Annotated in this window: 54 protein-coding genes and 2 pseudogenes (1 of these 56 running past the window's edge); 27 read left to right on the plus strand and 29 right to left on the minus strand. The window is 65.3% G+C overall.

Features of this window, described 5'->3' with window-relative positions:
- Nucleotides 1-735: the end of a DUF2235 domain-containing protein gene (locus ACE10X_RS42550; protein ID WP_038387792.1), read on the plus strand. Its footprint begins 1533 nt before the window's first position; the window shows 735 of its 2268 coding nt (coding positions 1534-2268); its start codon lies beyond the left edge, outside the window; it ends in the stop codon at nt 733-735.
- A 239-nt stretch (nt 736-974) separates the two neighbouring features.
- A complete protein-coding gene (locus ACE10X_RS42555; protein ID WP_051003249.1) occupies nt 975-2657 on the plus strand; it encodes a phospholipase D-like domain-containing protein in 1683 nt (560 codons plus the stop codon).
- A gap of 85 nt (nt 2658-2742) precedes the next feature.
- On the opposite strand, the gene ACE10X_RS42560 is transcribed toward ACE10X_RS42555, so the two are convergent.
- On the minus strand, nt 2743-3843 hold the full coding sequence (locus ACE10X_RS42560; RefSeq protein WP_038387791.1) for an LLM class flavin-dependent oxidoreductase: 1101 nt from the start codon (nt 3841-3843) through the stop codon (nt 2743-2745).
- Between the two features lie 104 nt (nt 3844-3947).
- A complete protein-coding gene (locus tag ACE10X_RS42565; protein ID WP_038387790.1) occupies nt 3948-4586 on the minus strand; it encodes a TetR/AcrR family transcriptional regulator in 639 nt (212 codons plus the stop codon).
- 82 nt (nt 4587-4668) lie between these two features.
- On the opposite strand from ACE10X_RS42565, the pseudogene ACE10X_RS42570 reads away from it, so the two are divergent.
- Together ACE10X_RS42570 and ACE10X_RS42575 are read left to right on the plus strand one after the other, a co-directional pair.
- A pseudogene (locus ACE10X_RS42570) lies at nt 4669-5652 on the plus strand (FAD-dependent monooxygenase); the annotation flags it as partial.
- A gap of 168 nt (nt 5653-5820) precedes the next feature.
- Nucleotides 5821-6201 (plus strand): hypothetical protein, encoded by a 381-nt coding sequence (locus ACE10X_RS42575; protein WP_375764657.1) that lies wholly within the window; start codon nt 5821-5823, stop codon nt 6199-6201.
- A 67-nt stretch (nt 6202-6268) separates the two neighbouring features.
- Here ACE10X_RS42575 and ACE10X_RS42580 read toward each other — a convergent pair whose 3' ends face one another.
- The 5 genes from ACE10X_RS42580 to cobS form a co-directional block, all read right to left on the minus strand.
- Nucleotides 6269-7381 carry an NADH:flavin oxidoreductase/NADH oxidase gene (locus tag ACE10X_RS42580; RefSeq protein WP_038387788.1) on the minus strand — a complete coding sequence of 371 codons (1113 nt, stop codon included), beginning with the start codon at nt 7379-7381 and terminating at the stop codon, nt 6269-6271.
- A gap of 135 nt (nt 7382-7516) precedes the next feature.
- The gene (locus tag ACE10X_RS42585) at nt 7517-8605 is read right to left on the minus strand and encodes an esterase-like activity of phytase family protein (RefSeq protein WP_038387787.1); all 1089 of its coding nucleotides are present in this window, start codon (nt 8603-8605) and stop codon (nt 7517-7519) included.
- A 3-nt stretch (nt 8606-8608) separates the two neighbouring features.
- Complete coding sequence (gene cobT, locus ACE10X_RS42590; RefSeq protein WP_304557354.1) at nt 8609-10507, minus strand: cobaltochelatase subunit CobT; 1899 nt, start codon at nt 10505-10507, stop codon at nt 8609-8611.
- The gene (locus ACE10X_RS42595) at nt 10504-10914 is read right to left on the minus strand and encodes a GNAT family N-acetyltransferase (protein ID WP_028343272.1); all 411 of its coding nucleotides are present in this window, start codon (nt 10912-10914) and stop codon (nt 10504-10506) included. Before ACE10X_RS42595 ends, cobT begins: the two co-directional genes overlap by 4 nt.
- Before the next feature lie 3 nt (nt 10915-10917).
- Complete coding sequence (gene cobS / locus ACE10X_RS42600; RefSeq protein ID WP_375763839.1) at nt 10918-11919, minus strand: cobaltochelatase subunit CobS; 1002 nt, start codon at nt 11917-11919, stop codon at nt 10918-10920.
- Nucleotides 11920-12211: 292 nt separating this feature from the next.
- Here cobS and ACE10X_RS42605 point away from each other — a divergent pair, with 292 nt between their 5' ends.
- Nucleotides 12212-12874, plus strand: a complete 663-nt coding sequence (locus ACE10X_RS42605; protein WP_028336178.1) for a DedA family protein — start codon at nt 12212-12214, stop codon at nt 12872-12874.
- On the opposite strand, the gene ACE10X_RS42610 is transcribed toward ACE10X_RS42605, so the two are convergent.
- The gene (locus ACE10X_RS42610; RefSeq protein ID WP_038387782.1) at nt 12875-14098 is read right to left on the minus strand and encodes a citrate synthase family protein; all 1224 of its coding nucleotides are present in this window, start codon (nt 14096-14098) and stop codon (nt 12875-12877) included.
- A gap of 76 nt (nt 14099-14174) precedes the next feature.
- On the opposite strand from ACE10X_RS42610, the gene ACE10X_RS42615 reads away from it, so the two are divergent.
- Nucleotides 14175-15269, plus strand: coding sequence for a citrate synthase/methylcitrate synthase (locus tag ACE10X_RS42615; protein WP_038387786.1), 1095 nt, complete (start codon nt 14175-14177; stop codon nt 15267-15269).
- Nucleotides 15270-15567: 298 nt separating this feature from the next.
- On the opposite strand, the gene ACE10X_RS42620 is transcribed toward ACE10X_RS42615, so the two are convergent.
- The gene (locus tag ACE10X_RS42620) at nt 15568-16206 is read right to left on the minus strand and encodes a J domain-containing protein (RefSeq protein WP_038387781.1); all 639 of its coding nucleotides are present in this window, start codon (nt 16204-16206) and stop codon (nt 15568-15570) included.
- A 109-nt stretch (nt 16207-16315) separates the two neighbouring features.
- Between ACE10X_RS42620 and ACE10X_RS42625 the strand changes: the two genes are divergently transcribed.
- Both ACE10X_RS42625 and ACE10X_RS42630 read left to right on the plus strand, forming a co-directional pair.
- The gene (locus ACE10X_RS42625) at nt 16316-16591 is read left to right on the plus strand and encodes a BolA family transcriptional regulator (RefSeq protein WP_028338206.1); all 276 of its coding nucleotides are present in this window, start codon (nt 16316-16318) and stop codon (nt 16589-16591) included.
- A gap of 118 nt (nt 16592-16709) precedes the next feature.
- Entirely contained in the window at nt 16710-17159 is a 450-nt protein-coding gene (locus ACE10X_RS42630) for a hypothetical protein (protein ID WP_038387780.1), read from the plus strand.
- Nucleotides 17160-17329: 170 nt separating this feature from the next.
- On the opposite strand, the gene ACE10X_RS42635 is transcribed toward ACE10X_RS42630, so the two are convergent.
- The 3 genes from ACE10X_RS42635 to ACE10X_RS42645 all read right to left on the minus strand — a co-directional run bounded on the left by ACE10X_RS42635 (nt 17330) and on the right by ACE10X_RS42645 (nt 20526).
- Complete coding sequence (locus ACE10X_RS42635) at nt 17330-18637, minus strand: HlyC/CorC family transporter (protein ID WP_028343265.1); 1308 nt, start codon at nt 18635-18637, stop codon at nt 17330-17332.
- Between the two features lie 117 nt (nt 18638-18754).
- Nucleotides 18755-19897 (minus strand): 3-dehydroquinate synthase, encoded by a 1143-nt coding sequence (aroB, locus tag ACE10X_RS42640; protein WP_375763840.1) that lies wholly within the window; start codon nt 19895-19897, stop codon nt 18755-18757.
- Complete coding sequence (locus tag ACE10X_RS42645; RefSeq protein WP_038387778.1) at nt 19894-20526, minus strand: shikimate kinase; 633 nt, start codon at nt 20524-20526, stop codon at nt 19894-19896. Before ACE10X_RS42645 ends, aroB begins: the two co-directional genes overlap by 4 nt.
- 145 nt (nt 20527-20671) lie before the next feature.
- Between ACE10X_RS42645 and ACE10X_RS42650 the strand changes: the two genes are divergently transcribed.
- The 5 genes from ACE10X_RS42650 to ACE10X_RS42670 all read left to right on the plus strand — a co-directional run bounded on the left by ACE10X_RS42650 (nt 20672) and on the right by ACE10X_RS42670 (nt 25515).
- Nucleotides 20672-20818 (plus strand): hypothetical protein, encoded by a 147-nt coding sequence (locus ACE10X_RS42650; protein ID WP_016843561.1) that lies wholly within the window; start codon nt 20672-20674, stop codon nt 20816-20818.
- Between the two features lie 16 nt (nt 20819-20834).
- Nucleotides 20835-21818, plus strand: coding sequence for a site-specific tyrosine recombinase XerD (xerD, locus tag ACE10X_RS42655; protein ID WP_051003248.1), 984 nt, complete (start codon nt 20835-20837; stop codon nt 21816-21818).
- A gap of 268 nt (nt 21819-22086) precedes the next feature.
- Nucleotides 22087-23049, plus strand: coding sequence for an acetyl-CoA carboxylase carboxyltransferase subunit alpha (locus tag ACE10X_RS42660; protein WP_038387030.1), 963 nt, complete (start codon nt 22087-22089; stop codon nt 23047-23049).
- 229 nt (nt 23050-23278) lie between these two features.
- Nucleotides 23279-24790 carry a murein L,D-transpeptidase family protein gene (locus ACE10X_RS42665; protein ID WP_038387031.1) on the plus strand — a complete coding sequence of 504 codons (1512 nt, stop codon included), beginning with the start codon at nt 23279-23281 and terminating at the stop codon, nt 24788-24790.
- A gap of 329 nt (nt 24791-25119) precedes the next feature.
- Nucleotides 25120-25515, plus strand: coding sequence for a nuclear transport factor 2 family protein (locus ACE10X_RS42670; protein WP_038387032.1), 396 nt, complete (start codon nt 25120-25122; stop codon nt 25513-25515).
- 45 nt (nt 25516-25560) lie between these two features.
- Here ACE10X_RS42670 and ACE10X_RS42675 read toward each other — a convergent pair whose 3' ends face one another.
- Complete coding sequence (locus tag ACE10X_RS42675) at nt 25561-25791, minus strand: hypothetical protein (protein WP_028337297.1); 231 nt, start codon at nt 25789-25791, stop codon at nt 25561-25563.
- A gap of 68 nt (nt 25792-25859) precedes the next feature.
- Nucleotides 25860-26936 carry a flavodoxin family protein gene (locus ACE10X_RS42680; protein ID WP_375763841.1) on the minus strand — a complete coding sequence of 359 codons (1077 nt, stop codon included), beginning with the start codon at nt 26934-26936 and terminating at the stop codon, nt 25860-25862.
- 200 nt (nt 26937-27136) lie between these two features.
- Here ACE10X_RS42680 and ACE10X_RS42685 point away from each other — a divergent pair, with 200 nt between their 5' ends.
- From ACE10X_RS42685 to ACE10X_RS42695, 3 genes are read left to right on the plus strand one after another with little or no spacing between them, the layout of a single operon-like run.
- The gene (locus ACE10X_RS42685) at nt 27137-27760 is read left to right on the plus strand and encodes a phosphatase PAP2 family protein (protein WP_051003182.1); all 624 of its coding nucleotides are present in this window, start codon (nt 27137-27139) and stop codon (nt 27758-27760) included.
- On the plus strand, nt 27757-28104 hold the full coding sequence (locus ACE10X_RS42690) for a DUF3147 family protein (RefSeq protein ID WP_038387034.1): 348 nt from the start codon (nt 27757-27759) through the stop codon (nt 28102-28104). Before ACE10X_RS42685 ends, ACE10X_RS42690 begins: the two co-directional genes overlap by 4 nt.
- Nucleotides 28101-28589 carry a DUF3147 family protein gene (locus ACE10X_RS42695; RefSeq protein WP_038387035.1) on the plus strand — a complete coding sequence of 163 codons (489 nt, stop codon included), beginning with the start codon at nt 28101-28103 and terminating at the stop codon, nt 28587-28589. Before ACE10X_RS42690 ends, ACE10X_RS42695 begins: the two co-directional genes overlap by 4 nt.
- Before the next feature lie 6 nt (nt 28590-28595).
- Here ACE10X_RS42695 and ACE10X_RS42700 read toward each other — a convergent pair whose 3' ends face one another.
- The 8 genes from ACE10X_RS42700 to ACE10X_RS42735 all read right to left on the minus strand — a co-directional run bounded on the left by ACE10X_RS42700 (nt 28596) and on the right by ACE10X_RS42735 (nt 37491).
- Nucleotides 28596-29297: an ABC transporter ATP-binding protein gene (locus tag ACE10X_RS42700; RefSeq protein ID WP_375763842.1), complete on the minus strand. Its 702-nt coding sequence runs from the start codon at nt 29295-29297 to the stop codon at nt 28596-28598.
- Nucleotides 29290-30024: an ABC transporter ATP-binding protein gene (locus ACE10X_RS42705; RefSeq protein ID WP_021081562.1), complete on the minus strand. Its 735-nt coding sequence runs from the start codon at nt 30022-30024 to the stop codon at nt 29290-29292. The genes ACE10X_RS42700 and ACE10X_RS42705 overlap by 8 nt, the downstream gene beginning before the upstream one ends.
- On the minus strand, nt 30011-31105 hold the full coding sequence (locus tag ACE10X_RS42710; RefSeq protein ID WP_038387037.1) for an ABC transporter permease: 1095 nt from the start codon (nt 31103-31105) through the stop codon (nt 30011-30013). Before ACE10X_RS42710 ends, ACE10X_RS42705 begins: the two co-directional genes overlap by 14 nt.
- Before the next feature lie 7 nt (nt 31106-31112).
- Nucleotides 31113-32330: a substrate-binding protein gene (locus tag ACE10X_RS42715; RefSeq protein ID WP_028337305.1), complete on the minus strand. Its 1218-nt coding sequence runs from the start codon at nt 32328-32330 to the stop codon at nt 31113-31115.
- Between the two features lie 4 nt (nt 32331-32334).
- On the minus strand, nt 32335-33192 hold the full coding sequence (locus ACE10X_RS42720; protein WP_038387038.1) for a branched-chain amino acid ABC transporter permease: 858 nt from the start codon (nt 33190-33192) through the stop codon (nt 32335-32337).
- A gap of 42 nt (nt 33193-33234) precedes the next feature.
- Nucleotides 33235-34749: an amidase gene (locus ACE10X_RS42725; RefSeq protein ID WP_375763843.1), complete on the minus strand. Its 1515-nt coding sequence runs from the start codon at nt 34747-34749 to the stop codon at nt 33235-33237.
- 296 nt (nt 34750-35045) lie between these two features.
- The gene (locus ACE10X_RS42730; protein WP_038387040.1) at nt 35046-36230 is read right to left on the minus strand and encodes a substrate-binding domain-containing protein; all 1185 of its coding nucleotides are present in this window, start codon (nt 36228-36230) and stop codon (nt 35046-35048) included.
- 79 nt (nt 36231-36309) lie between these two features.
- On the minus strand, nt 36310-37491 hold the full coding sequence (locus tag ACE10X_RS42735) for a substrate-binding domain-containing protein (RefSeq protein ID WP_375763844.1): 1182 nt from the start codon (nt 37489-37491) through the stop codon (nt 36310-36312).
- A 178-nt stretch (nt 37492-37669) separates the two neighbouring features.
- Here ACE10X_RS42735 and ACE10X_RS42740 point away from each other — a divergent pair, with 178 nt between their 5' ends.
- Complete coding sequence (locus ACE10X_RS42740) at nt 37670-38113, plus strand: MarR family winged helix-turn-helix transcriptional regulator (protein ID WP_038387042.1); 444 nt, start codon at nt 37670-37672, stop codon at nt 38111-38113.
- Between the two features lie 161 nt (nt 38114-38274).
- Nucleotides 38275-38709: a VOC family protein gene (locus tag ACE10X_RS42745; protein ID WP_038387043.1), complete on the plus strand. Its 435-nt coding sequence runs from the start codon at nt 38275-38277 to the stop codon at nt 38707-38709.
- 59 nt (nt 38710-38768) lie between these two features.
- Here ACE10X_RS42745 and secA read toward each other — a convergent pair whose 3' ends face one another.
- Complete coding sequence (gene secA, locus ACE10X_RS42750; protein WP_038387044.1) at nt 38769-41633, minus strand: preprotein translocase subunit SecA; 2865 nt, start codon at nt 41631-41633, stop codon at nt 38769-38771.
- A gap of 391 nt (nt 41634-42024) precedes the next feature.
- On the opposite strand from secA, the gene ACE10X_RS42755 reads away from it, so the two are divergent.
- On the plus strand, nt 42025-42951 hold the full coding sequence (locus ACE10X_RS42755) for a peptidylprolyl isomerase (protein WP_038387045.1): 927 nt from the start codon (nt 42025-42027) through the stop codon (nt 42949-42951).
- Between the two features lie 342 nt (nt 42952-43293).
- Entirely contained in the window at nt 43294-44553 is a 1260-nt protein-coding gene (gene argJ, locus ACE10X_RS42760) for a bifunctional glutamate N-acetyltransferase/amino-acid acetyltransferase ArgJ (RefSeq protein ID WP_038387046.1), read from the plus strand.
- A 162-nt stretch (nt 44554-44715) separates the two neighbouring features.
- On the opposite strand, the pseudogene ACE10X_RS42765 reads toward argJ, so the two are convergent.
- Nucleotides 44716-45534 (minus strand): annotated as a pseudogene (locus tag ACE10X_RS42765) (pilus assembly protein); the annotation flags it as partial.
- A gap of 182 nt (nt 45535-45716) precedes the next feature.
- Between ACE10X_RS42765 and ACE10X_RS42770 the strand changes: the two are divergent.
- Entirely contained in the window at nt 45717-46127 is a 411-nt protein-coding gene (locus tag ACE10X_RS42770) for a (deoxy)nucleoside triphosphate pyrophosphohydrolase (protein WP_028343243.1), read from the plus strand.
- 492 nt (nt 46128-46619) lie between these two features.
- On the opposite strand, the gene ACE10X_RS42775 is transcribed toward ACE10X_RS42770, so the two are convergent.
- A complete protein-coding gene (locus ACE10X_RS42775) occupies nt 46620-47462 on the minus strand; it encodes a methyltransferase domain-containing protein (protein WP_038387047.1) in 843 nt (280 codons plus the stop codon).
- Between the two features lie 78 nt (nt 47463-47540).
- Between ACE10X_RS42775 and ACE10X_RS42780 the strand changes: the two genes are divergently transcribed.
- The 5 genes from ACE10X_RS42780 to ACE10X_RS42800 all read left to right on the plus strand — a co-directional run bounded on the left by ACE10X_RS42780 (nt 47541) and on the right by ACE10X_RS42800 (nt 50570).
- On the plus strand, nt 47541-48350 hold the full coding sequence (locus tag ACE10X_RS42780; protein ID WP_375763845.1) for a ComF family protein: 810 nt from the start codon (nt 47541-47543) through the stop codon (nt 48348-48350).
- 29 nt (nt 48351-48379) lie between these two features.
- On the plus strand, nt 48380-48652 hold the full coding sequence (gene grxC, locus ACE10X_RS42785; RefSeq protein ID WP_038387049.1) for a glutaredoxin 3: 273 nt from the start codon (nt 48380-48382) through the stop codon (nt 48650-48652).
- Nucleotides 48652-49530, plus strand: a complete 879-nt coding sequence (locus ACE10X_RS42790) for a carbon-nitrogen hydrolase family protein (protein ID WP_375763846.1) — start codon at nt 48652-48654, stop codon at nt 49528-49530. Before grxC ends, ACE10X_RS42790 begins: the two co-directional genes overlap by 1 nt.
- On the plus strand, nt 49527-49997 hold the full coding sequence (locus ACE10X_RS42795) for a DUF1178 family protein (RefSeq protein WP_038387051.1): 471 nt from the start codon (nt 49527-49529) through the stop codon (nt 49995-49997). The genes ACE10X_RS42790 and ACE10X_RS42795 overlap by 4 nt, the downstream gene beginning before the upstream one ends.
- Nucleotides 49998-50129: 132 nt before the next feature.
- On the plus strand, nt 50130-50570 hold the full coding sequence (locus ACE10X_RS42800; protein ID WP_038387052.1) for an EamA family transporter: 441 nt from the start codon (nt 50130-50132) through the stop codon (nt 50568-50570).
- A 58-nt stretch (nt 50571-50628) separates the two neighbouring features.
- Here ACE10X_RS42800 and ACE10X_RS42805 read toward each other — a convergent pair whose 3' ends face one another.
- The 4 genes from ACE10X_RS42805 to ACE10X_RS42820 all read right to left on the minus strand — a co-directional run bounded on the left by ACE10X_RS42805 (nt 50629) and on the right by ACE10X_RS42820 (nt 53777).
- Nucleotides 50629-51528 (minus strand): DMT family transporter, encoded by a 900-nt coding sequence (locus tag ACE10X_RS42805; RefSeq protein ID WP_038387053.1) that lies wholly within the window; start codon nt 51526-51528, stop codon nt 50629-50631.
- A gap of 168 nt (nt 51529-51696) precedes the next feature.
- On the minus strand, nt 51697-51978 hold the full coding sequence (locus ACE10X_RS42810) for a GIY-YIG nuclease family protein (protein WP_038387054.1): 282 nt from the start codon (nt 51976-51978) through the stop codon (nt 51697-51699).
- A gap of 522 nt (nt 51979-52500) precedes the next feature.
- On the minus strand, nt 52501-53295 hold the full coding sequence (gene ubiG, locus ACE10X_RS42815) for a bifunctional 2-polyprenyl-6-hydroxyphenol methylase/3-demethylubiquinol 3-O-methyltransferase UbiG (RefSeq protein WP_038387055.1): 795 nt from the start codon (nt 53293-53295) through the stop codon (nt 52501-52503).
- Between the two features lie 14 nt (nt 53296-53309).
- Complete coding sequence (locus tag ACE10X_RS42820; protein WP_016843303.1) at nt 53310-53777, minus strand: PH domain-containing protein; 468 nt, start codon at nt 53775-53777, stop codon at nt 53310-53312.
- A 209-nt stretch (nt 53778-53986) separates the two neighbouring features.
- Here ACE10X_RS42820 and ACE10X_RS42825 point away from each other — a divergent pair, with 209 nt between their 5' ends.
- The gene (locus ACE10X_RS42825) at nt 53987-55243 is read left to right on the plus strand and encodes an aspartate kinase (protein ID WP_038387056.1); all 1257 of its coding nucleotides are present in this window, start codon (nt 53987-53989) and stop codon (nt 55241-55243) included.
- The last annotated feature ends 214 nt before the right edge of the window (nt 55244-55457 follow it).

Genomic DNA, 55457 nt, shown 5'->3' on the forward strand with positions numbered 1-55457 from the left:
ACGATCAGCGACCGGATGCGGATCATCTGGCGCAACCGCGCGAGCCCGGCACCGCTCTCCGGGTTCATGCACAATGCGATCTATCGATTCCGCACCAGTGTGATCTATCAGTGGGTCCTCAATGTCGGAAAGCGACATGTCGTTCCGTTTGCACTGACAGCCTTGCTGGTCTGGTTCGGCGCAACGCTGCTCAGCCATTTCCTGTTCAATGCCTTCGATTCCATGGGCGCCTTCTGCACGGGGACCGCCGCGGACAAGCTGGTCGCCGTCGACAAGGGCATCCCGCAGGATGCCGCCGACTTCGACACCGGCGCGATCTGCGCGCCGACCGGCCTCAAGGTCCGCACCGGGTTCAAGTACGAGATCGCGATCACGATGTCGGAGCCATGGGAGGACGCCGGCCGCGCGGTGACGCCGATCGGATACCGCACCTCGACCATCGAAGGCACAAAGCAGTTGCGCGGCTACTTCGCGATCTTCCTGCGACGGATCCTGTTCCGGCCGTGGTTTCGGCTGATCGCCAGGGTCGGCGAAACCGGGGTCGACGAGTACTTCCTCGACCCCCTGCCGGTGTCGAACACCGACCCGCAGGTCTACAGAGCGAGGTTCACCGCCGATCGCAGCGGCGAGATATTCCTCTACGTCAACCAGGCCGTCATCGGCCTCCCCTGGGTCTGCGGATGGTTCTATGGCGACCATAAGGGCAAGGCGAAGGTCACGGTGCGGTTGCTGTAGGAGGCCGTGACCGGGCCCCACGGCAGTCCAACCGGTCCGCACGGCGTGATCGATCTGTGATCCTGCCGACAGACCCGGTTGTAAATTACCTGTCATACTCTCCTTGCTAGATCAGCGGCCCGACGCCCGGAATGATCCGACGCAAGGATCGCCGGGCGAGGTTGATGCGCGGACGCGCCAAGGACGCATCACATTCATATCGACCGGATATTTCTCACCAGCGATTTGGAGGCATCACCATGATTTCCACAATTCAGGCGTTCCCGACCACCGACGGCATCTTCGTGGTCTGGGAGGTCGCGGCAATGATCCCGGACTGCCTCGGCTTTGCGCTGTATCGTCAGCAGCAGGGCAAAAGTGCAACCGTGGTCGACACCTGGGTCGGGTTCGAGGACCAGACGCAGGATCACAAGCCGGGCGAACATCGGCCGAGCACCGAATGGCCGGTGCAGAAGACGAACTGGACCGATTTCCTGGCGCCGACCGACGCGCCGGTCCGCTATGGCGTCGTTCCGGTTCTCAAGGACGGCGCCACCAAGGTGAAGCCCGCGTACAGTGCGCCGGCGCAATGGACCGAGTACGTCTCCGCCATGCCGGCGGGCCCGCTCAAGCCGTGGTTCAACCGCGGCACGATCTCGGCGCAATGGCTGTCGCGCGCGATCGGCAAGGACAAGAAGCCGGCGCAAACCCTGGAGAAGGCGATCTCGACCAAGGGCAACAAGATCCGCGACTTCCTCAAGGGCCAGCTCGGCGCCCGCCTGCTGGCGCTGTTGGCCGATGCCAGGAAGGGCAAGCGCGACGTCTATCTCGCGCTCTACGAGCTCAACGACCCTGAGCTGATCGCCGCGCTGACCGCGATGAAGGGCAAGGCGCACGTCGTGCTTGGGAACAGCACCGGCAAGTCCGACGCCACCGCCAAGGACACCGAAAAGAACGCCGGCGTGCTGAAGAAGGCCGGCGTCGACATCGTCCGCCGCAAGATCGCGCCGAGCCGCTACGCTCACAACAAGTTCGCGGTGTTCTGCGACGGCGCGCAGAAGCCGAAGGTGGTCTGGACCGGCAGCACCAACTGGACCCGGACCGGGCTGTGCACCCAGAACAACAACGGGCTCGAGATCGCCGACGACAAGGTCGCGGCGGCCTATCACGACCATTGGAAGGCGATCTACGCCGACGGCAGCAAGTCGCCGAAGGCGCTGGCCGTGGCCGGCGATCACGAATGGCCTTTCACCATCGGCGAGTCGAAGGTCAGCGTCTGGTTCACGCCCACCACCAGGAGCGGCGATCTCAAGGAAGCCACCAGGATGATCGAGGACACCGAGCATGGCGCGGTGTGCCTGATGCTCAATCCCGGCAACAAGGGCCTGCTCGGCCCGATCCTGGAGAAGGCGCAGGACAAGAAGCTCTATGTGCGCGGGGTGCTCAACAATTTCCCGGCGCAGGGCAAGGACAGTCCGAAGGATCAGCTGCAGCTCTTGGCCGGCGACGGACAGCAACAGGTCTTCAAGGGCAAGCAGATCGCCGACGTGATCCGGCCCGCCGGCATCGACAAGACCGCGGACTGGTGGGAGCACGAGATCAAGAACACCGGCAAATTCATGATCGCCGTGCACAGCAAGGTGATCGTGCTGGATCCGGCCGGCAAGAACCCGGTGGTCATGACCGGCTCGCACAATTTCTCCGACCGCGCCAGCACCAAGAACGACGACAACCTCGTCATCATCAGGGGCGATTCACAGCTGGCGCTGACCTATGCCGCGCGCATCGTCAGCATCTACGGCCAGTATCGCTGGCAGGCCTGGCGCAACACGCCGGAGGGCCAGAAGGACAAGGGTCTGAAGCGCAGCGACACCTGGCTGAGCAACCGCATCGGCAAGGGCTGGGCGGAAACCGAAACGCGGTTCTGGCTCGGCACCACCTGACGCCGGCGATCGCTCGACCGGAGTTATGGTGTGAAACGCGGGGCGGCGTTGCCGCGGCCCCGCGTTCTCCTCATCGTCCCGCGTCCTACGCCGCGCGACCGACCGAGGCGTCGAGATGCTTCAGCCGCGGCAGCACCTCCTGCTTCAGCAGCCGCAGCGAATTGTACCAGGCTTCCGGCTTGTGCTTGTAGTCGAAGCCGAACACCAGGAGCACGCCGAAGCCGCCGACCTCCTGGTAGATCTTCTCGATCTTCTCGGTGACTGTCGCCGGCGAGCCGACGATCCAGTTGTTGCGGGCGCAATATTCGACCGTGACATCGCTGTCCGGCACGTCGGGCGAAGCTTTCAAATAATCCTTGAAACCAAAGTGGCCGAGCAGCGGCAGGAAGTACTCGCCCATCATCCGGCCCATCATGTCGCCGGTCGACAGCTTCCATGCTTCTTCATCGGTGTCGGCGACGAATACCTCGCGCACCATTCGCCAGTCCTTGCGGCTCGGCGTGCGGCCGGTCTTGGCCGCGCCCGCCTCCACCGAGTCCCAGTGGCTGCCGACATAGGCGGGGTTGAGGTTGAGGCTCATCGGAATGAAGCCGCGCTCGCCGGCGAGCTTCAGCGTGTCCGAATTCTTGGAGAGCCCCGCGACGCCGATCGGCGGATGCGGCGCCTGCTGCGGCTTGATGTGCGGTTTGAGGAAATCGAACATCGTGTCCGGCTTGGTCACGGTCCAGAACTTGCCTTTGTGCGTCCAGGGAGCCGGCTCGGTCCACATCTTCAGGATGATCTCGAGCGCCTCGCGGGTCATGTCGCGGTTCTGTCCTGACATGCCGTCGACGTTGAACATCGCCCAGTCGCTCGGCAGGCCGGAGGCCGCGACGCCGAAGTTGAGCCGCCCGTTCGAGAGGTGATCGAGCATCGCGACGCGGTTGGCGAGCTCTGCCGGGTGATGATACGGCAGCAGGAAGCCGCCGGGCCCGATACGGATGTTCCTGGTCTGCAGCAGCGCCTGCGCGATCAGGAGATCGGGCGACGGATGCGGCTCCCAGGGCGCGGTGTGGTGCTCGCCGATCCAGGCTTCCTGATAGCCGAGCTCGTCGAGCCAGCGCAGCGTCTGCAGGTCCCAGTCGTGGCCCTCCTTCAATCCGCACTCCGGCGGATGCGACGGCATCGCGAAGTATCCGAGTTCCATGGGTTTCCTCTCTTTGTTCGATGCGTGTCTTTCGCACGCGCTTCGAGAGTACCTGCCCGGGCTGCGGCAGAACAATGGCCTTGTCGCATCAGCTCGACCCGGATTTATGCGTAGGGCGTATCCTTCAGCATGATCGCGATACCGGAAAAGCTTCGCTCCATGATCCGCAGGAAGGTCTCGCGTGACGATGCAGCCGACCTGCGGGCTTTGTGCTCGCGAAGCCCTTCCGCATAGGCGACGGTCAGTGCCGTGACCACCATCGACGCGGCGAGCCGGGCATCGGCATCGGCGAGCGGGCGCTTGACGGCTGCCGCCAGCACGCTCGCGAGATCATCGATCAACTCGTCACGCATCTCGCGCGCCCGCGCCGAGAGCGCCGGGCTCTCGGCGACGGTGCGCCAGAATTTCGCCGTCGCGTCGGTGAATTTCGCGAACGGATGCACGCGATCCGCCAGGCTGTGCACCAGCTTGCGCAGGGTCGCGATCGGCGCCTCGCCGGCCGGACGCTCGGCAAAGGCGGCCCGCAGCATCTGGCGGCTTTCCTCTTCACGGTCGAAGAACAGGTCTTCCTTACGCGGAAAGTAATTGAACACCGTCATCCGGGAGACCTCGGCCGCCTCGGCGACTTCGGCCACCGAAACATTGTCGAAGCCGCGTTCCAGGAACAGCCCGGTTGCGACATCCGAGATCGCCTGGCGCGTCGCCTCCTTTTTTCGCCCCCGCAAACCGCCCTGATTTGACATGCGGGAATTTGTACCATACTAAATATTATACTGAGTATAATTTTATGGTGACGGCGTGACGCGTGAACGAACCGACGTGGTTGTGGTCGGTGCTGGGCCGACCGGACTGCTGCTGGCGATCGAACTGACCCTGGGCGGCGCCGACGTGATCGTGATCGAGCGGCTGGCCGAGCCCGACCAGACCATCAAGGCCGGCGCGATCGGCGCGCTGGCAGGCGAGGCACTGGAGCGCCGCGGCCTCGGCGACGCGATGAATGCGGTCGAACGCGGCATGGCGGACAGCATGTGCAGGCTCATGAAGGGCGCGGGCGATGGGAGCGACCTGCCGTTCAAGAAATTCGGCGGTCATTTCTCGGGCATTTTCCTCATCGACCAGACGCGTCAGCGCGAGCCGGACCGGCGGTTGCGCGGGGTGAACCAGCAAGCCCTGGAAACCATGCTTGCCGAGCGCGCCCGCGCGCTCGGCATCACAATCAGGCGCGGCTGCGAGCTGATCGATTTCGAGGATGATGGCGACAGCATCGTGGCGCGGACCAGGGACGCGTCCGGCGATGGCGAGCTGCACTGCGCATATCTCGTCGGCTGCGACGGCGGACGCAGCGCCGTGCGCAAGCGCGCGGGCTTCGCATTCCCCGGCACGGAACCGACCCTCACCGGACACCAGGCCATCGTCGACCTCGATCATCCGGATCGACTTCTGCCGGTCGGCTGGCGGCGAACGCCGATCGGCATGATGGCGTATTGACCAATTCCCGGCCGGGTGTTCCTGGCCGAGTTCGACGGACCGCCAGCGGATCGCAGCGCGCCGGTCACGCGCGAGGAGATCGAGACCACCCTGCGCCGGATCAGCGGAGCCGACGTTCGCGTCACCGCCGTCAAGACCGCGACGCGCTTCACCGACAATGCGCGGCAGGCCGACAGCTACCGCAGGGGCCGCGTTTTCTTGGCGGGCGATGCGGCGCATGTGCACTCGCCGTTCGGCGGACAAGGCCTCAATCTCGGCCTGCTCGATGCGGTCAATCTCGGCTGGAAGCTTGCGGCTGTTGTCTGCGATCGCATGCCCGAAAGCCTGCTCGACAGCTACACGGAAGAGCGGCATCCGATCGCGGCAAGGGTGCTCGCCAACACCCGCGCCCAGGTCGCCTTGATGCGGCCTGATGTCATGACGGACGCCTTGCGCGAGATCGTCGCGGACCTGATGAGCCTCGACGAGGGCACCCGCTACTTCGGCGAGATGATCAGCGGCGTCAGGATCCGTTACGATCTCGGCAGCGACCATCCATCGGTCGGTCGGCTCTCCGGCAATTTCGCTCTCGGCGACGGCGACGCGGAAACAACCCTGTTCGATCAGATGGAGGACGGCAGGGCCGTGCTGGTCGATGCGACTGATGGAGCTGCGTCGGCGATCGCGGCGCGCTGGGACATCTTCGTGCGATGCGTGCCAGGACGCGGCGGCCCTTCGCTGCTGATCCGTCCGGATGCCTGCATCGCCTGGGCGGCCGACGGCGAAGACTTGGCGGGCCTCGACGCCGCGCTGACGCGCTGGTTCGGGCCCGCCGAAATCAGCGAGAGCCGTAGCCCGGATGAAGCGAAGCGCAATCCGGGAACAGTTTGACCGCATTTCGCGCTTTGCTTCCCGGATTTCGCTGCGCTTCATCCGGGCTACATGTCGGTGCAAGACACTAGCGCGTCCCGAACGTGGTCTTGCCGAACAGCGCCTTCTGCGTCGAGGGCTGCGAGCGCCAGTATTGCGGCGGCGCGCTCACCTCGCCGCCGAGCTCGGCGGCAGCGTGCCAGCCCCAGCGCGGATCGTAGAGCATGCCGCGGGCGAGCGCGACCATGTCGGCCTTGCCGGACGAGACGATCTCCTCCGCCTGCTTCGCTTCCGTGATCAGGCCGACCGCCATCGTGGTGACGCCGGTCGCCTCCTTGACCGCCAGCGCCGCCGGCACCTGGTATCCCGGCCCAAGCGGGATTTTCTGCAACGGTGAGACACCGCCGGACGAGACATCCATCCAGTCAACGCCGCGCTTCTTCAGCTCCTTGGCAAACTCGATGGTCTGCGCAAGGTCCCAGGCGCCCTCGACCCAATCGGTCGCCGACACCCGCATGCCGATCGGCTTGCGATCCGGGAATACGGCGCGCACGGCGTCGAACACTTCCAATGGGAAGCGCATGCGGTTTTCGAGCGAGCCGCCATAGCGGTCGGTCCGCTTGTTGGCGATCGGCGACAGGAACTGGTGCAGCAGATAGCCGTGCGCCCCGTGCAGCTCGAGCGCATCGATGCCGAGCCGGTCGGCGCGCTTTGCCGACGCGACAAAGGCCTCGCGGATGCGCTTCAGGCCGGCGTCGTCGAGCGCCACCGGCGCGGCCTCGCCTTCCTTGTGCGGGACGTCGGATGGTCCGACCGTCTGCCAGCCGCCTTCGGCAATCGGAATCAACTGCCCGCCCTCCCAGGGGCGTTGGCTCGACGCCTTGCGGCCGGCATGAGCGAGTTGCATGGCGACCGCCGCTTTCGAATGCTTGCGCACCGAGGCCAGGATCGGCTTCAGCGCCGCCTCGTTGGCATCGTTGTAAAGACCGAGGCAACCCGGCGTGATCCGCCCGATATCCTCGACATGGGTGGCCTCGATGCAGAACATCGCCGCGCCCGAGAGGGCCAGCATGTTGATGTGGGTGAAGTGCCAGTCGTTGGCGGAGCCGTCGATGGCCGAATACTGGCACATCGGCGAGACCATGATGCGATTGGAGAGTTTCAGGTCGCGCAGTTCGATCGGGGAAAACAAGGTGCTCATGCGGCGGATATCCGGGATCGGGGAGGGGGCCCGGTTAAGATAGAGGCACTGCGGCCGATCACCAACCGTCCGGAAGGCCGCGCAGGCCGGGGCGCAGATCAGCAATGTCCTGACGGCGTCCCTCGGGCCGGCGCCTCAGTCCACCAGCGTGAACTGCAGCAGCAGATTGCGCTGGATCAGGGAGAAATTGTCATCGGAGACCATGGTCAGCACGGTCTCGCCCTCCTCCGTGACATGGGCGTCGATGCCTTCCATATTGTCGATCTCATTGCCGAGATCGGCATTGAAGATCGCGGGGCCATCGACCACGGCGCCGGGCGCGATATCGGACAGCGCGAGACGGCGGATGCGGATGCCGACGCCGCCGAACCAGGAGAATTTCCGCTCCAGGATCAACAGGCCGCCCGACGGCAGCAGGACCGCGTCGCTGATGTCGAAATTCTCGGTGCGGCGGACGCTGAACTGGCCCGGCGTCTTGCCGCCGACCAGGAAGGCAATCAGGTTGCCGTTCGCATCGAGCCCGCGTTCCGAGAACGCGATCAGCGTGCCGGCAAGCGGCTGGCCCGTGGCCTTGGGCACGAAGACGAGGCCCTCCAGCCCCTTGTTGTTCGGAAGTTTGCGGGCCGCCGCCGGCAGCGGCACCACCTCGCCGCGCGCGCGGGTAAAGCCCTTGGCGAAATCGAAGCGCAGCACCTGGTTGACCCGCTCGAGCCCGACATAGGCGAACGAACCGTCGAGCGCGAGCGATTCCGAATCATACCAGCCACGGGTCACGGTGATCGGCCTGCCGTCGGCGCCGAGCAGCGGCGCCGCCTCGACGTCGTCGAGCCCGACCATCTCCCGGCCACGATAGACGATGCGACCGGTGAACCAGCTGCCCTGATCGCTGACCGCGATGAAGCGTTCGCCCTTGGGATCGAGCCGCAGCGCGGAGAGGCCGCCGAAGCCGGAGAACGACGAGGTCAGGATCAGCCCGCTGCGATACTCCAGCGCGCCGAACCGCGTGCGCGCGCGATCGCGGTTGTCGAACGACGGCAGCGGCCGTGCGTTGACGTCGATCGAAACCGGTTCGTTGATCCGGTAGGGGCTCGGCCTCGCAGCCGGCCTCGGCGTTGCCGGCGGCTGGGTCGCGCTCTGCGCCTGCGCAAGACGCGGCAATGCGGCGGCCGACAGCCCCGCCGCCATACCCTGGAGGAAACGGCGGCGGCTAGGGGGTGAGCGCATGTCTCACGAGTGGAGGCGGCGCCGGATGCCCGGCGCGGGCGCCGAGCCGTGAGTCTCGCTGAACAGCTCGGCGAGCTTTTCGGTGATGGCGCCGCCGAGCTCTTCGGCGTCCACGATGGTCACGGCACGGCGATAGTAGCGCGTCACGTCGTGACCGATACCGATCGCGATCAGCTCGACCGGCGAGCGGGTTTCGATCTCGTCGATGATGTGACGCAGATGCCGCTCGAGATAATTGCCGGGATTGACCGACAGCGTGGAGTCGTCGACCGGCGCGCCGTCGGAGATCATCATCAGGATGCGGCGCTGCTCGGGACGCGCGAGCAGGCGCTTGTGCGCCCAGTCGAGCGCCTCGCCGTCGATGTTCTCCTTGAGCAGGCCCTCGCGCATCATCAGCCCGAGATTTTTTCGCGCGCGGCGCCAGGGTGCGTCGGCCGACTTGTAGATGATGTGCCTGAGATCGTTGAGGCGGCCCGGATTGGCCGGCTTGCCGGCGGCAAGCCACGACTCGCGCGACTGCCCGCCCTTCCAGGCGCGGGTGGTGAAGCCCAAGATCTCGACCTTGACGCCGCAACGCTCCAGCGTTCGCGCCAGGATGTCGGCGCAGGTCGCGGCAACCGTGATCGGACGGCCGCGCATCGAACCTGAATTGTCGAGCAGCAGCGTCACCACGGTGTCGCGGAAGGTCGCCTCCTTCTCATGCATGAAGGACAGCGGATGATAGGGGTCGGTGACGACACGCGACAGCCGCGCCGGATCGAGGATGCCCTCCTCGAGATCGAAATCCCAGGCGCGATTCTGCTGCGCCATCAAGCGCCGTTGCAGGCGGTTGGCGAGCCGCGCCACGATGCCCTGCAGATGCGCGAGCTGCTTGTCGAGATAGGAGCGCAGACGCTCGAGCTCGTCGTGATCGCAGAGGTCCTCGGCGGCGATCACCTCGTCGAACTTCGGCGCGAAGGCGTGATATTCCGGACCGCGCGGCTCGTTCTGGCCGCGCGCATTCGGCCGCGTCGCCTCGCCCGGCGTCTCGTCGTCGCCGAGCTCGCCGTCGTCGAACGTGTCCGACGTGGAGGCCTGCGCGCTCTCCATCGCGCTTTCGCTCATCTCTTCCGCGGACGTCTGCGCCTGGTCGGCGCTCATCTCCTGCGCGGCATCGGAGTCGGGCGAGCCCTCGGCGCCGGACTGATCGCTCTCGCCGTCCTGGTTCTCGTCCTGATCGTCGTCATCGTCGGAATCCATGTTGCGGTCGTCGCCGAGATCGAGCGCCGACAGCAGATCATGGACGAGGTCGCCGAACCTCGCCTGGTCCTCGGTGAAACGGCTGAGCTTGTCGAGCCGCGAGCCGATCTTGTCCTCCAGGGTCGGACGCCAGAGATCGACCATCTTCTTGGCGGCCGCGGGCGGAGCCATGCCGGTGAGACGTTCGCGCACCAGCATCGCCAGCGCATCCGACAGCGGCGCGTCGGCGCGATCGGTGATCTCGTCATACTTGCCGCGGTGAAAATGATCGTCGAGCATCGCGGTGAGGTTCTTCGCAACGCCCGCCATCCGCCGCGAGCCGATCGCCTCGACGCGCGCCTGCTCGACCGCCTCGAACACGCCGCGCGCCTGCGGATTGCCCGGCATCAGCTTGCGATGCACCTTGGGATCGTGACAGGCGATCTTGAGCGCGATCGAATCGGCGTGGCCGCGCACGATCGCCGCATCGCGCTTGGTCATCTTGCGCGCCGGCTCCGGCAGCCGCGCCTTGCCGGGCGCGAGCCCGGGGCGCTCGGCGGCGAAGGAGACTTCGAGCTCCGGCTTCTTGGCGATCGCCTTCAGGCACGCCGACACCGAGCGCTTGAACGGCTCGGTCGGCGCTTCCTTGGATCCGGGACGGAATTTGATGTTGGAGGTTGTCATAGCGATTTCGTAAACCAATGGCGCGTTACGCCGCCGGGATACCCCTCAATCGAACCGAACTCTTTATATCCGTTGGCGCGGTAGAAGCCCGGCGCCTGGAAGCTCATCGTATCCAGATAGGATCGCGTCGCTCCGAAGCGCCGCGCCTCGTCCTCGATCGCCTTGATCAGCTTCGCACCAAAACCCTTGTTGCGAAACTTCTGCTCCATCCAGAACAACTGGATGAACAACACCGCGGTCCAGACCTCGCCGACGATGCCGCCGACAATCTCGTCGCCTTGCCGCAGCGAGATGGCGAAGCGCTTGTACTTCTGCTTCCCCATCTTCTCGTTGTTGTAGTGGAGCAATCCGCCGAGCACCGCTTTCTTCGTCTGGGTGACTGTGCGCTCGACGGAGATTTTCGGCATGGACTAGCTGAGCGCCACGTTGACCGAGGATTCCGGCAGCTCGACGTTGAAGCAGCGCTGGTAGAACTCGGCGACCAGCGGCCGCTCCAACTCGTCACACTTGTTGAGGAAGGTGACGCGGAACGCAAAGCCGATGTCGTTGAAGATGTCCGAGTTCTCGGCCCAGGTGATCACCGTGCGCGGGCTCATCACCGTCGACAGGTCGCCGTTGGCGAAGGCGTTGCGGGTGAGGTCCGCAAGCCGCACCATCTTGTTGACGATGTCGCGGCCTTCCTGCGTGCGGTAGTGGCGCGCCTTGGCCAGCACGATCTCCACTTCCTCGTCATGGGCGAGGTAGTTCAGCGTGGTGACGATCGACCAGCGGTCCATCTGGCCCTGGTTGATCTGCTGGGTGCCGTGATAGAGGCCCGAGGTGTCGCCGAGCCCAACCGTGTTGGCGGTCGAGAACAGGCGGAACGCCGCATGCGGCTTGATCACCTTGTTCTGGTCGAGCAGCGTCAGGCGGCCGGAGACTTCCAGCACGCGCTGAATCACGAACATCACGTCCGGGCGGCCGGCGTCGTATTCGTCGAACACCAGCGCGATATTGTGCTGCAGCGCCCAGGGCAGGATACCGTCGCGGAATTCGGTGACCTGCTTCCCGTCCTTCACCACGATGGCATCCTTGCCGACGAGATCGATACGGCTGATATGGCTGTCGAGGTTGACGCGCACGCAGGGCCAGTTGAGGCGGGCCGCAACCTGCTCGATGTGGGTCGACTTGCCGGTGCCGTGATAGCCGGTGACCATCACGCGGCGATTCTTGGCAAAGCCAGCGAGGATCGCGAGCGTGGTCGCGCGATCGAAGCGATAGTCCGGATCGGTTTCCGGCACATGCGGATCGACTTCCGAATAGGCGGGAACTTCCAGATCGCTATCGATCCCGAAGACCTGCCGGACCGACACCTTCATGTCGGGCAAGCCGACGACGGGTTCTTGTGTTTTGGTCTGGACGGCGGTCGTCATTCATCCTCCGAGGTCACGGGCATTCCCGAAACCAGATTGATCGTTTGGCTGCGGATGGGGTGCTAGGCACAAGCCTAGCAGAGAGCAACGGCCGGCAGAAGCCCGCGGGCCAATCAAAGTTCCGTTGTCCTATCATGAAGATAGGTCCGGACGCCGGTTTTTGAAAGGCTGCCCTGCGAATCACGCCGTACTTTTGCCGCAGCGCGTGGGCGCGCTGGCTTTCCGAGGCACTTTTCACCCCGGCAGAGAGTTGTTAGCTCTCAAGCCCATATCACCGCTGCATGGGAATTTTGTGACTTCATTCCTCGACCCGTTCATCGCGTTCGTTTCGGCCCATGCCTGGCTTGCCTATCTGACACTGTTTCTGGCCGCCCTGCTGGAAGCGGTTCCGGTGATCGGTTCGCTGGTGCCGGGTTCGACCATCATCCTGGCGCTGAGCGCGCTGGTGCCGGGCGGGGAACTGAAGCTGCTCCCGGTGCTCGCCGCGGCGGCCGCCGGCGCGATGCTCGGCGACGGCACCGCCTATCTGATCGGCCACCGCAGCCAGCGTGAGATCCTGTCGGCCTGGCCGCTCTCCAACTATCCGCGCGTGGTGGCGCAGAGCGAGGCGTTCTTCAATCGCTGGGGCGTGCTCGCGGTGTTCTTCGCCCGCTTCGTGCCGCCGATCCGCGCCTTCGTGCCGATCACCGCCGGCGCGCTCGACATGCCGCCGGCGCGCTTCTACGCGGTCAACATTCCCGCGATCCTGCTCTGGGCGCCGGCGCATGTGCTGCCCGGCGTGCTCGCCGTCACCGCGCTGCACGACTATGCCGGCCTGCCGCATCATGGCCATGTCGGCAAGCATCTCTGGATGTTTGCGGTCGCGGGCGGCGCCGTGATCCTGGCGCTGGCCGTCTGGACCATCCGTCGCCGCCATGGCGGCAGCCTGATCGAACCGGCCAAGCCGGCGAAATAGCTAGATGCTGTTGGTAGTCCCGCCACGCCCGGGTGCCGGGCCGACATAGCGGGCACGCGGCCTGATCAACTTGCCGAGCTGAAGCTGCTCGCTGGCATGTGCGATCCAGCCGACGCTGCGGGCCATCGCAAACAGCGCCAGCTCGCTGCCCGCCGGCATCCGCAGCGCATGCACCAGCACCGCCAGCGCGTAGTCGATGTTGACGAACTCGCCGGTCGCCTCCGCGATCCGCTCCGGGACTTCCCTGGTGAATTTGCGCGGCGCGCCGGCCCGCGTCAGCGCCTCGAGCAGCGAGATCGCGCGCGGATCGCCCTTCTTGTAGACGCCGTGCCCGAAGCCGGCGAACCGCTCGCCAAGCGCAACGCGCTCGCGAACCACCGGCGCAACGTCGTTGTCGAGCATCGTCTTGACGAGGCGCGAGGCGAGCACGCCGGCACCGCCATGCATCGGTCCCTTCAGCGCGACGAGACCCGCGATCACGGCGTCGTACAGATTGAGCCCGGTCGATGCCGCGCAGCGTGCGGTGAAGGTCGACGCGTTCAATTCATGATCGGCGAGCAGCACCAGCGCGCGGCGGATCAGGTCGGGCGCGTGCTTGTTGTCAGGCGTCCAGACCCGCGCCACCTGCTCGTGCAGCGGCTCGTTCGATGGCACAGCATTCAGCATGGTCGCGACCAGCAGCCGCAAGATGCGGCCGCCGACCATCGCGCGGCCATCCGGCGCGCGCGTGAAGGCGCCGGGATCGGCACTTGCCGCCAGTGCCAGCACGGCGACCGTCCGGTCGATCGGCTGGGCGCGGCGCGCGGCCTCAGCGATGGCGCGCATTTCGTCCGAGACCTGCGGACAATTGTCCGGCGCGAACGGATCGACGCCGGTGACGTCCCACAGCAGCGTCGCGGTGTGCTCCAGCGTGTCGCGCTCGGCGAGATCGACGCAGTTGACGCCGCGATAGATCGGCCCCTGCTCGGTAATGGTCGCGATCGCCGAATCCATCACCGGCAGGTCGGCGTCGAAATTACGGAAGCCGCGCGGCTCCGGCGACGGCACGCGGCGCTCCTTCAACCCCCTGATGTCCTCGGCGCGGTAGCGGTGGCTGCGCGAATCCGGCGACGGCTCGGACCGGATCAGCCCGCGGCTGACATAGGCGTAGAGGGTCGCCGGCGAGATCGCGAGCTCGGCCGCGGCCTCCCGGGCGGAGAGGTAAAGCTCGGCGGATTTTTTCATATTGATTTATATAATCAAGATTGATCAACTCGTCGAGAGGCCTGACCTTGAAGGGGTGAAGCAAGGAGATCAGGCCATGAATATGCATCTCACCAAGAGCCAGATCGGTCTGGACGGCGTTCCCGCCGCCGAGACCGTGTTGAGCCATGTCGACGGCGAGCGCGGCGAGTTGATCATCGCCGGCGAGCACGTCGCCGACCTCGCGGACAAGTCGAGCTTCGAGGGCGTCACGGCGCGGCTGTGGAACGGCGCCACCGGCAAGGCGCTGAGTGAAGCCAACGTCCGCGCCAGCCTCGGCGCCGCCCGCGAACGCGCCTTCGCCCGGCTGCCGGATCTGCTGCCGGCGACGCGCGGCATGTCGATCGTCGACGGCTTCAGGGCCGCGATCGCCGGCCTCCGCGGCGAGAACGGACTGGAGCACGAGGCGACCATCGTCGGCGCCTTCCCGGTGATCGCCGGCGCCCTGGTCCAGCGCGCCGGGGGACATGACCCGATCGCGCCGGACCCCAACGCCGGCCACGCCGCCGACACGCTGCGGATGCTGCTGAACCGCAAGACCGAACCGCGCGAGGTCGCCGCACTCGACGCCTATCTCGTCACGGTCTGCGACCACGGCATGAATGCGTCGACCTTCACCACGCGGGTGATCGCGTCCACCCAGGCCGATCTATTCGCGGCGATCACCGGCGGCTATTGCGCGCTGACCGGCCCGCTGCATGGCGGCGCGCCGGAGCCGGTGCTCGAAATGCTGGACGCGATCGGGACGCGCGAGCGCATCAAGCCCTGGGTTGACGGCGCGCTGGCGCACGGCGAACGGCTGATGGGGTTTGGTCACCGCGTCTATCGCGTGCGCGACCCGCGCGCCGACGTGCTGAAGGTCGCGATCGAGCGCCTCGAGGCCAGTGGTGCCGACCTGCCATTTGCCGCCGAGGTCGAGGCCTATATCCGCGAGGCGCTGCGGAAGAAGAATCCGGAGCGCCCGCTCGAGACCAATGTCGAGTTCTTCACCGCGATCCTGCTCGATGGGCTGGAAATCCCGCGGCAGGCGTTCACGCCGATCTTCGCGGTGGCCCGCGCCGCCGGCTGGACCGCGCACGCCCTGGAGCAGCGGCGCACCGGAAGGCTGATCCGGCCGAGCTCATCCTATGTCGGGGCGATGCCGAAGGGCTGAGAGCTGGCCGCGAGCCGTAGCCCGGATGAAGCGCAGCGAAATCCGGGAACGGTACGATCGCGGATGGAGGAGTCCCGGATTACGCTTCGCTTCATCCGGGCTACAAGACCGCACCGTTGGACGACGGGGAAGCCACAAACTCCGCTGTCGTCCCTGCCTAGTGCGCAATTGCGCACGGAAGCAGGGACCCATACGCCGCGGCCCATCAATCGGGCGACGGGTTAGACATCTCGTAAACGCAAGAATTGCCGGTGGTTATGGGCCCCTGCGTTCGCAGGGGCGACGAGGACGAGAGAGCTCAGGCCTCGCGCACCACGGTCTTCAGATAATTGTACGCCTTGATGATCTCGATCAGGCGATCCTCGGTCGAGCGGTCGCCGCCATTTGCGTCGGGATGGTGCTGCTTGACCAGCGCCTTGTACTTCGACTTGACGTCTTCGAGCGTCGCCTCGGCCCCTAACCCCATCACCTGCAGCGCCTTGCGCTCGGCGTTCATGATTTTGCGGGTCTCGGGCTTGGGCTCCGCGCCGCCCGGTCCGGGGCGCCAGCGGCCGCGGCCGTTGAGCTCGGAGAACACGTGGAACGGATCGGCGGCAGCATCGAGACCGCTCTCGCCCTTCTTGCCGTTGTTGGCACCCATCTTCCAGGTCGGACGGTGGCCGGTCAGCGCGTCCTTCTGGTAGCGCGCAACGTCGTCAGGATTCATGCCCTGGAAGAAATTGTAGGACTGGTTGTATTCACGGACGTGGTCGAGACAGAAGTGCCAATACTCGCGCGAATTCTCGCGGCCTTTCGGGGCGCGATGCGCGCCCTTGTTCTGGCAACCCGCCCACTCGCAGGTCACGGCCTGCTCGCCGGCCTGCGCCTGGCGCTTCGCACTCACCTTGGTCGGCTTGATGCGAATGGAGTCGAAGAATTTTGATGAATCGATCGGCATGTTCTCTTTGACTACGCAATGCACAAATCTTCAAGTCTTGACATTGCGCAGACCTCGTTTCCCGCTTGCACCATTGACGAAAAGCTGTCGCGAACCTAACTCCGCCGCTATGAGCACCAAAGACGCTATCATAAACAAGTTGCGTGAAGCTTTCTTGCCGGAAAGCCTCGACGTCGTCGACGAGTCACATCTGCATGAGGGCCACGCCGGCCACAGGCCAGGCGGGGAGACGCATTTTCGGGTATATATTGTGTCTCCGGCCTTCGAAGGGAAGAGCCGGATCGAACGCCATCGCATGATAAATGCGACGCTGGCGCAGGAACTCGCCGGCTCGGTGCACGCGCTGGCGATCCACGCCCACGGCCCCGGGGAAAAGCCGCGCTAGTGCGCGCTTGCCTCAAGACGAAGCGGTGGTTTTCCTTTATGAGAACAGGATGGACCTGCTCCACAGGTGAGCAGGTGAAACTACGGATTGCACCGCCACGCATGATATGGGGCCATTGATGATCCCTTGCTGGCCACGTTTCCGGTCGATCGTCACCGCCGCCGGCCTGCTCCTGATCTGCGCGATGCGTCCGGCCTCGGCGCTGGACATGCCGAGCCCGTTCGTCCAGGAGGTGCTGGTCAAGAGCATCCTGGTCTCGCTCAACGATGCGGTGGCGGCGAACAATTTCACCGTGTTCCACGCCAAGATCTCAAAGCCGTTCCGCGACCAGTTTCCGCCGGACAAGCTCAAGACCATCTTCAAGGATCTGGTCGACAAGCATGCGGTGTTCGACGCCGTGGTGGCCAAGCCGATCGTGCTCGATGAGGACGCCAAGGTCGACGACAAGGGCGTGCTGCGGCTGAAGGGGCATTTCGACACCACGCCCAAGCAGGTGAAGTATCAGCTCGGCTTCATCCCCTCCGACGGCGCGTGGAAACTGTCGGGTATCTCGATTGATATCGAGTAGCGAGGCACATCCATCAAATCCGTCATCCCCGCGCAAAGGCTGCGCCTTTGTCGCTGGAGGAGCGCGCAGCGCGTCTCGAAGGATGCACAGCCCGGCCGATGGCCGTCGACCCTTCGAGACGTCGCGGCTCCTCAGGGTGACGGTGGCGGATCTGCGCTTGCCGCCCAGCGCTAGAACGCCGTCCCCGCCCGCTTCGGCTTCTTCTCCTCCAGCTCGGTCTCGCGCGGGACGGCGACGATGCGCAGCGCGGTGATGCGGTTGCGCTCGCGGCGGAGCACGCGGAAGCGGAAGCCGTGGAAGGTGAAGCTCTGGCCACGCTCCGGGATCGAGCGCGCCTCGTGGATCACGAGCCCGGCGACCGTGGTCGCCTCCTCGTCCGGCAGGCGCCAGTCCATCGCACGGTTGAGATCGCGGATCGGCACCGAGCCGTCGACCACGACCGAGCCGTCCGGCTGGGCCCGCACGCCGGCGACGACGACGTCATGCTCGTCGGAGATATCGCCGACGATCTCCTCCAGGATGTCCTCCAGCGTCACCATGCCTTCGACCTCGCCATACTCGTCGACCACGAGGGCGAAGTGGGTCTTGCGGCGGCGGAACGCCTTCAGCTGTTCGGAGACCGGACGCATCTCCGGCACGAACCAGGGCGGCAGCGCGATCGCGGTGGCATCGATCGCGGACATGTCGCCGTCGTTGGCGCGCATCGCGCGCAGCAGGTCCTTGGCGTGGAGCACGCCGACGATGTTCTCCGGCTTCTCGCGCCACAGCGGGATGCGGGTGTATTCGCTCGCCAGCACCTCGCGCACCAGCTCCTCGGGCGGCAGGTCGGCGTTGACCATGGTCATCTCGGTACGATGGACCATGACGTCGGAGACCTGCAGCTCGCTGAGATCCAGCAAGCCGCCGAGCATGTCGCGGTCCTGCTTCTCGACCTTGCCCTCGTGATGCAACAGATCGACCGCACCGCGCAGGCGTTCGGTCGGCGACAGCACCGCCTGATGCGCCCCGACCTTGATGCCGAGCAGCTTCATCAGCGCCAGCACGATGGTCTCGATGATGGTGAGCAGCGGCCCAAGCACGAAGATCGTCAGCCGCATCGGCCGCGCGACCAAAAGCGAGATGCGATCGGGCGCGTTGATCGCGATGGTCTTGGGCAGCACCTCGGCGAACACCACCACCATCACGGTCATGACCGCGGTGGCATAGAGCACGCCGACATCGCCGAACCAGGCGGTGAACACGCCGGTCGCCAGCGCCGAGGCGCCGATATTGGCGATGTTGTTGCCGAGCAGCAGTGCGCCGATCATGCGCTCGCGCATGTTGAACAGTTTCGACACCACGCCGGCATCGGTGTTGCCCTGCTTCGACAGCCGCAGCATGCTGGCGCGCGAGGCGCCGGTCAGCGCCGTCTCACTCGCCGCGAAAAACGCCGAGATGAACAGACAGAGCAGCACGATCGAGAAGGTAAACCATCCCACTGAATTGATCCGTGGTTAGAGCATGATCCGGAAAAGTGCGTCGCGGTTTTCCGAAACGATCATGCTCAAATCAAAGAGATAGAGTGGGATGACGATCCGAAGAAGCGTCATCCCGCTCTAGGCCTTCAGCTTGGCTTGCAGGAAGTCGCGCACCGGCTGCGGCTCGACATTGTTGGCGATCACGGCGCGGCCGACGGCCTCCAGCAGGATGAAGGTGAGCTTGCCGCGCTTGACCTTCTTGTCCTGCGCCATCAGCGCCAGGAGCGCGTCGGCGTCGGCAAGACCTTCCTGCGCGAAGCCTGCGATATCCTGCAGGCGCGTCGGCAATCCGACCGCGGACAGATGATGCGCGATGCGCCCCGCATCATCGGACGAGATCATGCCGAGCTGCGCCGAGAATTCCGCCGCGAGCACCATGCCGACCGAGACGCCTTCGCCATGGAACAGGCGATCCGAAAAGCCGGTCGCGGCCTCCAGCGCATGGCCGAAGGTATGGCCGAGATTGAGCAGCGCCCGCTCGCCGGTCTCGCGCTCGTCGCGCGAGACGACGCCCGCCTTGGCGCGGCAGGAGGTTGCGATCGCGTGCTCGCGCCCGGCGCCGCCGGCGAAGATGTCGGTGTGGTTCTTCTCGAGCCAGGCGAAGAAGGCCTCGTCGCCGAGGATGCCGTATTTCGCGACCTCGGCGTAGCCGGCGCGGAACTGGCGCGGCGACAGCGTGTCGAGCACCGAGGTGTCGGCGATCACCAGCACCGGCTGGTGGAATGCCCCGATCAGGTTCTTGCCCTGCGGCGAGTTGATGCCGGTCTTGCCGCCGACGGAGGAATCGACCTGCGCCAGCAGCGAGGTCGGCACCTGCACGAAATCGACGCCGCGGCGCAGGATCGCGGCCGCGAAGCCGGCGAGATCGCCGACCACGCCACCGCCGAGCGCGATGACGAGGTCATTGCGCTCGATCTTCGCCGCGATCAGCGCTTCGCTGACCTCGGTCAGCGTGGCATAGCTCTTCGAACCCTCGCCCTCCTCGACGACGATCCGCGACGTCGGCACGCCTGCCGCGGCGAGCGACGCCTCAGTCGGCTCCAGCCAGTGCTTCGCGACGGTGCGGTCAGTGACAATGGCGGTACGCACGCCGGGCCGCAGCGCCGCGACACGCTCGCCGAGCGACTGCAGCACGTCGCGGCCGATGACGATGTCATAGGCGCGGTCGCCCAGCGCGACGTCGACGGTAACGGAGGCGGAATGTCTCAAGGGCGCAGTCATGAGGTCGCGTTCAATCCGTCAGGTGGTGGCTCGTCGGCCGGACGCGCACCGCACAGATGCGCATGCAGGGCCTCGAGGCATTCGTCGACGATGCGGTCGTGCGGCACGTCGCGCGAGGCAATCGTCAGATCGGCATTCCGGTAGACCGGCTCGCGCTCGCTGAGCAGGCGGTTGACGGTCGCCTCGGGGTCGGGGGTGTGCAACAGCGGACGATCGGCGCGGCGGCGCACCCGGCGCATGATGATATCACTGTCGGCCTTGAGCCAGATCGAGATCGCGCGGTCGCGGATCCGGTTGCGGGTCTCCTCGCGCATGAAGGCGCCGCCGCCGGTCGCCAGCACGATCGGGCCGTTATCGAGGATGCGGGCGATCACCCGCGCCTCGCCGTCGCGGAAATAGGGCTCGCCGTGGGTCTCGAAGATCTCCGGGATCGTCATCCGCGCCGCCGCCTCGATCTCGGTGTCGGCATCGGCGAACGGCAGCTTGAGCCGTGCCGCCACCCGGCGGCCGATGGTCGACTTGCCGGCCCCCATCATGCCGACCAGCACGATCGATCGCGTCCCCAGCACGGCCGCGATGTCGGCCTCCAGGGTCGGGTGGGTGGGCGCCGGTACGGCTGCGTCGGACATCAAAAAGCTCGGATATTGGGACGAATTGTTCGGAATTCGAGCCACCTATACTACCCCCGGCGACACCCTTACCAGCGACTCTTGCAACCGCGCGGGGAACATGTTGGATGATTTCATTGGTTAATTCGCCGCCCGAGTCGCCTCCATGCCCAGCCTGTTCCGTTTCCTGACGGTCGTCGCCGTGATTTTCGGGATCGGCTACGGCATCGTCTTCGCGCTGGCGAATTTCGTTCACCCGAAACCGCGGGAAATGACGGTGACCATCCCGCCGGATAAGTTCCTCAAGAAATAGGCGCTATGATTCTGGCATGCCCGCTGCTGCCAAACATCCCGCCAAGACCCTCGCCAAGTCCTCCGACGCCAAACTGACCGCGTTGTTCCTCGACATGCTCGCCGCGGAACAGGGCGCCGGCGCCAACACGCTCGACGCCTACCGGCGCGACCTGACCGATTTCTCCGACTACCTCGCCCATGCCGGCGCCGATTTCACCAGCGCCGACACCGAGACGCTGCGCGGGTACCTCGCCGATCTCGATACTCGAGGATTCAAGTCGACCAGCGTGGCGCGGCGGCTGTCGGCGATGCGGCATCTCTACCGCTTCCTGCTCAACGAGCGGATCCGCAGCGACGATCCGGCCGCGATCCTGTCCGGCCCGAAGCGCGGCCGCGGCCTGCCCAAGGTGCTGTCGATTGCCGACGTCGACCGCATGCTGACCCGCGCCAAGGAGCTGACCCAGACCGACGTCTCGCCGGCGCAGCGGCTGCGCGCGCTGCGGCTCTACTGCCTGCTCGAGGTGCTCTACGCCACCGGCCTGCGCGTCTCCGAGCTGGTGTCGCTGCCGGTCTCCGCGGCGCGGCGCGATGCGCGGATGATCGTGGTGCGCGGCAAGGGCAACAAGGAACGGCTGGTGCCGCTGAACGACGCCTCGCGCCAGGCGATGGCGGACTATCTCGCGGCGCTGGAGGTGATGCAGCCGAAGGCGAAGAAAGCCGCGCCGTCGAAATGGCTGTTTCCGTCCTCCGGCGAGAGCGGCCATCTGACCCGGCAGCATTTCGCCCGCGACCTGAAGGAGCTTGCGGGCGCCTCCGGCCTTGCGCCGCGGCTGGTGTCCCCGCACGTGCTGCGTCATGCCTTTGCCAGCCATCTGCTGCACAATGGCGCGGACCTGCGCATCGTGCAGACCCTGCTCGGCCACACCGACATCTCGACCACCCAGATCTACACCCATGTGGTCGAGGAGCGGCTGAAGAGCCTGGTCCGCGACCTGCATCCGTTGGCGGAGAAGTCCTAGCTAGGATCCGTAGCCCGGATGAAGCGCAGCGAAATCCGGGAATGGTATTTCCGCCGATATAGCTCCCCGGATTGCGCTTCGCTTCATCCGGGCTACGAGCAATCCGCCTTGACTTCCGCTTCGTCTCCGCAGAAAGAGCGTCACCTGCTTGCGATCCCGAAGCGTGCATTCCACCCGGATGCGCGTTAACCGTTTGAAGTTACAAAGCTTCTCTTTCCAACGCCGAAACCGCTTCGCCCCTCGCACCGATCTTCCCTATATTGAGTTGATGCCCGACCCGATGCGCAGCTATCTCGACTTCGAAAAACCCGTCGCCGAGCTTGAATCCAAGATCGACGAGTTGCGTGCGCTTGCCGCGAGCGGCAGCGACATCGGCGACGAGGTCGCGCGGATCGAGGACAAGGCGGCGCAGGCGCTCACCGAGCTCTATTCCAATCTGACGCCGTGGCAGAAGACGCTGGTGGCGCGGCATCCGCAGCGACCGCACTTCACCGATTTCATCGGCGGCCTGATCACCGAATTCACGCCGATGGCCGGCGACCGCAAATTCGCCGACGACGAGGCCCTGGTCGGCGGCTTCGGCCGCTTCCGCGGCGAGAGCATCTGCGTGGTCGGCCAGGAGAAGGGCGCCACCACCGAGAGCCGCATCAAGCACAATTTCGGCATGGCGCGCCCCGAAGGCTACCGCAAGGCGGTGCGCCTGATGGAAATGGCTGACCGGTTCGGCATCCCGGTGCTGTCGATCGTCGATTCCGCCGGCGCCTATCCCGGCATCGGCGCCGAGGAGCGCGGCCAGGCCGAGGCGATAGCGCGCTCGACCGACGCCTGCCTGTCGCTCGGCGTGCCCAACGTCGCGATCGTCACCGGCGAAGGCATGTCGGGCGGCGCCATCGCCATCACCACGGCGAACCGCGTGCTGATGATGGAGCACGCGATCTACAGCGTGATCTCGCCGGAGGCGGCATCCTCGATCCTGTGGCGCGACGGCACCAAGGCGCAGGAAGCCGCCAACAGCATGAAGATCACCGCCCAGGACATGCTGCGCTTCGGCGTGATCGACCAGATCCTGAAGGAGCCCTCGGGCGGCGCTCATCGCGACCCTGCCGCGATGATCGTGACCACGGGCGATGCCATCGCCCAGGCGCTCAACGACCTACGAAATCTTGATCCGGACGCGATTCGCAAGCAGCGGCGCCAGAAGTTTCTCGATATCGGCCGCAAGCTCGGCTGAGGCATCCAAACCGCCCGATTTTTCGCCCAAATCGACCAATTTTGCCCTAATTGGGCCCCGAGCCGGGTCTTTAACGTTCCTTGAACCATGCCTGCTACCGTGAGGGCTGTCCGCCCCGGTTCAGGTTGCGAGCAGGGGTCGTCGAAGGCTAATATTTTACACAATGGCTTCAGGGCATATTCGCCGTGTTGGGGTCGCGAAAATCGCCCGGTGGGTGTGGAGTTCGGACTTGACTCATCGCACGCTCGTACGCGCGCTTCTGACCTCGGCGGTCCTCGCCGCAGGCGTCATGCTCGCCGGTTGTGACAGCGACCAGATCTCGCTCGCGCAGAACGCCAAGGCCAACCAGCCGGTCCCGCCAAAGCTCGTCGCCGCCATGACCGAGAAGGACATGGACATGCAGTCGCCGATCCTGGTGCGGCTGTTCAAGCAGGAGGCCGAGCTCGAGGTCTGGAAGCAGAACCGCTCCGGCCAGTTCGCGCTGCTCAAGACCTATCCGATCTGCCGCTGGTCGGGCGATCTCGGTCCGAAGGTCCGCGAGGGCGACCGCCAGGCGCCCGAAGGGTTCTATTCGATCAACCCGAGCCAGATGAACCCGCAATCGGCCTATTACCTGTCGTTCAACACCGGCTATCCCAACGCCTTCGACAAGGCGCTCGGCCGCACCGGCTCGCAGCTGATGGTGCATGGCGACTGCTCCTCGCGCGGCTGTTACGCGATGACCGACGAGCAGATCGCCGAGATCTACTCGCTCGGCCGCGAATCCTTCTTCGGCGGCCAGAAGGCGTTCCAGCTGCAAGCCTATCCGTTCCGGATGACGCCGGTGAACATGGCCAAGCACCGCAACAATCCGAACATGCCGTTCTGGAAGATGATCAAGGAAGGCTATGATCATTTCGAAGTGACGAAGCAGGAGCCGAGGGTCGATTTCTGCGAGAAGAAGTACGTGTTCGACGCGGTGAAGGCGCCGGGCGCGACACGCGATCCGGTGTTCGACGCCTCCGCGAAGTGCCCGGCCTATGTGATCCCCGAGGAGATCGCGAGCGCCGTGCACGAGAAGGAGCAGCGCGACGCCGCCGACACCGCCAAGCTGGTGTCCAAGGGTACGCCCGTTGCGCGCCTCAACACCGGCATCGACGGCGGCATGAACGCGATCTTCGCCTCGAAGATTCCGGAAGGAAACACCGGCCTGTCCGAAGGCGGCGACAGCCAGGCGCTGGCGTCGATGTCGCTGGCACGCGCGCCGGGCACGATCCCCGGCACGGTCAATCCGCCGAAGCCCAATCTCGCGGTCCAGCAGGACGAGCCGGTCGTGGCGACGACGTCGTCGACCCCGGTCGCGACCCCATCGTCGGCCGGCACCCGCATTGCCTCGGCGAACGCGTCCGACAAATCCGCCTCTGACAAATCCACCTCTGACAAATCCGAAGGCTTCTTCTCCAGCTTTGCCCGCAAGGTCGGCATCGGCGGCACCGCCGACGCCAGCAAGACGACCGCACCGCCCCCGGCTCCGGTCGCTGCCGCACCGGCCAAGCCGAAGGTCGCCGAGGCCAAGCCGCAATCGGTGGTTCGCGTCGCCCCCAAGGCTGAGCCGAAGCAGGCCGCCAAGCCCGCGCCGAAGCCGCAGGTCACCACCGCCGCAGCCGCCGCACCGGCCCCGACGCCGTCGACCCAACTCGCCGGCTCCGCGCCTGTCGTGCAGACCAATTCGTTCGACACCCGCTTCTCGGCGGTGAAGTAGGCGCGGCGCCTCTGCACGAAGACAGCTCGCTGCCGCTCGTCGCAATGATGCTGTAGCGCAAACTATTTCCAGCCGTCGTCCCTGCGAAAGCAGGGACCCATACGCCGCGGCCGATGTCGTTGAAGGGACTCGTCGTTCCAGCGGCGCTTAACAATCAGCGTCTGTGGTTATGGGTCCCGGCCTTCGCCGGGACGACGCGTGTGTGGCGCGACCAACACGGCAGGAGACAGCGGTCGCCCGCCTCAGCAATCCTTGGCCGGCACATTCCTCTCGCCAATCACGCACTGACGATCGTCAGATGATGCGCGGGGCACAGCCGGGAGATCGCGATGGATGATCACACGGTACGCACGGCCCTGCAGCGCCATTGGGACGCGTCGGACGCCAGCGATTTCGAGCGCGAGCACGAGATCTACCACGAGGATGCGGTGCTCGATTATCCGCAATCGGGCGAGCGGATCCGCGGCCGGCGCAACATTCAACAGAGCCGGACGGTTCAGCCGAACACAAAGCGCTTCACGATCCAGCGCATGATCGGCGGCGGCGATCTCTGGGTCACCGAGTTCGTGCTGACCTATGACGGCATCCCGTCCTACACGGTGAGCATCATGGAGTTCCGCGACGGGCTGGTCGTCCACGAGACGCAGTACTTCGCCGACCGGTTCGAGCCGTCTCCCTCGCGCGCGCACCTCGTCGAACACATCGGCGGGACGCCATCGCGCTAAGCCGGCGCGAAGAGTTGCCGTCCTGGCCCGCCGTAGCAGCGACGGTTACATGCCGTGGCTCTCAAAGACCTTCTTGCAGCTGCGGCTCAGGCTGGCCCGCTTCATCTGAAGACAGTTCTGCACGGCACCGTCATTGCCGAGGTCCTTCCGGCAGAAGCGCTGTGCATCGCGCGTGCACGCGCTCTGTTCCGATGGCGTACCGGAATGCTGCGCCAACGCGGCACCGCTGCTCATCACGGCAGCAGCAACAAGAGCTGCAATCGAAATATAGCGCATTGTGACTTCCTCCCGCGGCCTAACGGGCAGCCGGGGCGCTTCGTTCCTTTGGAACCCGGATTCCAACCCTACTTCGGCTGCGGATCCTCAAGCCCCTTGCCGGGATCTTCCAGATGCCCGGTGCGCGCGAGGTCGACGGCGGCGCCGAGCGCCAGCGCGACATTGCGCACCTGTTCCTGAAAGGCCCTGTCTTCGTCGAGATCGCGATGCGACGTCGCATAGGGCTTCATGTAGCCGACATAGCCATCGATCTCGGCCCTGCCGCCGGCCGAGATCAACTCCATGTCGGTGAGCCAGTCCGCAAGAAAGCGGCGGCATGTTTCCGCGCCGACGCTGTCGCCGTGGACCACGATGCCGAAATGCCGGCCGCGCAAATGCTTGGGGTATGGCCAGCCCTTGAGTTCGAGCGCCTTGGCTTCGCTCACGGTCTTGCCGTGGGTTGAGGTCGGATCGGGATTGCCGCCATCGGCGCAGACCAGGCGATCGATCATCGCCTTGAGTCCGGTCGGCGTCTGGTACCAGTTGACCGGCGAGATGATCATGATGCCGTGCGCGCGCACCCACAGCGGATAGATCTCGTTCATCCAGTCGTCGGCTTGCCCGAGCGAGTAGTTTGGATAGCAGCTGCACGGCCAGTGGCAGAGCGCCATCGAGGTGGACACGCAGGACTTGCAGGGATGAATTTCCCTGCCGAACTCCGACGTCAGCCGCGACAGATCGAGCACATCGACTGCGAGGCCCATCTCGCGGAAGGCGGACTCGGCGATCTCGACCATGCGCCAGCTTTTCGACATCTCGCCGGGACAAGTGTGCTCGCTGCGCGAGGAGCCGTTGATCAGCAGGATATGCGGCGTTTCGTTTGGATCGTCGTGCCTGCGCTGCGCTTCATCGATGGCATCGCGCGCGGACAGCCAATCGACCGCGAGATCATAGTCGGGATCGGTAAATCCGGGGCCCGCCTTGCGGGTAACCGGCGCCTTGCGCGAATGACGATAGGCGTCCCAGGCACCGGCGATGATCGTCGCGAGCTCCGTCTGCATGGATTGAAAAACCGGATCGGCAAATCGCTTCCGGTAGCGCCGCTCGAATTCATCGCGCGAAAGCTTGACCGGCGGCATCCCCTTGCGAACGTCCGGCTCCGTCATCGACACCTCTCCCTGACTACAATGTATCGCCCGCCCTGCATTCCCGTTGGCGCGCGAAACCTCGGGGTGAAGCCTCGGGATCAAGTCGAGACGGGCAAGAGTTCAAGACCATCGATCTGCATTTGGTTCCTTCGGGCGACGCCCTGCGCGCCCGTTATTGGACCCATGCCGCGGCTGGCGCGTTGGATGGGAACCTGACCATGTTTACGACAGCCAGAGTTCGAGCACGCCACCAGCGAGGCGCCCCCTTCCCGATCACCATTCGCCCGACCGCGGCGGACGCCATGATCGCGCGTGCGATCGCCCGCAACACCGCACCTGCGCCGGAAGAGATCGCCCGCACACTGACCTGGGGCGCTGACGAAAAGGTCCTGCTTGCGCTCGCCGCCGCCGGGTGGCTCGCCTCGCGTGGGCGCGGCGCCTCGCTCGAGCGCGCCGGCAATCACGCGCTGCTGGTGACGGTCGCAGCGTCGCTGCTGCCGCATGGCCTGAAATTGCTGTTCAATCAGACCCGCCCGGATCGCCTGACCGTGGCCGGCCACGCCAATGGCATCCCGATCTCGGGCAAGCGCGACGACGCCTTTCCATCCGGCCACGCGCTGCATATGGGCGCACTGGCGTCGGCGGCCGCGACATTGCCCGCCGGCGCGCGCCGCGTGATCCAGTCCGTCGCGGTCGGCCTTTCGCTGACACGCATCATGGTCCTCGCACACTGGACGAGCGACGTAATCGCGGGATTTGGACTCGGCGTGGTTCTCGAGCGGCTGCTGCGATTGTGGACCGGCTATCCCGGTGACGATCCGCCGCGGGGCAAGGCGCGATGAGCGAATATGTCATCCGCTTTCTCGTGGGCGGAGCCGTGGTGTCGGCCTTCGCGATGCTGGGCGACATTCTGCGTCCGAAGAGCTTTGCCGGCCTGTTCGGCGCGGCGCCGTCGGTCGCGCTCGCCACCCTCGGCATCGCCGTGTATCAGCACGGCGCCGACTACGCCGGCCTGCAGAGCCGCGCGATGATGGCCGGCGCCGTTGCGCTGGCCGTCTATAGCTTCGTGGTCTGCCAACTGCTGATTCGCGTGAAACTCCGCGCTGCCCCCGCCACATTGCTGGCGCTGATCGTCTGGCTCGCAATCGTGTTCGGCTTGCTGGGCGTTGGCGGAGGACAGGCATGACACCGGTCCGCGTCTCACTGTCCTCGCTCAGGGAAAGCCGCTGGACCGAATATCTGATCCGCTTCGTGCTCGGCGGCGGCGTCACCGTCCTGACCGGCCTGATCAGCAGCACTTGCGGCGCCTATATCGGCGGCGCCTTTCTTGCACTCCCCGCCATCTTCTGCGCCAGCGCGACCTTGATCGAGAAGCATGAAATCCGCCGCAAGCGGAACGCCGGCCTCGACGGCACATGGCGCGGGCAGCAGGCCGCGGCGCTCGATGCCGCGGGCGCAACGCTCGGCGCGGTCGGCATGCTGGCATTTGCCATCGTCTTCTCGCTGACGGTGGATCGCAGCGTCGCGGCCGCCTTCATCGCTGCATCGCTGGCCTGGCTGATCTGCTCGGTCGCGGCCTGGTATGTGCGTCGCGAGATGCGATCGGCACGGCGGACGCGGACGCCGGGAGACGGCGTGATCGGCCGCAAGACCGACCGCCTGCCGCATTGAAGCCTGCTACGGCGCCAGATAACGCAGCAATTCCGGATCGCTCCGCACCTCGCTCGCGCCGCCCTGCAGCGCGACGCGGCCGCGGTCCAGCACATAGGCATAGTCGGCGACGCGCAGCGCGAGATCGAGATGCTGCTCGACGATCACGACCGAGATGCTCTTCGCGAGCTCGATCAGCCGCTCAGTGATCTCCTCGATCACGCCGATCCAGACGCCTTCGGTCGGCTCGTCCAGCAGCAGCAGTTTTGGATTGCCGAGCATGGCGCGGCCGATCGCCAGCATCTTGCGCTCGCCGCCGGACAGCGTGCCGGCCGGCTGGTCGAGGCGCTGGCCGAGTTTCGGGAAGATGGCCAGCACGCGATCGACCGCGCTGGCATCCGGATTGAACAGCGAGCCGACCGCGAGGTCGTCGCGCACCGACAGGCGGGCGAACACCGAATGCTCCTGCGGCACATAGCCGATGCCGGAGCGCACCCGCTCCTCGGTGCGGCGCCGCGTGATGTCGCGGCCGTCGAAGAACAACTCACCCTGCGAGCTTGCGAGCTCGCCGACGATGGTCTTCATCAGCGTGGTCTTGCCGGCGCCGTTGCGGCCGAGCACGGCGACGCCGCCGCGCCAGGGAATGCCGATGTTGACATCGAACAGGACCTGGCTGCGGCCATAACCGGCATCGAGATGCCGGATATCGAGGAAGGTTTGCTCAGGCACGGCGAAGATAGATCTCCTGGACGCTTTTGTTGGCCTGGATCTCCGCGACCGTCCCAGAAGCCAGCACCTTGCCTTGGTCGAGCACGGTGAGGCGATCGCAGATGTCGCGGATGAAATCGAGGTCGTGTTCGACGATGACGAGCGAGCAATGCTGCTTGATCGGCTGCAACAGCTCGCCGGTGACGCGACGCTCCTCGAGGCTCATGCCGCCGGTCGGCTCGTCCAGCAGCAACAGCCGCGGCTTGCCGGCGAGCGCCATCGCGATCTCGAGCCATTGCTGCTGGCCGTGCGACAAGGCCGCGGCGGCATCATGCGCGCGATCGGCGAGCCGGAACTGGGTCAGCATCGTCATCACCTGATCGTGCAGCTTCTTGCGGGTGCGCGACAGCACCAGATCGAACAGCGAGCAGTGCGCCTGCAGCGCCAGCAGGATGTTGTCGTACAGCGTTAGCGTCGGCAGCACCGAGGTGATCTGGAACTTCAGGCTCATGCCGGCGCGGGCACGCTCGGTCGGCGTGAACGCGGTGATGTCGGTGTTGACGAAGGAGACCTTGCCAGTAGTCGGCACCTCGGCGCCGGCGACGCATTTCATCAGCGTGCTCTTGCCCGAGCCGTTCGGGCCGATCAGGCCGTGGAACTCGTTCTCGCCGACGGTCAGCGCCGCACCGTCGAGCGCGGTCAGCTTGCCGAACACCTTGCTGATCCCTTGCGCCTCAAGGAGCGGCATTGCCGGTCTCCTTCGGGGCCTTGCCGAAACCGCCGACCCGCTCGCGCTCGCCGAGCACGAAGGAGATCAGCCCGAGCGGGCGGAACATGATGACGAGCAGCAGCAGCACGCCGAGGATGATCGGCCAGACGTCGCGGTAGTTGTCCGACAGCCAGAAGCTGACGCCCTCGATGATCACGGTGCCGATCACGGCGCCGATCAGCGTGCCGGAGCCGCCGAACAAGACGTAGAGCACAACCTGGGTCGAGAACACGACGCCCAGCATGTTGGGCCAGACGAAGCCCTCGTGGAAGGCATAGAGGCTGCCGGCGAGGCCGGCGATGGTGCCGCCGACCGCGAAGATGATCGCCTTCAGGTGCTGCGCCTTGTAACCGAAGAAGGCGATACGCTGCTCGTTCTCGCGCAGCCCCGCGAGCGCGAGCCCGAATTGCGAGCGCACCAGGAAGCGGCAGAGCAGATAGACGACCACGAGGATGCCGAGCACCATGTAGTAATAGATCGGGCCCTCCTCGAACTCGTAGCTGCCGAGGGTGAGCGGCGGGATCGACGGGATGCCGTTCTGGCCGCCGAGATAGTACCAGCCGCGCGCCAGCCGGTCCGCGGCATAGGAGCCGGTCAGGGTGCCGAGCGAGACGAAGATCACGCTCGAGGGATAACGCCCGAGCAGCAGGAAGCCGCCGAGCAAGAGCGACGCGGTGAGCCCGATCAGCGTGCCGGCGGGCAGGATCAGGAGGATCGACGTGACGTTGAGATCGCGTGCCAACAGCGCCACGCCGTAGCCGGCGGCACCGAAGAACAGCGCCTGGCCGAAGCTCATGATGCCGGCATAGCCCCACACCAGGTCGAACGACAGTGCGAACAACGCGAGGATCACGACGCGGGTGGCGAACACCGTGAGATAGTCCGGCAGCACCCATGGCAGGACCAGTGCGATCAACAGCACCAGCCCTTCCACGATCGGCAGGACCTTCCATCCTGCCGATACCCGTCCCGCCGGCGCGCTTGCGGCCGGTGCACCCTCGCCCGTCACGACATCTGGTTCCTCACCGACGCGTGCGACAGCTTCTCTTGCTCCAACCATTGATCGCTCAGCATTCCTTGGGATCAACGAGACCGTCGCTGCGCGCCACGATCTCATAGTTCCCGCCCTTGGCAACAGCGGTGTACATCTTCATCTTGCAGTGACGCTTGCCCGGCACCATCTCCGCGGGTCCGCCCGGCCCTTCGGCGATCTTGGCGTGGTCGAGCGCGGCCGCAACGGAGTCGCGGTCGACCTTGCCGGCTTCCTTGACCGCCGCTTCCCACAGCTTGAGGCCGCGATAGGTTCCGGTGGCGGCGCTGCCGGCCGCGAACAGGAAGTTGCCGGGGAAATCCTTCTCATAGGCCGCCTGGAGCTTGGCGTCGAACGGATCCTCCTTGGTCAGCACCTTGAAATAGTCGAGGCAGCTCGCCAGGCCCTCGATCTCGTTGGCCTGATTGATGTTGAGGGTGTTCTCGTCATAGTAGACGCAGGCGAGCCGCCCGCCGTTCTTGAGGAAGCCGGCTTCATAGAGCTGCTTGAAGAACGGACCGACGCCGGGCGGGATCACGGTGTTGAACACGACGTCGACCTTGTTGGAGATGACGCGGTTGACGGTGGCCGAGAAATCGACCTGGTCGAGCGGGTAATATTCCTCGAACACCACCTCGCCGCCGTTCGACTCGATCACCTTGCGGGCGTAGACGTTGAGCGTGTGCGGCCAGACATAGTTGGCGCTCGGTAGCGCAAACTTCTTGCCGCCGTTCTTGATCAGCCAGGGAATGAAGGTGTCGCATTGCTGCGCCGGGGTCGGGCCGGTGCAGAACAGATAGGGCGTGCACTCCTTGCCCTCGTAGAGCTGCGGATAGATGTAGAGCGTCTTGCCGCGCGCCACGATCGGATCCTTGATCGCGTTGCGCATCGACGAGGTGATGCCGCCCAGCACCATGTCGACCTTGTCGCGCTGGATCAGCTTGCGGACATTGCCGACCGCGACCGATTCGTTCGAGGCGGTATCCTCGATATAGAGCTCGAGCGGCCGGCCGAGCAGGCCGCCGCCGGCGTTGATCTCCTTGATCACCATCTTGGCGACGTTGGCGTCGGCGTTGCCGGCATAGGCGATCGGGCCGGTCAGGTCGGTCGCGATGCCGACCTTGATCGGTCCCTCGGCGGCGTTGGCCCAGTCGGGCCTGACCACCCAGCTGCCGACCCCGGTCGCGAGCGCGCCGGTCGCGAAAGCGAAATTGCTCATGAAGCGGCGGCGCGTGAGATTGGTGCGATCGAACATCTGACTAAACCCCTTTTCCCGATATGAGGCCCTGCGGGCGGAATTTGATGAAGGCAATGGCGAGCACGAAGACGAGGACGTCGGCGACAACAGGAGACATCACCCATGGCAGCGCCGCGCTGAGCGTGCCGATCACACCGGCGCCGGCGACCGGGCCGATGAAGGAGCCGACCCCGCCGACCATCACGGCGACGAAGCCCTGGATCAGGAAGCGGATGCCGAGATCGGCAAACAGACTGAACACCGGCACGATCAGCGCGCCGGCAAGCCCGGCGAGCGCCGCGCCGAACGCGAAGGTCGCCCCGTAGATCAGGGGCGTCGAGATGCCCGACGCGCGGGCCAGCGCCGGATTCTCCAGCGTGGCGCGGACCCGAAGCCCGAACGAGGTGCGCGCCAGCAAGAGATAGCAGCCACCCATCACCAAGAGCGTGATCACGATGATGGTGAAGCGCCAGGCCGAGATGTGGACCGAGCCGAGGTCGATCGAGCCGCCGATCGGCTCCGGCACAGTGAGATAGAAGCCGCCGATCAGGCCGCGCACGCTCTCGCGTATGATCAGCCCGAGCGCATAGGTGCCGAGCATCGCCACGATCGGCGCGGCGTAGAAGCGCCTGATGATCAGCGCCTCCAGCACGAAACCGATCGCGCCGACCACGAAGGGCGCGGCGACCATGCCGACCCAGACCGGCGCGCCATGGGCGTAGGCCAGATAGGTGACATAGGCCCCGAGCAGGACGAACTCGCCCTGCGCGAAGTTGAAGATGCCCATCATGCTGGCGATGATGCCGAGCCCGAGCACCACCAGCACGATAATCGCGCCGAAGCTCACGATCTCGAACGCCGCGGCAAAGGTGCTAGCCATGGCGCTCGATCCATCCAGCCTGCGTCTGCAACAAGCGGCGCCTCACATCTTCTTCCAGTCGCCGGCCTGCTCGAAGGCGTGCGCGGCGCTGTAGATGGTGGATTCCTCGAACATCCGGCCGACCAGCATCAACCCGACCGGCAGGCCGTCGACCATGCCGCAGGGCAGCGACATCGCCGGGTGATGGGTGATGTCGAACGGCGCGGTGTTGGTGATCATCTCGAGCGCGCGGGCGACATAGTCCTCGCGGCTGGCATTGGCCGCCGGCAACGCCGGCGCCTTCATCGGCGTGGTCGGCAGCAGCAGCAGGTCGTAATCCTTGAACGCCTTGTCATAGGCCGCGGTGAGGCGGCGGGAGATGTTGAGCGCCTTGCCGTAGAAGCGCGGACCGAAATTGTTGTTGATGTAGGTGCCGAGCATCATGAACAGCTTGGTGGTCTCCGACAGCGAGTCCGCCTGGCGGCGCCAGCCGCGATGGAAATCCATCAGCGAGGTCGAATAGAGGTCGGGGCGGCTGAGGCCGTAGCCGTCGCCGAACATCATGGTTTGGGTCAGGCCTTCGGTGCCGATCGGGGTCCAGATCGCCGGGCCGACCATGTGCATCGGGATCGACACGGTGTCGACCGACGCGCCGAGATCCTTGAAACGCTTGGCCGCCTCGCGCACGCTTTCATTGACCGCGGCCTCCGCGGTCGGCTGCTCGAAGCCTTCCTTGAGGATGCCGATCTTCATGCCCTTGACGCCTTTGCCCAGCGCCTTGGTGTAATCCTCGACCTTGGGCGCCTTGATGCGCGGATCGTAGCCGTCGTCGCCGGCGATCACCTCGAGCAGCAGCGCGTTGTCCTCCACCGTCGCGGTCATCGGTCCGGTGTGGTCGACGAAGATCTCGATCGGCATGATGCCGGTATAGGGCACGAGGCCCCAGGTCGGCTTCATGCCGTAGGTGCCGCAGAACGAGGACGGCATGCGGATCGAGCCGCCCTGGTCGCCGCCGATCGCCATGTCGACCTCGCCGAGCGCGACCACGACGCCGGAGCCCGACGACGAGCCGCCGGCCGAATAGCCCATCTTGTGCGGATTGTGCACCGCTCCGTAAGAGTTGGTGTGGCTGCCGCCGGACAGGCAGAAGTGCTCGCAATGGGTCTTGCCGGCGATCTCGGCGCCGGCATCGAGCATGCGCGTGACGATGGTGGCGTCGAAATCGGGGATATAGCCTTCCAGCGTCGACGAGCCGTTCGTCATCGGCACGCCGGCCAGCATGATGTTGTCCTTCAGCGCCACCGTCTTGCCCTTGAGCTTGCCGGAGGCCGCGCCCTTCACGGTCGACTTGTAGTACCAGGCGTTGCGCGGGTTTTCCTCCGCCGACGGGCGATAGCCCGGCGTGCGAGGATATTTCACCTTGGGCAGCTCGTCCGGCATCGCGGCGATGACGTTGTAGGCGTCGATCGAGCCCTGCATCAGGCCGCGGAACGAGGCCACATCCTCATCGGTCAGTGACAGGCCGCACTGCTCGGCGACGGCACGAAGTTGCGTTGGCGTGGGAAGGACGACGGTCACGGCGCTCTCCTGAAGCTTTTGATCTTTGGATTTGATCCCTCGACGCAGGGTGCAGCGGCGCGTTGCCCGCGCGAACCGCTCACCTCGTCGCTGTATTGAAAACGGAAATATTTTCCTTTTCAAGTATTATTTCGTAAGGCTCCCTCTCCCGCTTGCGGGGGAGGGTTGGGGTGGGGGTGGCACCGCGAGTCATATCGTGGAGAGAACCCCCACCCGTATTGCATCTTCGATGCAATACGACCTAAGAGCCAGCTCCGCTGGTCTCGACCCCGCAAGCGGGAGAGGTGAAGAAAGACTCAGATCGGCTTGATCACCCTGAAGTCGAGGCCGTCGGCTTCGGCAAGATACATCGGCATCCGGGCGTGGCCGCTGCGCACCGTGACCGGACCGCGCGGGCCGCGATAGACGAGGTTGTCCGCCGCCGCGAGCAGCGGCCGCATGTCCAGCGTGCCGGCGCGGTTGGCGGCGGCCTCGAGCAAACAGAACCCTTCATAGGCGGACTCGCTGCACGAGCCGACCGGCGGCGCGAACGCCCCGAACATCGCGCGATAGCGCTCCCTGAAATCGTCGCCGGCCTGCGAGCCGACGGAGGGGAAATAGCCGGAGGCGCAGTACAGGTTCTCGGTCTTGTCGGCGCCGATGCCGAGCAGCGCGGTCTCGTCGAAACAGCCGGCAAAGCGCAGCGTGGTGGCGGCAAGGCCGGCATCGGCGAAGGCGCGGTTGAAGGTCACGCTGTCGGTACCGATCAGCGAGATCAGCACGACATCGGGCTTCGCAGCACGGATGCGTTCCAGCTGCGCCTCGTGATTGTCCTCGCCGACCGGCACGAACTCCTCGCCGACCACCTGGCCGCCGGTCTCCTTGATGTAACGCTTCACCGCGCGGTGCGACTGCCATGGCCAGACATAGTCGCTGCCGATCAGGTACCAGCGCGAGGCGCGCTTCGCCTCGGCCAGCCAGTGGATCGACGGCCGGTTCTGCCAGCGCGGCGTCTCGCCGATCGCGATGACGCCGGGCGTCCGCTCGCCGCCCTCATAGACCGGCGTGTAGATGTAGGGGATCTTGCTGCGGGTGATGAGGCCGCGCAGCGCGACGCGCACCGCGCTGGTGTGCATGCCCATGATGAGATCGACGTCGTCGGACGCGATCGCCTGCTCGGCGCGGTCGAGCACCTCCTCGATCGGTCCGCCGGCGTCATAGACCGAGAACTCGATCTCGCGGCCGAGGATGCCGCCGCGCCGGTTGATGTCGGCGACGGCAAGCTGCGCGCTCGAGGTCGCGGCCGGTCCCCACATCCCGGGCGAGCCGGTGCAGCAGACGAAGCCGGCGATCCGCAGCCGGCTGCGCGCACCGCGCGGACCGAAACCGTCCCGATCCATCGGGGAAAACACCCGATCGGACCGCGCCGACGTCAGGTTCCGGAACAGCAGGGATGGCGGGCATGGAAGGCCGCCATACCTGTTGCTCGAGGTTCGGGCCATGACGTAGGGCGTCGAATGCACACCTGCTCCTGTCTGGCACCGGCAAGCCGCGCGGCGAGCGCGGCATCGCCCGGTCCATCTAGATCGTCCTGATCACATTGAAGTCGAGACCGTCGGCCTCGGCAAGATAGATCGGCATTTCGGCGCGGCCGTCGCGGATGGTGACGGTGCCGCGGGCGCCGTTGTAGACGAGGTTGTGCGCTGCGGCGGACAACGGTCCGATCGACAGCGAGCGCGCCTGATTGGCCGCCGCCTCGAGAAAGCGCATCCCCTCATAATTGGACTGCCCGACCGAGCCGATCGGCGGCGCATGCGCGCCGAACATCGCGCGGTAGCTGGTCCGGAAGTCGTCATTGGCGCGCGAATCGACGCAGCCGAAATAGCCGGAGGCGCAGAACAGGTTCTCGGTCGAGTCCGGCCCGATGCCGAGCATCACGGTCTCGTCCATCGCGCCGGCGTAACGCAGCGTGGTCGCCGCAAGCCCGGCCTCGGCGAAGGCGCGGTTGAAGGTGATGCTGTCGGTGCCGATCAGGGTGATCAGCACGACGTCGGGCTTGGCGGCGCGAATCCGCGCCAGATGCGGCTCGTGATTGTCCTCGCCGAGCGGGACGAATTCCTCGCCGACGACATGGCCGCCGGCCTCCTTGATGTAACGCTTCACCGCGCGATGCGATTGCCAGGGCCAGACATAGTCGCTGCCGATCAAATACCAGCGCTGCGCCTTCTTGACCTCGGTGAGCCAGTGGATCGCCGGCCGGCTCTCCGCGCGCGGCGTCTCGCCGATCGCCATCACCCCCGGCGTCCGCTCGCCGCCCTCATAGACCGGCGTGTAGACATAGGGGATGCGGCCGGCTGTGACCTTGCGCAGCGCGAGGCGCACCGCCGAGATATGTGAGCCCATGATGACGTCGATCTCGTCGAACGCGATCGCCCGTTCGGCGCGGCGCACCACCTCCTCGATGGGCCCGCCGGCGTCGTACATCGACAATTCGACCTCGCGGCCGCGGATGCCGCCGCGGCGGTTGATCTCGGCGACCGCGAGCATGACGCTGTTGGCGGAGATCGGCCCCCAGATCCCGGGCGCGCCGGAGAAGGTGATGAAATTGCCGATCCGAAGCTTGCTGTCGGTGCCGCCGCGGCGCGAGGAGCCCGGCTTGACGGTCAAAGCGACATCGGCCGCACAGGATGACGGACTTCGAAACAGGTGCGGCGGCGGGACGGGCAAGCCGCCATACGCCTGGAAAGAGACCGTCGAGAGCACGCCAACTCCTGTCTGGGAAGCAGTACGCAACGCAGCCAGCGGGCGGTCACGGCATCCGCCCTTTGGTTGGGGGAATATCCTAGGGGAAAATATTGAATATTCAACAATTGAAGTGCATATAGAAACGGCATGAGTTGCCGGACATTCATTCACCGGGTCAGGAACCAGGTCTCACGCCGTGGCTAAACCGCCGAAAGAAAATTCCCCGATCACCGAACACCTCACCTACCTGCTCGCGCAAGCCAACCGGGAGATCAACCGGCAGTTGGAGACGCGGCTGGCCAAGGAAGGCGTGCCGGTCGAGCAGTGGCGCATCCTGAAAGTGCTGTCCGACGGCAACGGCCATTCGATGGGCGAGCTTGCGGATGCTGTGCTGCTCAACCATCCGACGCTGACCAAGATGATCGACCGCATGGTGTCGGACGCGCTGGTCTACCGCGTCCAGGATCCCAAGGATCGCCGCAAGGTGCTGATGTTCGTCTCCGACCGCGGCAAGGCGCTGTGCCGGCGGCTCAACTCGCTCGCGGTGAGCCAGGAGGAGCACATCGTCGAGAGCTATGGCGACAAGTCGACCACCGAGCTCAAGCGCCTGCTGGAAAGCCTGATCGGCAGCGCGAATTAAGGCCGCGCCGGCCCGCCCCTATCGAAACCCATCGAAAAAAGACCGGCAGGAAATGTCGGGATGCAGCGGTTTGGTGCGTCCTTGGAGCGCGCCCTGCGGCGCAGCCTTCGCGTGTCGTCGCGCAGGTTCCCCGGATCGACAATTAGCGAGGACACCCCGTCATGACTTCGATCACGCCGTTCCTCTGGCTCGACAACAACGTCCGCGATGCCGTCGCCTTCTACCAATCGGTGTTTCCGAACGCCAAGATCGAGACCGTCAGCGATTTCATGGCGACCTTCGAGCTCGAGGGGCAGCGGTTCCACGCGCTCAATGGCGGGCCGCAGCACAAGTTCAACGAGGCGGTGTCGTTCTTCCTGAGCGTCGAGACCCAGGAGCAGGTGGACTACTTCTGGGAGAAGCTCACCGACGGCGGCCAGGAATCGCGCTGCGGCTGGCTCAAGGACAAATTCGGCCTGTCCTGGCAGGTGATCCCGACCGCGCTGGGCCGCTATCTCAGCGCCCCCGATCGCAAGGCAGCCGACCGCGCGATGCAGGCGATGCTGAAGATGCAGAAGATCGTGATCGCCGATCTCGACAAGGCCTTCGCCGGCTGAAGGCGCTGCGGCTCGACGGGCGGGCCAGTCGCCCGCCGCCTCACCGACGTTGCGACGGCTTACGCGTACCGCCCGTGGCAGTGCTTGTACTTCTTGCCTGACCCGCAGGGGCAGTCCTCGTTGCGGCCGACCTTGCCCCAGCTTGCGGGGTCGTTCGGATTGCGGTCGGTGGCAATCATCCCCGGCGCCAGCGAGGCCTGGGCGTAGGTCGCCTCCGTCAGGCGGGCCTGCGCGAACTCGTCCTCGCCGGTGTTGGGATCGAGCTTGTGCGCCTCCATCAGCGGCAGCGGCTGCGGCGGCTCTTCCGGCGGCACGATCTCGACCCGCATCAGCTGCGCGGTGACGGCCTCGCGCAGATGCGCGCTCATCTCCTGGAACAGGTTGAAGGCTTCGGTCTTGTACTCCTGCAACGGGTCGCGCTGGCCATAGCCGCGCAGGCCGATCACCTGGCGCAGATGGTCGAGCATGATCAGGTGCTCGCGCCAGAGATGGTCGAGCGTCTGCAGCAGGATGGTCTTCTCGACGTAACGCATCACGTCGGGACCCCATTGCGCGACCTTGGCCGCCATGCGCTCGTCGACATGGGTCTCGATGCGGGTCAGCAGCTCCTCGTCGGCGATGCCCTCTTCCTTCGCCCATTCGTCGACCGGCAGATCGACATCGAGCACGCGCTTCAACTCGTCCTTGAGGCCCGCGGTGTCCCACTGCTCGGCATAGGCGTGCTCGGGAATGTATTTGGTGACCACGTCCTCGACGAAGGCATGGCGCATGTCGGTCACGGTCTCGACCACGCTGTCGTCCTTCATCAGGTCGACGCGCTGGTCGAAGATCACCTTGCGCTGGTCGTTCTGGACGTTGTCGAACTTCAAGAGGTTCTTGCGGATGTCGAAGTTGCGCGCTTCGACCTTCTGCTGCGCCTTCTCGAGCGCCTTGTTGATCCAGGGATGGATGATGGCCTCGCCTTCCTGCAGGCCGAGCCGCTGCAGCATGCTGTCGAGCCGGTCGGAGCCGAAGATGCGCATCAGATCGTCTTCCAGCGACAGGAAGAACTTCGAGCGGCCGGGGTCGCCCTGACGGCCGGAGCGGCCGCGCAGCTGATTGTCGATCCGGCGGGATTCGTGACGTTCGGAGCCGATGATGTAGAGGCCGCCCGGCTTCTTCACGGTTTTCGCGGGCTTGTTGCCCTTGGGGGGCTCGACCTCGAAATCCTCTTCCGCTTTCAGCACGATCTCGCGGAAGCGCTCGATGTCGGCCTTGATCTGCTCGATCTTCTTGGCCTTCTCGGCTTCATCCGTGATCCCTGCGGTCTCCTGCTGGATCCGCATATCGAGCGAGCCGCCGAGCTTGATGTCGGTGCCGCGGCCGGCCATGTTGGTCGCGATCGTGATCGCGCCCGGCACGCCGGCTTCCGCGACGATATAGGCTTCCTGCTCGTGGAAGCGCGCGTTCAGCACCGCGAACAGCTTTGCCGGCTTGCCGGCGCGCGCGGCGGCATAGAGCTTCTCCATGCCGGATTCGGACGTGAAGTCGATCTGCTTGTAGCCGTGCTTCTTCAGGTACTCGGCCAGCACTTCCGACTTCTCGATCGACGCCGTGCCGACCAGCACCGGCTGCAGCCGCTTGTTGGCGCGCTCGATCTCGGCAAGGATCGCGGCGTATTTCTCGTTCTGGGTGCGGTAGACCTCGTCGTCCTCGTCGAGGCGCGCCACCGGCAGGTTGGTCGGGATCTCCACGACCTCGAGCTTGTAGATGTCGAACAGTTCGTCGGCTTCGGTCAGCGCCGTGCCGGTCATGCCGGACAGCTTCTGGTACATCCGGAAATAGTTCTGGAAGGTGATCGAGGCCAACGTCTGGTTCTCGGGCTGGACCGTGACGTGCTCCTTGGCTTCCAGCGCCTGGTGCAGGCCTTCCGAATAGCGGCGGCCCTGCATCATGCGTCCGGTGAACTCGTCGATGATGATGACCTCGTCGTCGCGGACGATGTAGTCCTTGTCGCGCGTGAACAGCGTGTGCGCGCGCAGCGCCTGATTGACGTGATGCACGACGGAGACGTTCTCGACGTCGTACAGCGAGTCGCCCTTGAGCTGGCCGGCGTCGCGCAGCAGGTTCTCGAGCTTCTCCATGCCGCCTTCGGTCAGCGTCACCGTGCGCTGCTTCTCGTCGACCTCGTAGTCGTCCTTCTTGGCGAGCTTCGGCATGAAGGTGTCGATGGTGTTGTAGAAATCCGAGCGGTCGTCGAGCGGGCCGGAGATGATCAGCGGCGTGCGCGCCTCGTCGATCAGGATCGAGTCCACTTCGTCGACGATTGCATAGAAGTGCTCGCGCTGGACCATGTCCTCCAGGCGGTACTTCATGTTGTCGCGCAGATAGTCGAAGCCGTATTCGTTGTTGGTGCCGTAGGTGATGTCGCAGGCATAGGCGGCCTTGCGCTCGGCGTCGTCGAGGCCATGCACGATCACGCCGGTGGTCAGCCCCAGGAAGGCATAGATCTGGCCCATCCAGCCGGAGTCGCGGCGGGCGAGGTAGTCGTTGACGGTGACGACGTGGACGCCCTTGCCGGCGAGCGCGTTGAGGTAGACCGCGAGCGTCGCAACCAGCGTCTTGCCTTCGCCGGTCTTCATCTCGGCGATGTCGCCCTCGTGCAGCACCATGCCGCCGATCAGCTGAACGTCGAAATGGCGCTGGCCGAGCGTCCGCTTGGCCGCCTCGCGCACCGTGGCGAAGGCCGGAACCAGGATGTCGTCGAGCGTCTTGCCGCTGGCGAGCTGCTGCTTGAATTCGGCGGTGCGGGCCTTGAGCTGATCGTCCGTCAGTTTGACGAGCTCGGGCTCCAGCGCGTTGATGGCGTTGACTCGGGACTGATACCCCTTGACCCGACGGTCGTTGGCGGAGCCGAAAAACTTGCGGGCGAGCGCGCCGATCATGCGAAATTCCTGTTCTTCGGTCTCGGGTTCGGTCTTCGTTCAGTCTTGAAGTTCGGTCTTGGAATTCAGTCTGGATTACAGCCTGAGATGGTCCGCCGGATCGCCTATCAACTCACCGTGACGCGCTACGGTTCGAGCCCCGGCCCGGAGCTCCTCCGCCAATTGAGTGGGAAACAGGCCATCCTGGATTCAACGGCGAAAAACGCAGCAAAATAAGCGCTCTCACCGCTGACGCGGTTGGCCAGAGATATGGCCCGGTCGGGGGGTTGTCAACGTTGGCAAGATGTCAAGGAATTCATCATTTTGACAAGACTTTCGCGTTGCCAATGTAACACGATTGGGCGAGTGTCCGCCCCGCTCGAGCTTCCCCCCTTTGAGACAAGGATTTTGCATGACCACCTCGCCTCCGGAAACCAAAACCGGCCTGCGCCTCGGCCTCGCCACCCTGGCCGCGACGGGCTGTCTTGTCGCAGTGCTGGCTGCCGGCCTCCCGGTCCGGGCCGCGGAATCCGACCCGGTGCTGGCGAAGGTCAACGGTTCGGAGATCCACGCCAGCGACGTGGCGCTCGCCGAGGAGGAACTCGGCCCGAGCCTGCAGCAGATGGACCCCTCGACCCGCAAGGACAACGTGCTGTCCTTCCTGATCGACATGAAGATCGTGTCCAAGGCCGCCGAGGACAAGAAGATCGAGAACAATGACGACTTCAAGAAGCGGCTCGCCTTCACCCGCAACCGACTGTTGATGGACAGCCTGCTTGCCAGCGAGGGCAAGTCCGCGACCACCGACGACGCCATGAAGAAGGTCTATGAGGAGGCCGCCAAGCAGATCACCGGCGAGCAGGAGGTGCGCGCCCGCCACATCCTGGTCGAGACCGAGGACGAGGCCAAGGCGATCAAGACCGAGCTCGACAAGGGCGCCGACTTCGGCGAGCTCGCCAAGAAGAAATCCAAGGACCCCGGCGCCTCCGACGGCGGCGACCTCGGCTTCTTCACCAAGGAGCAGATGGTGCCGGAATTCTCCGCGGTCGCCTTCTCGCTCGAGCCGGGCAAGATCTCCGATCCGGTCAAGTCGCAGTTCGGCTGGCACATCATCAAGGTCGAGGAAAAGCGCAACCGCAAGGCGCCCGACTTCGAGCAGGTGAAGGCCCAGATCGAGACCTATGTGACCCGCAAGGCGCAGGCCGACTATGTCGCCAAGCTGCGCGAGGCCGCCAAGGTCGAGCGCATGGACAAGCCGGCCGACGCCGCCGCGCCGGCGGATGCCGCCAAGGACGCGCCGAAACCGGCCGACAACAAGATGGCGCCGCCGAAGAAGTAAGCTTCGCGAACGTAGTTGCTGTTGCGATGGCCGGGCATGTCCCGGCCATTTGCGTTTTTGCTCCGCCTTAACCTCCCCTTGAAAAGGGGAGGTCGCTTTGCTCGCCAGAGCAAAGCGGGTGGGGATCTGCTCTCTCAGCATGCAGCGGCATCCGCGGCTGACCCCCATCCCGACCTTCCCCCTTTCAGGGGGAAGGAGCAGATGGACACGACCCGTTGGGCTCTATCGGGACTACGGCTTCCTTGAACAATTCATGACAGCGCGTTCGCATCGCAGCCCTCTCCCGCTTCTCACGGCGAGATGTTATGGAGCGCTTCCCTCCCCGTAGCCGGAAGCTTCCCGATGTCCACCGCCGTCTCCCCCCTCGCCCCGCCCGACGTTCCCGAGATGCCCGTGATCGCGGGTGTGCGGCTTGCGACCGCTGCCGCCGGCATCCGCTACAAGGGGCGCACCGACGTGCTGCTCGCGGTGCTCGACAAGGGCACCACGGTGGCCGGCGTCTTCACCAAGTCGAAGTGCCCGTCGGCGCCGGTCGAATGGTGCCGCGCCAAGCTGAAGGGCGCAGGATCTTCTAAAAAAGGATCGGCGCGCGCGCTGGTGGTCAATTCCGGCAATGCCAACGCCTTCACCGGCAAGACCGGCAAGGCGTCCACCGCGTTGACCGCCCAGATCGCGGCGAAGGCGGTCGGCTGTTCGACATCGGACGTGTTCCTCGCCTCCACCGGCGTGATCGGCGAGCCGCTCGACGCCACCAAGTTCGACGGCGTGCTGGCGCAGCTCGCGGAGACCGCGACCCCCGATCGCTGGATGGACGCGGCGAAGGCGATCATGACCACCGACACCTTTCCGAAGGTGGCGACCGCGACCGTGAAGCTCGGCAAGGCCAAGGTGACGATCAACGGCATGGCCAAGGGCGCCGGCATGATCATGCCCGACATGGCGACCATGCTGTCGTTCGTCTTCACCGACGCGCCGCTGTCGGCATCGGTGCTGCAATCCCTGCTCAAGGCCGGCGTCGAGGACACCTTCAATGCGCTGACCATCGACGGCGACACCTCGACCTCGGACACGCTGCTCGCATTCGCGACCGGCACTGCTGCCGCCAAAGGCGCGCCGAAGATCTCGCGCGCCAGCGACCCGCGGCTGAAGGCCTTCACCAAGGCGTTCCAGCAGATCCTCGCTGATCTGTCCGAGCAGGTGGCGCGCGACGGCGAAGGCGCCCGCAAGCTGGTCGAGGTCGTGGTCGAGGGCGCCACCACCAAACCGTCGGCGCGCAAGATCGCGATGTCGATCGCCAATTCGCCGCTGGTGAAGACGGCGATCGCCGGCGAGGACGCCAATTGGGGGCGCGTGGTGATGGCGGTCGGCAAGGCCGGCGAGCCCGCCAACCGCGACAAGCTCTCGATCTCCTTCAACGGCATCCGGGTCGCCAAGAGCGGCGCGCGCGACCCGTCCTACGACGAGAAGGAGGTGTCGGAGGCGATGAAGGCGCCGAAGATCCAGATCAAGGTCGCGCTCGGCCTCGGCAAGGCCAAAGACCGCGTGCTGACGTGCGACCTCACCAAGGAATACGTCGCGATCAACGGGGACTACCGGTCGTAATGGTACACCTCTCTACCCGTCATCCTGAGGAGCGCGCTCTTGCGCGCGTCTCGAAGGATGCACGGCCCGGATGCGCCAGCACGGAAAGAGCCGGGCCGTCGACCCTTCGAGACGCCGCTTCGCGGCTCCTCAGGGTGACGGTGAGGCAGCGCTGGTCGTTCGCTAGCTCGAGATCCGCGCGTCGGCGACCGCCTTCTTGAACAGCGCGTTCATCGCGTCGGCGATGCCTTGCGTCGGGCTGACCTCGAAATAGAAGCCCGGCGATGCGCAGGCCTGCATGTTCTGCGCGATCTGGCTGTTCGGCGACGGACCGAACGGGCCCTGGTTGAACGGATCGATCCAGGTCATGTACCAGTTGTTGGTCGGCAGCTGCAGGTAAGTCGTGTAGAGCACCGCGATCTTGATGCCGCGGTTCTTGATGGCCGTGCACAGCGCCGGGTTGATCGGCGACTGGCAGCGATTGCCGCCGCTGATCGGCTTCAGGCAGCTTGAATTCGGCTCGTCGGCCACGCCGTCGGAAACGAAGAACAGATATTTCATCGGCGCCGCGGACGTGCCCGGGCCCGGCGCGCTGATCGCGTTGCTGATGGCCGGAAGCACCGTCGAGAACTGGCTGTCCTTGTCGGCGGTGTAGGAATCGTTGTTGCCGTAGACGCCCATCAGGTCGATGTTGCCGGCCGCGGATTTGGCGCTCGACAGGCTGGTCGACAGCGAGAGCAGCGCGCGCAGGCCGATCGTCTTCGACGAGGCGCCGAAATCGTAGATCGCCATCCGGTACTGGCTGGCATAGGTCGCGGTGTTCGCGGCCGTGTCCATCAACTGCTGGGTCGCGCTGCGCAGCACGTCGATCCGCGTCGTGACGCCGAGCGTCTTGGCGAGATTGTAGTAGTTGTTGGCGTCATTGTAATCGTGACAGGCGAAGGCGCACTGGTCGGACGTGTTGTTGACCATCTTGGTCACATCGGCGGGCGTCGCCGCGAGGTGCTCATGGGTTATGTCGGCAAAGAATATGATGGGCGGATAAATGAGAACCTTCACCTTGCCGGATGCGAATTAAGGCCGGCTTATCGCAATCGCGGAAAGCCGCGCGGGCACAAATCGATTGGCTGGCGGCGCGTTGCTGGTTAATGAAAGCTTGCAGACTGGAAGGAATCCCCCACCGCATGGCTGACATCAAGCTGACCCTCGTCGTCGCCTGCGCGCTTGTCGATGCCGACAAGCGCGTGCTGCTGGCGCAGCGCCCCGAGGGCAAGGCGCTGGCCGGCCTGTGGGAATTCCCCGGCGGCAAGATCGAGCCCGGCGAGCGGCCGGAGCAGACCCTGATCCGCGAGCTGCATGAGGAGATCGGCATCACCGTGAGCGAGCCGTGCCTCGCGCCGCTGACCTTCGCCAGCCATGCCTACGAGACCTTCCATCTGCTGATGCCGCTCTACATCTGCCGGCGCTGGGAGGGCATCGCGGTGGCGCGCGAGGGCCAGAACCTCGCCTGGGTCCGCGCAAGCAAGCTGCGCGACTACCCGATGCCGCCCGCGGACATCCCGCTGCTGCCGCATCTGATCGATCTGCTGCTGTGATCCTCGTAGCCTCTTCCGCTTGCGGGGGAGGCGCGCTGCCAAAATATCGAAAACAACCCCATGCAAAGTAGGTGGAGGTGGCCGGCGTTCGACCGGGCGACTTGACACGTCGGGCAACTCACTAATATATTTCCAATATTCCGAAATCGCGCAGGCGCACGCTCGGCGGCCTCGTGAGAGAAGTTGGCTCGCATGGACAACTGCGATCCGGAGAAAGGTGAGCAACGGCAGCAGCCCCCGCTGCTACCGCGTTTGCTGTGATTTCGTGGCGCCTATAAGCGGGCCGCCCGTAAGGGACGCACGCTAGACGGGCTCCCTCCCCCCTTGCGGGGGAGGGTTGGGGAGAGGGGTGCCACACGGCGGACTCTCTCAGCATGCATCTTGAAGACGGGCTCAGAATTGAGAAAGCGATGATCACAATGGTATCTCGCCCGGGGCTACCCCTCTCCCGCAAGGGGAGAGGGAGCCGTCGTATCGTGCGCCCCTAACAGCTCAGCGCTTCACCTGCTTCACCGCCGCCTCCAAGCTCGCTTTCGCCGAGCCGGGCTTGAGCGGCTTCGGCTGGCTTTCATGCGGCGCCCAGCCGGAGAGCCAGACGATGTCGAAGGTGGCGCGGATGCGGCCGTCGGGATCGGCGAAGCGCTCGCCGTAGATTTGCGCCATCCGCAGCATGGTGGCGCGGCGGGTTAAGGTGTGACGGCGCTCGCGCAGCACATTGGTCGCGCCCATCCGCCGCAAATCGGCCATCAGCGCGAACGCGCTGGCATAGCGCACCACGACGCGATCGACGTCGGTGACTGGAAGCGCGAAGCCGGCCCGCTGCAACAGCGCGCCGATATCGCGCAGATCGGCGAACGGCGCGACGCGCGGCGAGGCCCCGCCCTCGCACTCGGCCTCTGCTGCGGCAAAGCTTTGCCGCAGCTCGGTCAGCGTATCGCCGCCGAGCATCGCCGCCAGCAGCAGCCCGTCCGGCTTCAGCGCGCGGCGAATCTGCGCCAGCACGCCCGGCAGATCGTTGACGAACTGGAAGGCCAACGCGGAGACCACAAGATCGCGCGACTCCGGCGCCAGTCCGAGCGATTCCGCCTCGCTGAATCCGATCGCATCGACCGCGGCGACACGTCCGCGCAGGACGTCCGCGAGCCCGTCACCCGGCGTCCAGACATCGGCCGCCGCCGAAAAGCTGCGTGACACCGCCAGCAACCGATCCGTCATGTCTTCGGTAGCGCGATCGAGCAGGAACGTCGCCGCCCCCTCGCGCCGCGCGCGCGCCAGCCGCGCGCCGAGCAACGCGCGGTCGAACAGGATGGGAGCCGTGGCCGGGGTCGTTGCCATGTCCGCTGGTTACGCCGGACCGCCGCCGCAGGCAATGCGCCTTGAGCCGGCGTTGCTCAAACGCTAGCCTCGCCCGCCATGGACGCCGAGGCATCACCGACACGCTCCATTACCGGTCACGTCCAGCGCGCGCTTGGCGCGGTCGGGGGTGCGTGGCTGCGCACCGCGCGGCTGGCACTCGATATCGCGCTGCCGACGCTATGCGTTTCGTGCCGTGAGCCGGTCGATGGCGAGGGGGTGTGCGCGATCTGCTGGGCCAGATTGTCGTTCATCGCGCCGCCGTTCTGCCCGCGGCTCGGGATTCCCTTTGTCTACGACCCCGGCCCCGAGCTGCTGTCGATGGAGGCGATCGCCAATCCGCCGGCCTACAGCAGAGCCCGCGCCGCGGTGCGCTATGACGATGTCGCGCGCACGCTGGTGCACGCATTGAAATACCAGGATCGCACCGATCTGGCGCCGACAATGGGTCGCTGGATGGCGCGGGCGGAGAAGGAATTGCTCCGCGAAGCCGATCTGCTGGTTCCGGTTCCTCTGCACTGGCGGCGCGGCTGGAGCCGGCGCTACAACCAGTCCGGGGCGCTCGCCAAGGTGATCGCGCGCCAGAGCGGCGTCAAAATGGCTGCCGAAGCGCTGCGGCGCATCCGCGCCACCGAGCAGCAGATCGGGCTGTCACGCAAGGACCGCGCCAGCAATGTCCAGGGTGCATTCGGGGTCGCCGATGAACGCAAGGCTGACGTCCAGGGCCGCCGTGTGATCCTGATCGACGACGTCCTGACCTCGGGCGCGACAGTGGATGCCTGCGCGCGGGCGCTGCTCCGCGCCAAAGCCGCGCAGGTCGACGTGCTGGTGTTTGCCCGGGTTGTCGATACCCACCGCGCTCCCATATAATCTGACATTCTGGTTCAACCGAGCGCACCATGACCGCTGCCATTGAAATCTACACCCGCCCGGGCTGCGGTTATTGCACCGCGGCCAAATCGCTTTTGACGCGCAAGAACGCCGCGTTCACCGAATTGAACGTCGCCAGCAACCCGGCCTATCGCGACGAGATGTACGGTCGCGCCGGTACCGGCTCGACCTTCCCGCAGATCTTCATCGGCGAGACCCATGTCGGCGGCTGCGACGAACTCTACGCGCTCGACCGCGAGGGCAAGCTCGACGGCCTGCTCAGCAACGGAGGCGGCGCCTGATGAGCACGGACAACATTTTCACCGCCGCCATGGTGCAGATGCGCACCGGCCTCTTGCCGAAGCCGAGCCTCGAGCAGGGCACGCGGCTGATCCGCGAGGCCGCGGCGCAGGGCGCCAAGTACGTGCTGACCCCCGAGGTCAGCAACATGATGCAGCTGAACCGCAAGGCGCTGTTCGAGCATCTGGCGAGCGAAGAGGACGACACGTCGCTGAAGGCCTATCGCGCGCTGGCTGCCGAATTGAAGATCCATCTGCATATCGGCTCGCTGGCGCTGCGCTACTCGCCGGAGAAGGCGGTCAACCGTTCGTTCCTGATCGGGCCCGAGGGCAATCTGCTCGCGAGCTACGACAAGATCCATATGTTCGATATCGATCTGCCGGGCGGCGAGAGCTACCGCGAATCGGCCAATTATCAGCCCGGCGAGACCGCCGTGATCTCCGATCTGCCCTGGGGCCGGATCGGACTGACGATCTGCTACGACGTGCGCTTCCCGGCGCTGTATCGCGCGCTGGCCGAAGCCGGTGCGTCGTTCCTCACCGTGCCGTCCGCCTTCACCCGCAAGACCGGCGAGGCGCATTGGCACACGCTGCTGCGCGCCCGCGCCATCGAGACCGGCTGCTTCGTGTTCGCGGCAGCGCAGGCCGGCCTGCATGAGAACAAGCGCGAGACCTTCGGCCATTCGCTGATCATCGACCCCTGGGGCGAGATCCTCGCCGAGGGCGGCGTCGAGCCGGGCGTGTTCCTGGCCGAGATCGATCCGGCCAAGGTCGAGACCGCGCGCAAGACCATTCCCTCGCTGCAGCATGGCAGGCGTTTCGGCATCGCCGACCCCAAGGCCGGCCCGGAACACCTGCACCTCGTCCGGGGTTCGGCATGATCCGCTACACGCTGCGCTGCGAGCGCGGCCACCAGTTCGAGAGCTGGTTCCAGAGCTCCTCGGCCTATGAATCGCAGGAGCGGCGTCACCTGATCGATTGCCCGTCCTGCGGCTCTGACAAGGTCGAGCGCGCCATCATGGCGCCGCAGGTCGTCAGCAAGAAGGGCCGCGAACCGGCTCAGCCGGCGCCGGCCGCCCCCGTCGAGGCGACGCCTAACGAATCGACGTCGCTGATGATGGCGCAGGAGCGCGAGCTGCGCAGCAAGCTGAAGGAGCTGCGCGACCACATCGTGAAGAACGCCGACAATGTCGGCGACCGCTTCCCGAACGAAGCGCGCAAGATGCATTACGGCGATATCGAGCACCGGCCGATCTATGGCGAAGCCTCGCCCGAAGAGGCCCGCGCGCTGATCGACGAAGGCGTCGAGGTCTCGCCGCTGCCGACGCTGCCGGAAGACCGGAACTAGGGCGAGCCGCTTACATCCTCGTCATTGCGAGGAGCGAAGCGACGAAGCAATCCAGCTTCGTGCTTGTTGCGCCATGGATTGCTTCGCTTCGCTCGCAATGACGGGTGAGGCCAATCGCGCTGAGCGTCCAAGATGACCCCCGACTCATTCTCCTCCTGGCAGGTCTGGGCGTTTCTTTCTGCCGTGTTCGCCGCGCTGACCGCGATCTTCGCCAAGGTCGGCGTCGAGGGCATCAACTCCGATCTCGCCACCCTGATCCGTACCGTGATCGTCTTGATCACGCTGTCGGCCATCCTGTTCGCGACCGGGCAGTTCACCCAGTCCGGCCCGATCTCGACGAAGAGCTGGCTGTTCCTGCTGCTGTCCGGGCTCGGCACCGGCGCGTCGTGGATCTGCTATTTCCGCGCGCTCAAGCTTGGACCGGCCACACTCGTCGCGCCGATCGACAAGCTCAGCGTGGTGCTGGTGGCGCTGTTCGGCGCCACCTTCCTCGGCGAACGCCCCTCGGCCTATGGCTGGATCGGGATCGCGCTGATCTCCGCGGGCGCGGTGCTGGTCGCAGTCAAGGGCTGATAGCGTTTTCGAGCGAAGTGGGCACCGGTTCGCGTGAAGAAACGCGTCAAGCAAGAGTCTACGCAGCGATCAATAAGGCGACGCCGATCACGATCAGGACGATGCCGAACACCTCGCGCAGCGAGAACGGCTGCTTGAGCGAGAAATACGCCACGCCCTGCGCGAACAGCACCTCGATCAGCGCCAGCGTGCGCACATTAGCGGCGGCGGTGAGCGCGAACGCCAGGAACCAGAATTGCGATGAGAACGCGCCCATGAAGCCCGCGAACATCGAGGGCCGCCACAGGCCGAGGATTTTTCGCAGCACGTCGGGCGCGCGCAGCAATAGATAGACCGACAGGATCAGCGTCTGGACGAACAGGCTCCACATCAGCGTGTAGGAGGCCGCCGTCACAAACGAGACGTCCGGCACGGCAATGATGGCGCCGCGGAAGCTCACCGCCGAGATCGCGAACACCGCAGCGGCGCCGAGGCCGAGCACGGTCGGCCGCAGATCGGCAAAGCTCTTTTTCCCGCCGGGTCTGAGCGCGGTGACGACGACGCCGATGGTCGCGATCACGATCGCGATCACCTTGGAGGTCGTGAGATGGTCGCCGAGGAAGATGAAGCCGAAGATCGCGGTCTGGATTGCCTCGGTCTTCATGTAGGCCGTGGTCACCACGAAGGAGCGGTCGTTCATCGCCAGCAGCATGAAGCCGGTGCCGACGATCTGGCTGAGTGCGCCGGTCACCAGCCACGGCCAGAACGACTGCGCCGGCCACGGCACGCGATCGCCGGTCAGCAGCACCGCCAGCGCGAAGAACACCACCGAGAACGGCAGGCCGAACAGGAAGCGGATATTGGTCGCGCCCCAGGTCCCGAGCGGCCCGGTCAGATGCCGCTGCATCGCATTGCGCGCCACCTGCCCGAACGCAGCGACGATGGTGAAGGGAATCCAGAGCGAGGCGATCGTGAACATGGGGGATAAGGAAGGTGTGCCGGCGGGGGACACGCACAGGGTGCCGATTGCCGCTGACGCGGTCAACCGAGTGGGCGCATGACTGGATTGCGCAGCGTCCACAAACTCGCCGTCGTCCCTGCGAAAGCAGGGACCCATAACCACAGGAAGCGGTTCGTGGCACACCAGTCAGACAAGCAGATCGCTAAGGTCTCGCCACTCCGGATTTTCGCGCTCGATCAGTTCGATCTTCCAGTCACGCTTCCATTTCTTGAGCTGCTTCTCACGCGTGATGGCCTCTTCTGCGAGTTGGTAAGTCTCGACATGCACGAGGCGACACACGCCGTACCTTTTGACAAACGACGAGCCTTTGCCAGCCTTATGCTGCTCGAGCCTTTTCTGAACGGAATTCGTCACGCCGATGTACAGCGTGCCGTGGCGCCGGCTGGCGAGGATGTAGACATAGTACATGCTCGGAACGCGGACCTCGCCCGATTATCTGGGCCGGTGGTTATGGGTCCCTGCTTTCGCAGGGACGACACCTTTCGGGAGGCAACAACGTCTCACATTTCCACCGATTGCACTACAATCTCGCTGTCGTCCCTGCGAAGGCAGGGACCCATAACCACAGGGAGCGGTTTGGGGCACGGTGCTTGAACGGAAGATAAGACGGATGGTGTTGATCAGATTCCGAAGCAGGTCCTGAACCAAGATCGCACTCAACAACCAGGGCCGGTGGTTATGGGTCCCTGCTTTCGCAGGGACGACACTGTTCGGATGCCGACAGCGTCCCACATTTCCATCACTCCCGCCACAAACTCCGTGTCGCCCCTGCGGAAGCAGGGGCCCATAACCACAGGGCGCAGTTTGGGCACGATGGGCAGCCGGCGATATGCAACGGTCGGGGCGCTGACCGCGTCCACCAATTAGGGCCGGTGGCTATGGGTCCCTGCTTTCGCAGGGACGACACCGGTTATGCCGGTGCAGATCGCCTCACACCTCTTCCGCCACCACCATGTAGTTTACGTCCATGTCGGTCGACACGGTCCATTTGTCGGCGAGCGGGTTGTAGACCACGCCGGCCTGTTCGGTGACGGTGAGGTTGACGTCGCCGAGATAGCGCTCGAGCTCGGCGGGGGTGACGAACTTGCTCCACTCATGGGTGCCGCGCGGCAGCCAGCGCAGCACGTATTCGGCGCCGACGATCGCCAGCGCGAAGCTCTTCCAGTTGCGGTTCAGGGTCGAGACCACCATCAGCCCGCCGGGCTTGAGCATGACAGCGCAGCGCTTGATGAAGGCGCCGACGTCGTTGACGTGCTCGACCACCTCCATCGCCAGCACGATGTCGAAGCGCTCGCGGGCGTCCATCTCCTCCACCGTGGTGCAGCGGTAGTCGATCGACAGATGGCCCTTGTCGGCGTGCAGCTTCGCGGCAGCGATGTTGGTGGCGGAGGGATCGATCCCGATCACCTGGGCCCCTAACCGCGTGAATGGCTCGCAGAGCAGACCGGCGCCGCAGCCGATGTCGAGCAGGCGCAGGCCGGACAGGCAGCTGAGGCTCTTGGCGTTGCGCTCGAACTTGCGGCAGGCGGCGTCGCGGATATAGGTCAGGCGCAGCGGGTTGATCTTGTGCAGCGGCGCCATCTTGCCGCGCGGATCCCACCATTCATCGGACAGTTTCGAGAATTTCGCGACCTCGGCCGGATCGACCGAGCTGGCGGAGGCATTGGCGGAGGCATTGGCGGAGGAACTGGCGGAGGAACTGGAAAGAGTTGATTGCGTGGCCATGATTGCGCGCGCCCCTATCGCGCGGTGATCGAATTGCGGAACGACAGCGGCGCGGCGATGGTCCTGATGGTCTCGATGCCCTCGCCGACGCCGCGGATGGTGACGTCGCCATAATTGAGCAGGCGCCCCATGATGCTCTGGTTGACGTCGACGCTCTCGACCTTGTCGAGGCTCATCTCGAAGGTGCGCCGCTTGATGAAGCCGCTCTTGTGCACCACGCGGAAATTGGTGACGTCGGTTTCGGTGGTCCAGCGGTGGAACCAGGCCGCGGCGGTCCAGTACAGCGCCGCGACCGCGACCACGGCGGCGGCCGCCAGGCAGGCCATCACGAGGCCGTCGACCGTCGTCATCCGCGACAGGATCAAGAGCGCCAGCACCACGATCCAGGCCCCGATCGCCGGCAAATAGAACATCCAGTGCGCATTGGTGGAATACAGCACCTTCTCGCCAGGCTGCAGGATCTCGTCGATATAACGTCCCATCCAATCCGCCTTCGAGTTGTCCCGTGTTACCCGTGCGCCACAACCCGCCCGCAACCGGTCAAAACACCCCCAAAAGACGCTCGAGGGCCCCCTACCTACCGGCTTGCCCCCGGGCGCGGCGCTATGTATACGCGCGTTTCGGTCCCCGCGCTTGCGGTTTTCGGCGTGGGTTAACCTACTTATCCTCTTAAAGGAATAGACGCGTCGTCATGGGCCGCCTCGTGATGAAATTCGGCGGTACGTCCGTCGCCAATATCGATCGTATCCGCAACGTCGCGCAGCATGTGAAGCGCGAGGTCGACGCGGGCCACGAGGTCGCCGTCGTCGTCTCCGCGATGTCCGGCAAGACCAATGAGCTGGTGGCCTGGTGCACCGATGCCTCGCCGATGCACGACGCGCGCGAATATGACGCGGTGGTCGCCTCCGGCGAACAGGTCACCTCGGGCCTGCTCGCGATCGTGCTGCAGGGCATCGGCATCCAGGCGCGCTCCTGGCAGGGCTGGCAGATTCCGATCAAGACCTCGGAGGCGCATGCTTCGGCGCGCATCCTCGATATCGACGGCACCGAGATCATCACCCGCTTCAAGGAGCGCAAGGAAGTCGCCGTGATCGCCGGCTTCCAGGGCATCAATCCCGACACCGGCCGCATTACCACGCTCGGCCGCGGCGGCTCGGACACCTCGGCGGTGGCGATCGCGGCCGCTCTGCGCGCCGACCGCTGCGACATCTACACCGACGTCGACGGCGTCTACACCACCGACCCCCGCGTGGTGCCGAAGGCGCGCCGGCTCGACAAGATCGCCTTCGAGGACATGCTGGAACTGGCCTCGCAGGGCGCCAAGGTGCTGCAGGTTCGCTCGGTGGAACTCGGCATGGTGCACAACATGCCGATCTTCGTGCGCTCCAGCTTCGACAAGCCAGAGGATATCGACCCGCACGCCAACCAGCCGCCGGGCACGCTGATCTGCAGCGAGGAGGAAATCATGGAAATGCACGTCGTCACCGGCATCGCCTTCTCCAAGGACGAAGCCCAGATTTCCGTGCGCCAGATCGAGGACAAGCCCGGCGTCGCCGCCGCGATCTTCGGGCCGCTCGCGGATGCCAATATCAATGTCGACATGATCGTGCAGAACGTGTCCGAGGACGGCAAGACCACCGACCTCACCTTCACCGTTCCGGCCGGCGACTATAACCGCGCCAAGGACACGATTACCGCCGCCAAGGCCAAGATCGGCTACGCCAGGCTCGATACTGCAACCGACGTCGCCAAGGTCTCGGTGATCGGCAGCGGCATGCGCAGCCATGCCGGCGTCGCGGCCAAGGGGTTCAAGGCGCTGGCCGACCGCAACATCAACATCCGCGCCATCACCACCTCCGAGATCAAGTTCTCGGTCCTGATCGACGCCGCCTACACCGAGCTCGCGGTCCGCACGCTGCACACGCTGTACGGCCTGGACCAGGCGTAAATATTACGGGGAACCTCTCCCCCTGTCGGAGAGGATTGCTTCGCGCAGCGAAGCGGGGTGAGGGTCTATCTCCGCGGATGGAGACCCCTCATCCGTCGCGGACTTCGCATAGCCGATGCGCAGCATCGGCGTCTTCCAGGGACGGCGGCCCGTGGGCCGCCTGTGGACACCTTCTCCCACAGGGGGAGAAGGGAAGAGGGTCTCCCCAGCCCCG

This window comes from Bradyrhizobium sp. Pha-3 (assembly GCF_042258325.1).
GTDB classification, from domain to species: domain Bacteria; phylum Pseudomonadota; class Alphaproteobacteria; order Rhizobiales; family Xanthobacteraceae; genus Bradyrhizobium; species Bradyrhizobium elkanii.

Coding starts and splice junctions, on each gene's coding strand:
- ACE10X_RS42555 (WP_051003249.1), top strand. CDS start 975: ATGATTTCCACAATTCAGGCGTTCCCGACCACCGACGGCATCTTCGTG.
- ACE10X_RS42710 (WP_038387037.1), bottom strand. CDS start 31,105: ATGGTTGGAGCAAGAGAAGCTGTCGCACGCGTCGGTGAGGAACCAGAT.
- ACE10X_RS42780 (WP_375763845.1), top strand. CDS start 47,541: ATGGACGCCGAGGCATCACCGACACGCTCCATTACCGGTCACGTCCAG.
- ACE10X_RS42575 (WP_375764657.1), top strand. CDS start 5,821: ATGATCAGCGGCGTCAGGATCCGTTACGATCTCGGCAGCGACCATCCA.
- cobT (WP_304557354.1), bottom strand. CDS start 10,507: ATGACAACCTCCAACATCAAATTCCGTCCCGGATCCAAGGAAGCGCCG.
- ACE10X_RS42565 (WP_038387790.1), bottom strand. CDS start 4,586: ATGTCAAATCAGGGCGGTTTGCGGGGGCGAAAAAAGGAGGCGACGCGC.
- ACE10X_RS42675 (WP_028337297.1), bottom strand. CDS start 25,791: ATGCGCTATATTTCGATTGCAGCTCTTGTTGCTGCTGCCGTGATGAGC.
- ACE10X_RS42695 (WP_038387035.1), top strand. CDS start 28,101: ATGACACCGGTCCGCGTCTCACTGTCCTCGCTCAGGGAAAGCCGCTGG.
- ACE10X_RS42690 (WP_038387034.1), top strand. CDS start 27,757: ATGAGCGAATATGTCATCCGCTTTCTCGTGGGCGGAGCCGTGGTGTCG.
- grxC (WP_038387049.1), top strand. CDS start 48,380: ATGACCGCTGCCATTGAAATCTACACCCGCCCGGGCTGCGGTTATTGC.
- ACE10X_RS42795 (WP_038387051.1), top strand. CDS start 49,527: ATGATCCGCTACACGCTGCGCTGCGAGCGCGGCCACCAGTTCGAGAGC.
- ACE10X_RS42715 (WP_028337305.1), bottom strand. CDS start 32,330: ATGTTCGATCGCACCAATCTCACGCGCCGCCGCTTCATGAGCAATTTC.
- ubiG (WP_038387055.1), bottom strand. CDS start 53,295: ATGGCCACGCAATCAACTCTTTCCAGTTCCTCCGCCAGTTCCTCCGCC.
- ACE10X_RS42585 (WP_038387787.1), bottom strand. CDS start 8,605: ATGCGCTCACCCCCTAGCCGCCGCCGTTTCCTCCAGGGTATGGCGGCG.
- ACE10X_RS42620 (WP_038387781.1), bottom strand. CDS start 16,206: ATGCCGATCGATTCATCAAAATTCTTCGACTCCATTCGCATCAAGCCG.
- argJ (WP_038387046.1), top strand. CDS start 43,294: ATGTCCACCGCCGTCTCCCCCCTCGCCCCGCCCGACGTTCCCGAGATG.
- ACE10X_RS42820 (WP_016843303.1), bottom strand. CDS start 53,777: ATGGGACGTTATATCGACGAGATCCTGCAGCCTGGCGAGAAGGTGCTG.
- ACE10X_RS42705 (WP_021081562.1), bottom strand. CDS start 30,024: ATGCCGCTCCTTGAGGCGCAAGGGATCAGCAAGGTGTTCGGCAAGCTG.
- ACE10X_RS42730 (WP_038387040.1), bottom strand. CDS start 36,230: ATGGCCCGAACCTCGAGCAACAGGTATGGCGGCCTTCCATGCCCGCCA.
- ACE10X_RS42685 (WP_051003182.1), top strand. CDS start 27,137: ATGTTTACGACAGCCAGAGTTCGAGCACGCCACCAGCGAGGCGCCCCC.
- xerD (WP_051003248.1), top strand. CDS start 20,835: ATGCCCGCTGCTGCCAAACATCCCGCCAAGACCCTCGCCAAGTCCTCC.
- ACE10X_RS42745 (WP_038387043.1), top strand. CDS start 38,275: ATGACTTCGATCACGCCGTTCCTCTGGCTCGACAACAACGTCCGCGAT.
- ACE10X_RS42645 (WP_038387778.1), bottom strand. CDS start 20,526: ATGTCCGACGCAGCCGTACCGGCGCCCACCCACCCGACCCTGGAGGCC.
- ACE10X_RS42595 (WP_028343272.1), bottom strand. CDS start 10,914: ATGCCGAAAATCTCCGTCGAGCGCACAGTCACCCAGACGAAGAAAGCG.
- cobS (WP_375763839.1), bottom strand. CDS start 11,919: ATGACGACCGCCGTCCAGACCAAAACACAAGAACCCGTCGTCGGCTTG.
- ACE10X_RS42670 (WP_038387032.1), top strand. CDS start 25,120: ATGGATGATCACACGGTACGCACGGCCCTGCAGCGCCATTGGGACGCG.
- ACE10X_RS42610 (WP_038387782.1), bottom strand. CDS start 14,098: ATGAAAAAATCCGCCGAGCTTTACCTCTCCGCCCGGGAGGCCGCGGCC.
- ACE10X_RS42755 (WP_038387045.1), top strand. CDS start 42,025: ATGACCACCTCGCCTCCGGAAACCAAAACCGGCCTGCGCCTCGGCCTC.
- ACE10X_RS42630 (WP_038387780.1), top strand. CDS start 16,710: ATGATCCCTTGCTGGCCACGTTTCCGGTCGATCGTCACCGCCGCCGGC.
- ACE10X_RS42810 (WP_038387054.1), bottom strand. CDS start 51,978: ATGTACTATGTCTACATCCTCGCCAGCCGGCGCCACGGCACGCTGTAC.
- ACE10X_RS42770 (WP_028343243.1), top strand. CDS start 45,717: ATGGCTGACATCAAGCTGACCCTCGTCGTCGCCTGCGCGCTTGTCGAT.
- ACE10X_RS42650 (WP_016843561.1), top strand. CDS start 20,672: ATGCCCAGCCTGTTCCGTTTCCTGACGGTCGTCGCCGTGATTTTCGGG.
- ACE10X_RS42660 (WP_038387030.1), top strand. CDS start 22,087: ATGCCCGACCCGATGCGCAGCTATCTCGACTTCGAAAAACCCGTCGCC.
- ACE10X_RS42775 (WP_038387047.1), bottom strand. CDS start 47,462: ATGGCAACGACCCCGGCCACGGCTCCCATCCTGTTCGACCGCGCGTTG.
- ACE10X_RS42800 (WP_038387052.1), top strand. CDS start 50,130: ATGACCCCCGACTCATTCTCCTCCTGGCAGGTCTGGGCGTTTCTTTCT.
- ACE10X_RS42580 (WP_038387788.1), bottom strand. CDS start 7,381: ATGAGCACCTTGTTTTCCCCGATCGAACTGCGCGACCTGAAACTCTCC.
- ACE10X_RS42825 (WP_038387056.1), top strand. CDS start 53,987: ATGGGCCGCCTCGTGATGAAATTCGGCGGTACGTCCGTCGCCAATATC.
- ACE10X_RS42625 (WP_028338206.1), top strand. CDS start 16,316: ATGAGCACCAAAGACGCTATCATAAACAAGTTGCGTGAAGCTTTCTTG.
- aroB (WP_375763840.1), bottom strand. CDS start 19,897: ATGACTGCGCCCTTGAGACATTCCGCCTCCGTTACCGTCGACGTCGCG.
- ACE10X_RS42560 (WP_038387791.1), bottom strand. CDS start 3,843: ATGGAACTCGGATACTTCGCGATGCCGTCGCATCCGCCGGAGTGCGGA.
- ACE10X_RS42805 (WP_038387053.1), bottom strand. CDS start 51,528: ATGTTCACGATCGCCTCGCTCTGGATTCCCTTCACCATCGTCGCTGCG.
- ACE10X_RS42680 (WP_375763841.1), bottom strand. CDS start 26,936: ATGACGGAGCCGGACGTTCGCAAGGGGATGCCGCCGGTCAAGCTTTCG.
- ACE10X_RS42790 (WP_375763846.1), top strand. CDS start 48,652: ATGAGCACGGACAACATTTTCACCGCCGCCATGGTGCAGATGCGCACC.
- secA (WP_038387044.1), bottom strand. CDS start 41,633: ATGATCGGCGCGCTCGCCCGCAAGTTTTTCGGCTCCGCCAACGACCGT.
- ACE10X_RS42720 (WP_038387038.1), bottom strand. CDS start 33,192: ATGGCTAGCACCTTTGCCGCGGCGTTCGAGATCGTGAGCTTCGGCGCG.
- ACE10X_RS42615 (WP_038387786.1), top strand. CDS start 14,175: ATGAATATGCATCTCACCAAGAGCCAGATCGGTCTGGACGGCGTTCCC.